Source organism: Pseudonocardia sp. ICBG601 (assembly GCF_020496245.1).
Window position 1 is genome coordinate 687108 of sequence record NZ_JAHLJA010000002.1, and the last position, 55840, is coordinate 742947.

General features: G+C 73.9%; 59 protein-coding genes (2 of these 59 only partly in view). 40 read left to right on the plus strand and 19 right to left on the minus strand.

Annotation, left to right across the window (positions count from 1 at the left end; translation table 11 throughout):
* The 8 genes in view from KPL57_RS03150 to KPL57_RS03185 are tightly spaced (at most 43 nt apart) and all read left to right on the plus strand, a layout consistent with a single transcriptional unit that may run on beyond the window.
* Positions 1–519, plus strand: the end of a protein-coding gene (locus tag KPL57_RS03150) for a Rieske 2Fe-2S domain-containing protein (RefSeq protein ID WP_226350375.1). It extends 762 nt beyond the left edge of the window; only the last 519 of its 1281 coding nucleotides appear in the window; its start codon lies off the left edge, out of view; it ends in the stop codon at positions 517–519.
* The gene (locus KPL57_RS03155; RefSeq protein WP_226350376.1) at positions 516–1004 is read left to right on the plus strand and encodes an aromatic-ring-hydroxylating dioxygenase subunit beta; all 489 of its coding nucleotides are present in this window, start codon (positions 516–518) and stop codon (positions 1002–1004) included. The genes KPL57_RS03150 and KPL57_RS03155 overlap by 4 nt, the downstream gene beginning before the upstream one ends.
* Complete coding sequence (locus tag KPL57_RS03160; RefSeq protein WP_178373065.1) at positions 1004–1222, plus strand: hypothetical protein; 219 nt, start codon at positions 1004–1006, stop codon at positions 1220–1222. Before KPL57_RS03155 ends, KPL57_RS03160 begins: the two co-directional genes overlap by 1 nt.
* Positions 1219–1992 carry an enoyl-CoA hydratase/isomerase family protein gene (locus KPL57_RS03165; protein ID WP_226350377.1) on the plus strand — a complete coding sequence of 258 codons (774 nt, stop codon included), beginning with the start codon at positions 1219–1221 and terminating at the stop codon, positions 1990–1992. Before KPL57_RS03160 ends, KPL57_RS03165 begins: the two co-directional genes overlap by 4 nt.
* Positions 1989–2807 carry an enoyl-CoA hydratase/isomerase family protein gene (locus KPL57_RS03170; protein ID WP_226350378.1) on the plus strand — a complete coding sequence of 273 codons (819 nt, stop codon included), beginning with the start codon at positions 1989–1991 and terminating at the stop codon, positions 2805–2807. The genes KPL57_RS03165 and KPL57_RS03170 overlap by 4 nt, the downstream gene beginning before the upstream one ends.
* Before the next feature lie 43 nt (positions 2808–2850).
* The gene (locus tag KPL57_RS03175; protein ID WP_226350379.1) at positions 2851–3714 is read left to right on the plus strand and encodes an SDR family oxidoreductase; all 864 of its coding nucleotides are present in this window, start codon (positions 2851–2853) and stop codon (positions 3712–3714) included.
* 7 nt (positions 3715–3721) lie between these two features.
* Positions 3722–5110, plus strand: coding sequence for an aldehyde dehydrogenase family protein (locus tag KPL57_RS03180; protein ID WP_226350380.1), 1389 nt, complete (start codon positions 3722–3724; stop codon positions 5108–5110).
* A 13-nt stretch (positions 5111–5123) separates the two neighbouring features.
* Entirely contained in the window at positions 5124–5969 is an 846-nt protein-coding gene (locus KPL57_RS03185; RefSeq protein WP_226350381.1) for an alpha/beta fold hydrolase, read from the plus strand.
* On the opposite strand, the gene KPL57_RS03190 is transcribed toward KPL57_RS03185, so the two are convergent.
* Both KPL57_RS03190 and KPL57_RS03195 read right to left on the minus strand, forming a co-directional pair.
* Positions 5944–7122 (minus strand): LLM class flavin-dependent oxidoreductase, encoded by a 1179-nt coding sequence (locus KPL57_RS03190; protein ID WP_178373061.1) that lies wholly within the window; start codon positions 7120–7122, stop codon positions 5944–5946. The genes KPL57_RS03185 and KPL57_RS03190 overlap by 26 nt on opposite strands.
* Positions 7123–7172: 50 nt before the next feature.
* Positions 7173–8651 (minus strand): aldehyde dehydrogenase, encoded by a 1479-nt coding sequence (locus KPL57_RS03195; RefSeq protein ID WP_226350382.1) that lies wholly within the window; start codon positions 8649–8651, stop codon positions 7173–7175.
* A gap of 222 nt (positions 8652–8873) precedes the next feature.
* Here KPL57_RS03195 and KPL57_RS03200 point away from each other — a divergent pair, with 222 nt between their 5' ends.
* Positions 8874–9869: a helix-turn-helix domain-containing protein gene (locus tag KPL57_RS03200; RefSeq protein ID WP_226350383.1), complete on the plus strand. Its 996-nt coding sequence runs from the start codon at positions 8874–8876 to the stop codon at positions 9867–9869.
* On the opposite strand, the gene KPL57_RS03205 is transcribed toward KPL57_RS03200, so the two are convergent.
* Entirely contained in the window at positions 9858–10361 is a 504-nt protein-coding gene (locus KPL57_RS03205; RefSeq protein ID WP_062396876.1) for a flavin reductase family protein, read from the minus strand. The two genes, KPL57_RS03200 and KPL57_RS03205, sit on opposite strands and share 12 nt — an antisense overlap.
* 177 nt (positions 10362–10538) lie before the next feature.
* Between KPL57_RS03205 and KPL57_RS03210 the strand changes: the two genes are divergently transcribed.
* A complete protein-coding gene (locus tag KPL57_RS03210; RefSeq protein ID WP_374203653.1) occupies positions 10539–11789 on the plus strand; it encodes a bifunctional 3,4-dihydroxy-2-butanone-4-phosphate synthase/GTP cyclohydrolase II in 1251 nt (416 codons plus the stop codon).
* Here the strand turns inward: KPL57_RS03210 and KPL57_RS03215 are convergent.
* Positions 11786–12577, minus strand: a complete 792-nt coding sequence (locus KPL57_RS03215; protein WP_226350384.1) for a coniferyl-alcohol dehydrogenase — start codon at positions 12575–12577, stop codon at positions 11786–11788. The two genes, KPL57_RS03210 and KPL57_RS03215, sit on opposite strands and share 4 nt — an antisense overlap.
* A 103-nt stretch (positions 12578–12680) precedes the next feature.
* Here KPL57_RS03215 and KPL57_RS03220 point away from each other — a divergent pair, with 103 nt between their 5' ends.
* Positions 12681–13655 (plus strand): nitronate monooxygenase family protein, encoded by a 975-nt coding sequence (locus tag KPL57_RS03220; protein WP_226350385.1) that lies wholly within the window; start codon positions 12681–12683, stop codon positions 13653–13655.
* A 16-nt stretch (positions 13656–13671) separates the two neighbouring features.
* Here the strand turns inward: KPL57_RS03220 and KPL57_RS03225 are convergent, their stop codons facing one another.
* Complete coding sequence (locus tag KPL57_RS03225; RefSeq protein WP_062396870.1) at positions 13672–14862, minus strand: aminoglycoside phosphotransferase family protein; 1191 nt, start codon at positions 14860–14862, stop codon at positions 13672–13674.
* Positions 14859–15689: an IclR family transcriptional regulator gene (locus KPL57_RS03230; RefSeq protein ID WP_226350386.1), complete on the minus strand. Its 831-nt coding sequence runs from the start codon at positions 15687–15689 to the stop codon at positions 14859–14861. The genes KPL57_RS03225 and KPL57_RS03230 overlap by 4 nt, the downstream gene beginning before the upstream one ends.
* Positions 15690–15827: 138 nt before the next feature.
* Here KPL57_RS03230 and KPL57_RS03235 point away from each other — a divergent pair, with 138 nt between their 5' ends.
* Positions 15828–17075, plus strand: coding sequence for an acyl-CoA dehydrogenase family protein (locus KPL57_RS03235; RefSeq protein ID WP_226350387.1), 1248 nt, complete (start codon positions 15828–15830; stop codon positions 17073–17075).
* Positions 17072–18154, plus strand: a complete 1083-nt coding sequence (locus KPL57_RS03240; protein WP_226350388.1) for a phosphotransferase family protein — start codon at positions 17072–17074, stop codon at positions 18152–18154. The genes KPL57_RS03235 and KPL57_RS03240 overlap by 4 nt, the downstream gene beginning before the upstream one ends.
* Here the strand turns inward: KPL57_RS03240 and KPL57_RS03245 are convergent.
* The 7 genes from KPL57_RS03245 to KPL57_RS03275 all read right to left on the minus strand — a co-directional run bounded on the left by KPL57_RS03245 (position 18060) and on the right by KPL57_RS03275 (position 23902).
* Positions 18060–18524 carry a nuclear transport factor 2 family protein gene (locus KPL57_RS03245; RefSeq protein WP_178373053.1) on the minus strand — a complete coding sequence of 155 codons (465 nt, stop codon included), beginning with the start codon at positions 18522–18524 and terminating at the stop codon, positions 18060–18062. The two genes, KPL57_RS03240 and KPL57_RS03245, sit on opposite strands and share 95 nt — an antisense overlap.
* Positions 18521–19315 (minus strand): enoyl-CoA hydratase/isomerase family protein, encoded by a 795-nt coding sequence (locus KPL57_RS03250; protein ID WP_178373052.1) that lies wholly within the window; start codon positions 19313–19315, stop codon positions 18521–18523. Before KPL57_RS03250 ends, KPL57_RS03245 begins: the two co-directional genes overlap by 4 nt.
* 29 nt (positions 19316–19344) lie before the next feature.
* Positions 19345–20274 carry an SDR family NAD(P)-dependent oxidoreductase gene (locus KPL57_RS03255; protein WP_226350389.1) on the minus strand — a complete coding sequence of 310 codons (930 nt, stop codon included), beginning with the start codon at positions 20272–20274 and terminating at the stop codon, positions 19345–19347.
* Complete coding sequence (locus KPL57_RS03260) at positions 20271–21911, minus strand: class I adenylate-forming enzyme family protein (protein ID WP_226350390.1); 1641 nt, start codon at positions 21909–21911, stop codon at positions 20271–20273. The genes KPL57_RS03255 and KPL57_RS03260 overlap by 4 nt, the downstream gene beginning before the upstream one ends.
* Before the next feature lie 82 nt (positions 21912–21993).
* The gene (locus tag KPL57_RS03265) at positions 21994–22755 is read right to left on the minus strand and encodes an enoyl-CoA hydratase/isomerase family protein (protein ID WP_226350391.1); all 762 of its coding nucleotides are present in this window, start codon (positions 22753–22755) and stop codon (positions 21994–21996) included.
* A 44-nt stretch (positions 22756–22799) separates the two neighbouring features.
* Positions 22800–23294, minus strand: coding sequence for a nuclear transport factor 2 family protein (locus KPL57_RS03270; RefSeq protein WP_226350392.1), 495 nt, complete (start codon positions 23292–23294; stop codon positions 22800–22802).
* Between the two features lie 65 nt (positions 23295–23359).
* Entirely contained in the window at positions 23360–23902 is a 543-nt protein-coding gene (locus tag KPL57_RS03275) for a TetR/AcrR family transcriptional regulator (protein WP_226350393.1), read from the minus strand.
* A 125-nt stretch (positions 23903–24027) separates the two neighbouring features.
* Here KPL57_RS03275 and KPL57_RS03280 point away from each other — a divergent pair, with 125 nt between their 5' ends.
* Both KPL57_RS03280 and KPL57_RS03285 read left to right on the plus strand, forming a co-directional pair.
* Positions 24028–24438: an SCP2 sterol-binding domain-containing protein gene (locus KPL57_RS03280; protein ID WP_226350394.1), complete on the plus strand. Its 411-nt coding sequence runs from the start codon at positions 24028–24030 to the stop codon at positions 24436–24438.
* 1 nt (position 24439) lies between these two features.
* The gene (locus tag KPL57_RS03285; protein ID WP_226350395.1) at positions 24440–25720 is read left to right on the plus strand and encodes a cytochrome P450; all 1281 of its coding nucleotides are present in this window, start codon (positions 24440–24442) and stop codon (positions 25718–25720) included.
* An 11-nt stretch (positions 25721–25731) separates the two neighbouring features.
* On the opposite strand, the gene KPL57_RS03290 is transcribed toward KPL57_RS03285, so the two are convergent.
* Complete coding sequence (locus KPL57_RS03290; protein ID WP_226350396.1) at positions 25732–26916, minus strand: TetR/AcrR family transcriptional regulator; 1185 nt, start codon at positions 26914–26916, stop codon at positions 25732–25734.
* Positions 26917–27053: 137 nt separating this feature from the next.
* On the opposite strand from KPL57_RS03290, the gene KPL57_RS03295 reads away from it, so the two are divergent.
* Positions 27054–28592: an acyl-CoA synthetase gene (locus KPL57_RS03295; RefSeq protein ID WP_226350397.1), complete on the plus strand. Its 1539-nt coding sequence runs from the start codon at positions 27054–27056 to the stop codon at positions 28590–28592.
* Between the two features lie 28 nt (positions 28593–28620).
* Here KPL57_RS03295 and KPL57_RS03300 read toward each other — a convergent pair whose 3' ends face one another.
* Together KPL57_RS03300 and KPL57_RS03305 are read right to left on the minus strand one after the other, a co-directional pair.
* Positions 28621–29280 (minus strand): TetR/AcrR family transcriptional regulator, encoded by a 660-nt coding sequence (locus KPL57_RS03300; protein WP_226350398.1) that lies wholly within the window; start codon positions 29278–29280, stop codon positions 28621–28623.
* A gap of 94 nt (positions 29281–29374) precedes the next feature.
* Positions 29375–30541: an acyl-CoA dehydrogenase family protein gene (locus KPL57_RS03305; RefSeq protein WP_226350399.1), complete on the minus strand. Its 1167-nt coding sequence runs from the start codon at positions 30539–30541 to the stop codon at positions 29375–29377.
* A 167-nt stretch (positions 30542–30708) separates the two neighbouring features.
* Here KPL57_RS03305 and KPL57_RS03310 point away from each other — a divergent pair, with 167 nt between their 5' ends.
* The 24 genes from KPL57_RS03310 (at position 30709) to KPL57_RS03425 (ending at position 53606) form a co-directional block, all read left to right on the plus strand.
* Complete coding sequence (locus tag KPL57_RS03310) at positions 30709–31437, plus strand: hypothetical protein (RefSeq protein WP_226350400.1); 729 nt, start codon at positions 30709–30711, stop codon at positions 31435–31437.
* Complete coding sequence (locus KPL57_RS03315) at positions 31434–32084, plus strand: cytochrome c oxidase subunit 3 (protein WP_226350401.1); 651 nt, start codon at positions 31434–31436, stop codon at positions 32082–32084. Before KPL57_RS03310 ends, KPL57_RS03315 begins: the two co-directional genes overlap by 4 nt.
* Positions 32081–32344, plus strand: coding sequence for a cytochrome C oxidase subunit IV family protein (locus tag KPL57_RS03320; protein WP_226350402.1), 264 nt, complete (start codon positions 32081–32083; stop codon positions 32342–32344). The genes KPL57_RS03315 and KPL57_RS03320 overlap by 4 nt, the downstream gene beginning before the upstream one ends.
* Positions 32345–32760: 416 nt before the next feature.
* The gene (locus tag KPL57_RS03325; protein ID WP_202968228.1) at positions 32761–33543 is read left to right on the plus strand and encodes an ABC transporter permease; all 783 of its coding nucleotides are present in this window, start codon (positions 32761–32763) and stop codon (positions 33541–33543) included.
* A gap of 10 nt (positions 33544–33553) precedes the next feature.
* Entirely contained in the window at positions 33554–34396 is an 843-nt protein-coding gene (locus tag KPL57_RS03330; protein ID WP_178373043.1) for an ABC transporter permease, read from the plus strand.
* Positions 34393–35640: an MCE family protein gene (locus tag KPL57_RS03335; protein WP_178373042.1), complete on the plus strand. Its 1248-nt coding sequence runs from the start codon at positions 34393–34395 to the stop codon at positions 35638–35640. Before KPL57_RS03330 ends, KPL57_RS03335 begins: the two co-directional genes overlap by 4 nt.
* Positions 35637–36659: an MCE family protein gene (locus tag KPL57_RS03340; protein WP_062396827.1), complete on the plus strand. Its 1023-nt coding sequence runs from the start codon at positions 35637–35639 to the stop codon at positions 36657–36659. Before KPL57_RS03335 ends, KPL57_RS03340 begins: the two co-directional genes overlap by 4 nt.
* A complete protein-coding gene (locus tag KPL57_RS03345) occupies positions 36647–37711 on the plus strand; it encodes an MCE family protein (RefSeq protein WP_226350403.1) in 1065 nt (354 codons plus the stop codon). Before KPL57_RS03340 ends, KPL57_RS03345 begins: the two co-directional genes overlap by 13 nt.
* A complete protein-coding gene (locus tag KPL57_RS03350) occupies positions 37711–38874 on the plus strand; it encodes an MCE family protein (RefSeq protein ID WP_226350404.1) in 1164 nt (387 codons plus the stop codon). The genes KPL57_RS03345 and KPL57_RS03350 overlap by 1 nt, the downstream gene beginning before the upstream one ends.
* Positions 38874–40103 (plus strand): MCE family protein, encoded by a 1230-nt coding sequence (locus KPL57_RS03355; RefSeq protein ID WP_226350405.1) that lies wholly within the window; start codon positions 38874–38876, stop codon positions 40101–40103. The genes KPL57_RS03350 and KPL57_RS03355 overlap by 1 nt, the downstream gene beginning before the upstream one ends.
* Positions 40100–41605: an MCE family protein gene (locus KPL57_RS03360; RefSeq protein WP_226350406.1), complete on the plus strand. Its 1506-nt coding sequence runs from the start codon at positions 40100–40102 to the stop codon at positions 41603–41605. Before KPL57_RS03355 ends, KPL57_RS03360 begins: the two co-directional genes overlap by 4 nt.
* The gene (locus KPL57_RS03365; protein ID WP_226350407.1) at positions 41602–42099 is read left to right on the plus strand and encodes a hypothetical protein; all 498 of its coding nucleotides are present in this window, start codon (positions 41602–41604) and stop codon (positions 42097–42099) included. Before KPL57_RS03360 ends, KPL57_RS03365 begins: the two co-directional genes overlap by 4 nt.
* Entirely contained in the window at positions 42066–42656 is a 591-nt protein-coding gene (locus KPL57_RS03370; RefSeq protein WP_226350408.1) for a hypothetical protein, read from the plus strand. Before KPL57_RS03365 ends, KPL57_RS03370 begins: the two co-directional genes overlap by 34 nt.
* Entirely contained in the window at positions 42653–43297 is a 645-nt protein-coding gene (locus KPL57_RS03375; protein WP_226350409.1) for a hypothetical protein, read from the plus strand. The genes KPL57_RS03370 and KPL57_RS03375 overlap by 4 nt, the downstream gene beginning before the upstream one ends.
* The gene (locus KPL57_RS03380; protein ID WP_226350410.1) at positions 43294–43947 is read left to right on the plus strand and encodes a hypothetical protein; all 654 of its coding nucleotides are present in this window, start codon (positions 43294–43296) and stop codon (positions 43945–43947) included. Before KPL57_RS03375 ends, KPL57_RS03380 begins: the two co-directional genes overlap by 4 nt.
* Positions 43948–43968: 21 nt before the next feature.
* Positions 43969–45042 carry an ABC transporter ATP-binding protein gene (locus KPL57_RS03385; RefSeq protein WP_226350411.1) on the plus strand — a complete coding sequence of 358 codons (1074 nt, stop codon included), beginning with the start codon at positions 43969–43971 and terminating at the stop codon, positions 45040–45042.
* Between the two features lie 116 nt (positions 45043–45158).
* Positions 45159–46187 (plus strand): ABC transporter substrate-binding protein, encoded by a 1029-nt coding sequence (locus KPL57_RS03390; RefSeq protein ID WP_226350412.1) that lies wholly within the window; start codon positions 45159–45161, stop codon positions 46185–46187.
* On the plus strand, positions 46184–47200 hold the full coding sequence (locus KPL57_RS03395) for an iron ABC transporter permease (protein ID WP_226350413.1): 1017 nt from the start codon (positions 46184–46186) through the stop codon (positions 47198–47200). The genes KPL57_RS03390 and KPL57_RS03395 overlap by 4 nt, the downstream gene beginning before the upstream one ends.
* The gene (locus KPL57_RS03400; RefSeq protein WP_226350414.1) at positions 47197–48234 is read left to right on the plus strand and encodes an iron chelate uptake ABC transporter family permease subunit; all 1038 of its coding nucleotides are present in this window, start codon (positions 47197–47199) and stop codon (positions 48232–48234) included. Before KPL57_RS03395 ends, KPL57_RS03400 begins: the two co-directional genes overlap by 4 nt.
* Complete coding sequence (locus KPL57_RS03405; RefSeq protein WP_226350415.1) at positions 48231–49022, plus strand: ABC transporter ATP-binding protein; 792 nt, start codon at positions 48231–48233, stop codon at positions 49020–49022. Before KPL57_RS03400 ends, KPL57_RS03405 begins: the two co-directional genes overlap by 4 nt.
* A 137-nt stretch (positions 49023–49159) precedes the next feature.
* Entirely contained in the window at positions 49160–50671 is a 1512-nt protein-coding gene (locus KPL57_RS03410; RefSeq protein ID WP_226350416.1) for an MmgE/PrpD family protein, read from the plus strand.
* On the plus strand, positions 50671–51576 hold the full coding sequence (gene prpB, locus KPL57_RS03415) for a methylisocitrate lyase (RefSeq protein WP_226350417.1): 906 nt from the start codon (positions 50671–50673) through the stop codon (positions 51574–51576). The genes KPL57_RS03410 and prpB overlap by 1 nt, the downstream gene beginning before the upstream one ends.
* On the plus strand, positions 51573–52700 hold the full coding sequence (locus KPL57_RS03420; protein ID WP_226350418.1) for a bifunctional 2-methylcitrate synthase/citrate synthase: 1128 nt from the start codon (positions 51573–51575) through the stop codon (positions 52698–52700). The genes prpB and KPL57_RS03420 overlap by 4 nt, the downstream gene beginning before the upstream one ends.
* 99 nt (positions 52701–52799) lie before the next feature.
* Positions 52800–53606: an enoyl-CoA hydratase/isomerase family protein gene (locus KPL57_RS03425; protein WP_226350419.1), complete on the plus strand. Its 807-nt coding sequence runs from the start codon at positions 52800–52802 to the stop codon at positions 53604–53606.
* A gap of 18 nt (positions 53607–53624) precedes the next feature.
* Here KPL57_RS03425 and KPL57_RS03430 read toward each other — a convergent pair whose 3' ends face one another.
* The 3 genes in view from KPL57_RS03430 to KPL57_RS03440 are tightly spaced (each overlapping or abutting the next) and all read right to left on the minus strand, a layout consistent with a single transcriptional unit that may run on beyond the window.
* A complete protein-coding gene (locus tag KPL57_RS03430; protein ID WP_226350420.1) occupies positions 53625–54389 on the minus strand; it encodes an ABC transporter ATP-binding protein in 765 nt (254 codons plus the stop codon).
* Positions 54386–55516 carry an iron ABC transporter permease gene (locus KPL57_RS03435; RefSeq protein WP_226350421.1) on the minus strand — a complete coding sequence of 377 codons (1131 nt, stop codon included), beginning with the start codon at positions 55514–55516 and terminating at the stop codon, positions 54386–54388. The genes KPL57_RS03430 and KPL57_RS03435 overlap by 4 nt, the downstream gene beginning before the upstream one ends.
* A protein-coding gene (locus KPL57_RS03440) for an ABC transporter substrate-binding protein (RefSeq protein WP_226350422.1) crosses the window boundary here: on the minus strand, positions 55513–55840 show its 3' portion. It continues 653 nt past the right edge of the window; 328 of the gene's 981 nt are visible here — the last part of the coding sequence; its start codon lies beyond the right edge, outside the window; it ends in the stop codon at positions 55513–55515. Before KPL57_RS03440 ends, KPL57_RS03435 begins: the two co-directional genes overlap by 4 nt.

The window sequence follows — 55840 nt, forward strand, 5'->3', positions numbered from 1 at the left end:
AACGACCTGCGCCCGGAGTTCCGGCGCCTCGGCACGCCGCTGGGCTGGTTCGGCACCACCGAGGAGAAGGTGCCCGGCTACTCCGCCCGGATGCGCGAGACCTACGGCCCGGACGCCCACGACATCCTGGTCGAGGGCGGACCGCACGTGATGATCTTCCCGAACCTGTTCATCGCCGAGATCCAGCTGTTCACGATCCAGCCGCTGGCCGCGGACCTCACCGTCCAGCACGTCACCGCCGTGCAGCTCAAGGGCGCCCCCGAGATGAACCGGCGGATGCTGCAGCAGTGCATCGGCTCGGTCGGGCCCGCCGGGATGCTGCTCGCCGACGACACCGAGATGTACGAGCGCAACCAGGCCGGCGTCGCCGAGCTGCGCCCGGAGTGGCTCGACATCCGCCGCGGCGCCGACCGCGAGCACGTCGACGAGCGCGGCCTCACCGTCGGCGGTGCCACCGACGAGACCGGCATGCGCGGGTTCTGGCAGCACTACACCCGGCTGATGACGGAGGGCCGATGACCACCACCGAGCTGGACCTGCGCACCGTCGAGCAGTTCCTCTACCGCGAGGCGCGCTACGCCGACGAGCACCGCTACTCCGACTGGGAGGCGCTCTGGACCCCGGACGCCCTCTACTGGGTGCCCGCCAACGATGACGACGCCGACCGCATGACGCAGATGTCGATCATCCACGACAACCGCAACCGGATCGCCACCCGCATCAAGCAGTACCGCACCGGTCGCCGGCACTCCCAGGTGCCCGCGTCCCGGCTGCGGCGCGTGGTGTCCAACGTGGAGATCCTCGGGACCGTCCCGGAGACCGGGGACACCGAGGTCGGCGCCAACTTCGTCCTCGTCGAGTCCCGCGAGCGGGGCAACCGGCTGTGGGCCGGGCGGACCACCTACCGGCTCCGCGTCGTCGACGGCGAGCTCGCCCTGTCCTACAAGAAGGTCGCCCTGGTCGACAACGCCAGGGCGATCGCGACGCTGTCGTTCCTGATCTGATGGAGATCGCCCCCGACATCGTCGGCAACGAGTTCGCCGAGGTCAGCATCCGGGTCGACGACGACGCCAACAGCCGTCGCCTGCGGATCGAGGACCTGCGCACCGGCCGCGTCCGGTTCCTCGACGCCCTGGAGCTCGAGACGCTGGTGTGGCTGCCCGAGGGGCACCTGCACAAGCTGCTCGACCCGTCCGCGGACCGCTGGCGGGAGGACACGTGAGCACCGTCCTGACCTGGTTCGACGACCGCGCCGACGGTCGCGTCGCGACCCTGACCCTCAACCGGCCGCAGGCCCGCAACGCGATCACCGTCGAGCTGGCCCGCGCCCTGCACGACGGGCTCGCCGCGGCCGCGGAGACCGCCGACGTCGTCGTGGTCCGCGGCGCGGGCGGCCACTTCTGCGCGGGCGGGGACTTCCACGAGGTCTCCCGGCTCCGCGAGCAGGGGCCCGAGGCGCTGCGCCCGCTGTTCGAGACCTTCGTCGGCGCCTGCGAGCTGATCGCGACGCTGCCGGTGCCGGTCGTCGCCGTCGTCGAGGGGTACGCGATGGCGGGCGGGTTCGAGCTGCTCCAGTCCGTCGACATCGCCCTCGTCCGCGACGACGCGGTGCTCGCCGACAACCACGCGAACTTCGGGATGATCCCCGGCGGCGGCGGGTCGCAGCGGCTGCCCCGCATCGTCGGGACGCCCCGCGCGCTCGGCCACATCCTGCTCGGCGACCGGCTCTCCGGCCGCGACGCCGTCGACTGGGGGCTGGCGTGGGCCTGCGCCCCGGCCGCCGAGCTCGACGCGCTCGTCGAGCGCACCGTCGCCAACCTGCTCGGCAAGGACCGCGACGCGCTCGCCCGGATCAAGCAGCTCGTCCGCGGCGGGCTGCACGGGACCCTGACCGACGGCCTCGCCGCCGAGCTCTCCTCGACCCTCGCCCACCTGGGCGGGGAACGGGCCGGCGCGGGCATCGACCGGTTCACCGGAAGGACACGGACGTGACGACCACCGACACGACCCACACCGGCACCGCACAGGTGCTCTTCGACCTCGACGACGACGGCGTCGGCCGGCTGCGGCTCAACCGGCCCGAGGCCTCCAACGGCATGGACGTGCCGTTCCTGCGGGCGCTGCACGAGGCCGTCATGACCGCCACCGGCCGCCCCGAGCTGCGGGTGCTCCTGCTGACCGGGGAGGGGAAGAACTTCTGCGCGGGCGGCGACGTCAAGACCTTCGCCGCCAAGGGCGAGGCGCTGCCCGACTACCTGCGCGAGGCCACCGCCTGGCTGCAGAACGTCGCGGCGGCCCTGCTCGCGCTGCCCGTCCCGGTCGTCGCGGCCGTGCACGGCTTCGCCGCGGGCGGCGGGGGACTGGGCCTGGTGTGCGCCTCGGACATCGTGCTCGCCGGGGAGTCGGCGAAGTTCATGTCCGGCGCCGCCCGGGTCGGGATGGCCCCCGACGGCGGGTCGTCGGTGACGCTCCCGCAGCTGGTCGGGCTGCGCAAGGCGATGGAGATCCTGCTGCTCAACCCGACCCTGACCGCGGCCGAGGCCGCCGAGATCGGCCTGATCACCCGCGTCGTCGCCGACGACGCACTGCACGACGAGGCACTCGCCGTCGCCCGGACCCTGGCGGCCGGGGCGCCGCGCGCGCTCGGCGCGGTCAAGCGCCTGGTCTGGTCCGGGCTCGGCAACCGGGTCGAGGCCCAGCTGCCGGAGGAGGCCCGCACGGTCTCCGAGCTGTCCGGCACCGCCGACGCCCGCGAGGGCCTGGCCGCCGTCCTGGAACGGCGCAGCCCGCGCTTCACCGGCCGCTGACGCGGCCGCATCCATCCATCCACGACGAAGGAGCACGGCAGGCATGGCAGGAGTCGAGGGGCGCGTCGTCGCGATCACCGGGGCGGGCAACGGCCTCGGTCGCGAGTACGCGCTGGTCCTGGCCCGGGCGGGCGCGAAGGTCGTCGTCAACGACCTGGGCGGGTCCCGCGACGGCACGGGCAGCGGGTCGACCGCGGCGGACGCCGTCGTCGCCGAGATCCGGGCCGAGGGCGGCGAGGCCACGGCGAACCACGACAGCGTCGCGACCCCCGAGGGCGGCGCGGCGGTCGTGGCCACCGCGCTGGACGCCTACGGCCGGATCGACGGGGTGGTGGCCAACGCCGGCATCCTGCGGGACCGGTCGTTCCACACCATGACCGACGACGACTGGGACGCCGTCCAGCGCGTGCACCTCTACGGCGGGTTCCACGTGATCCACGCGGCCTGGCCGCACTTCCGCGAGCAGGGCCACGGCCGCGTCGTCGTCGCCACCTCCACCTCGGGGATCTACGGCAACTTCGGCCAGGCCAACTACGGCGCCGCCAAGGGCGGGCTGATCGGCCTGATCAACACCCTGGCCATCGAGGGCCGCAAGCGCGGCATCACCGCCAACGCGATCGCGCCGATGGCGGCGACCCGGATGACCGAGGACATCGCGCCGCCGGAGATGCTGGCGAAGCTCTCCCCGGCGCACGTCGCACCGGTCGTCGGGCACCTGGTCAGCGACGAGTGCACCGAGACCGGCAGCGTCCTGGTCGCCGGCGGCGGCGAGGTGCACCGGGTCGCCCAGTTCCGCACCAAGGGCGTCACCTTCGCCGAGGTGCCCACGATCGACCAGGTCGGCGACCGGTTCGCCGAGATCGTCGACCTCGACGGCGCCGTCCCCGGCACCAACCCGGTCGGCTGATCCCGCCGTGACCAGCACCGTGACCCACGTCGAGGGCGACGCCGCGGCCACCGTGGCCCGGCTGCGCCGCACCTTCTCCTCCGGGCGGACCCGGCCCCTGGCCTGGCGGCTGCGCCAGCTGCGCGGCATCGAGCGTCTGGTGACCGAGCGGGAGCCGGACATCGCCGCGGCCCTCGCGCAGGACCTCGGCAGACCCGCCCCGTACGCCTGGCTCGGCGACATCGCCTCGACCGCGGCCGAGGCCGCCTTCGCGCGCAAGCACCTGAAGCGGTGGATGCGCAGGCGGCGGACCTCGCTCCCGCTGTCGATGCTGCCCGGTCGCGGCTTCTACCAGTACGAACCCCTCGGCACGGTGCTGGTCATCGGCCCCTGGAACTACCCCGTCTACCTGACCCTCGGCCCCCTGGTCGCCGCCGTCGCGGCCGGGAACACCGTCGTGGTCAAGCCGTCGGAGCACGCGCCCGCGACCTCGGCGCTGCTCGCCCGGCTGATCCCGGAGTACCTCGACCCGGAGGCCGTCGCCGTGCTGGAGGGCGACGCCGTGGTCACCCAGGACCTGCTGGCGCAGGGCCTGGACCTGGCGTTCTTCACCGGCGGGCCGGGGATCGGGAAGAAGGTGATGGAGGCGGCGTCGGCGCACCTCACCCCGGTGGTGCTGGAGCTGGGCGGCAAGAGCCCGGTGATCGTGACCGCGGACGCCGACATCGACGTCGCGGCCCGGCGGATCGCCTGGGTCAAGCTGCTCAACTCCGGGCAGACCTGCATCGCCCCCGACTACGTCCTGGTCGAGGCCGGTGTGCGCGACCGTCTGGTCGCCGGCATCGTCGCCACGCTGAGGGAGTTCCGGGCCGGGGAACCGGCCGCGCAGCCGATCGTCGACGACCGGCAGTTCGGCCGCCTGGCCGCCCTGCTCGACGGTCACGGCGGCGAGGTGGCGGCCGGCGGCGGCACCGACGCGGCCACGCACTCCATCGAGCCGACCGTGGTCGTCGACCCCGACCCGGACTCCGCGGTGATGGCCGACGAGATCTTCGGCCCGATCCTGCCGGTGCTCACCGTCGGCTCGCTCGACGAGGCGATGCGCTTCGTCAACGCCCGGCCCAAGCCGCTGGGCCTGTACCTGTTCACCGGGTCGAGGGCCGCCCAGGAGAAGGTGCTCGCCGGCACCAGCTCGGGCGGCGTGGTGATCAACCACCTGGCCATGCACTGCCTGGTGCCGCAGCTGCCCTTCGGCGGCGTCGGCACCAGCGGGATGGGCGCCTACCACGGCGAGTGGGGCTTCCACGCGTTCAGCCACCGCAAGGCGGTGCTGGCCAAGCCCGCGAAGCCGGACCCCGCGCTGATGTACCCGCCCTACACCGACCGGAAGATGGCGTTGCTGCGCCGCTTCTTCTGACCGGGGGGACACCGTGATCGAGGCCGTCCACGTCGGCGGGGCGGGGACCCCGCTGGTTCTGCTCCACGGGGCGACGTCGTCCTGGCGGGCGTGGCGGCCGGTGCTGCCCGCGCTGGAGCGCCGGCACCGGGTGCTGGCCCCGAACCTGGCCGGTCACCACGGCGGGCCCGCCGTCACCGGGCCCCCGGACCAGGTGGTCCCCGCCATCGTCGACGCCGTCGCCACCGCGATGGACGACGCCGGCGTCGGCACCGCGCACCTGGTCGGCAACTCGCTCGGCGGCTGGGTCGCGCTCGAGCTCGCCCGGCGCGGCCGGGCACGCTCGGTCGTCGCGCTCTCGCCCGCCGGGGCGTGGGCCGAACCGGCTGACCTGGACCGGCTGCTGCGGCTGTTCCGCGCGGGCGGGCGGCTCGGCCGCGTGCCGGGGGCCCGGGTCGTGCTCGGGGTGCGGCCGCTGCGGCGGCTCCTGCTGCGGCAGGTCGCCGAGCACCCCGAGCTGCTCACCCGGTTCGACGTCGACGACCTGGTCGACGACCTCGCCGGCTGCGAGGTGCTGGCCGACCTGCTCGCCGGGGCGTCGCGGGCGGGGGCGCTGCGCCCGTTCACCCCGGACTGTCCGGTGCTGATCGCCTGGGGCGAGCGGGACCGGATGCTGCCCTTCGCCCGCTACGGGCGGCCGATGCTCGACGCCGTGCACGGCGCGCAGCTCGTCCGCGTCCCGGGCGTCGGGCACGTGCCGATGGGCGACGCGCCCCGGCTGGTGTCGTCGCTGGTCCTGCGGTTCACCGCCCGGGCCGACCGTGCGGCCCGGGCGGCGGAGGTGCCGGGACCGGTCAGTGGCGCAGGCCGGCCTGCTTGAGCAGCGGCATGACGTTGTCGCCGAAGTACTTCAGCTCCTCGTTGTAGTCGACGAGGCCGAAGATCATGCCCTCCATGCCCGCCTCGTTGAGCCTGCCGAGCTCCTCGGTGACCTGCTCCGGGGTCCCGACGATCGGGTAGCCGCCCCACCCGGCGATGAAGCGCTCCTGCATCTTCTTCACCGCGTGGTCGAAGGACTGCGACGCACCGGAGCCGGCGATCTTGATGACGTTGCCCGCCGCGCCCCAGTCGCCCTCGTCGACGACCTGCTGGAAGTCGCGCTTCGCCTCCGCCTCGGTGTCCCGGCAGACGACGAGGCCGTAGGTCATGGCGTGGATCGTGCGCTGGTACTCGGTGCGGGCCTTCTCCTTCAGCGCCGTCGTGTAGGCCTTGATGTTCTCAAGGGTGTCGAGCGAGGCGAAGTTGAAGTCGACGTTGCGGGCGGAGAACTCGATGCCCGACGGGCTGTTGCCCGCGTTGATCAGCGCGGGCCGCGGCCCCTGGTGCGGCTTGGGGTAGGCCTCGAGCAGCTCGGCGTCGAAGTACTTGGAGTGGATCGCGAAGGTGCCCTCCTCGGTCCAGAGCTTGCTCACGAAGTCCAGCCACTCCTGGCCGTAGGCGTAACGCTCGTCGTGCTCGCGCTGCTCGGAGCCGAACATCTCCATCTCCGGCGGCACCCAGCCCATCACCATGTTCAGCGCGAACCGGCCGCCGGAGATGCGGTCGACGGTCGTCGCCTGCTTGGCCGCGACGATCGGGTGCATGGTCGGCAGGTGCGAGGTCGCGGCGACGGCGATCCGCTCGGTCGCCTCGGCGATCCCGGCGGCCCAGGTGTAGGTCTCGAAGCAGTTGCCGTTGAAGTTGGTGGACCCGCCGAAGCCCTTCCAGCGGGCGACGGGGACGAGCACGTCGAACCCGAGCCGGTCGGCGCGCTGGGCGATCTCCTTGGTGTGCTCCCAGGTGATCTCGTAGCTGGACGGGGCGTGGCTCATGATCAGCCCGTACGAGCAGTTGCTGCCGAACAGGCCCAGCTTCATCTTCTGGTCGCCGAACAGCGGGTTCGTCGTCGTGCGGTCGGCCGCGGGCCGGGTCTCCGAGGCGGGGCGGGGATCGGTGGGGGCGAGCCCGAGGCGCTCGTTGGCGGTCACGGTCATGGTCGTCTCCTTCGACGTCGTGCGGGGGGAGTCGTGCGCGGGGAGGGGTGTCAGCCGAGCTGGAACGGGTCGCGCGTCCCGCCGGTCAGCTCGACGAACACGGACTTGTTCTCGGTGTACTCGTTGACCGCGTCGACGCCGTTCTCCCGGCCGATGCCGGAGGCACCGAAGCCGCCGAACGGCATGTTGGGGGCGATCACGCGGTAGGCGTTGACCCAGACGGTGCCCGCGCGCAGCTTCTTCGCGACGCGGTGGGCGCGGTGGACGTCCTTGGTCCACACGGCGCCGGCGAGCCCGTACGGGGTGTCGTTGGCGAGCTTCAGCGCCTCGTCCTCGTCGGTGAAGGTGTAGGCGGCGAGCACCGGCCCGAACACCTCCTCGCGGACGATCGTGTTCTCCGGGGACACGTTCGTGACGACCGTGGGCCGGACGAACAGCCCGCCGCGCTCGGCGTCGGGCTCGCCGCCGCAGGCGAACGTCGCGCCCTCGGCGGCCGCGCCCTGCAGGTAGCCGAGCACCTTCTCGTACTGCGGCCGGTTCGCGACCGGGCCCATCTCGGTGCCGGCCTCGGTGGGGTCGCCGAGCACGATGGCCTCGGCCCGCGCGACGACCTTCTCCACCAGGGCGTCGTGCACGTCGGCGTGCACGATCAGCCGGGAGCCGGCCATGCAGGTCTGCCCGGTGGCCGCGAACACGCCCGCCACCAGGCCGTTCGCGGCGGCGTCGAGGTCGGCGTCGGGGAAGACGATCTGCGGGGACTTGCCGCCCAGCTCCAGGGTGACCCGGTTGTAGTTGGCCACCGCCGCCTGCGCGACCTTCGCCCCGGTCGCCGACGAGCCGGTGAACGCGACCTTGTCCACCCCGGGGTGCGACGCCAGCGCCTCGCCGCAGGCGCGGTCCCAGCCGGTGACGACGTTGAGCACCCCGGCGGGCAGCCCGGCCTCGTGCAGGATCTCGGCGAACGCGACGGTGGAGGCCGGGGCGTGCTCGGACGGCTTGACGACCATCGTGCAGCCCGCGGCGAGCGCGGGGGCGAGCTTGAAGGTCAGCAGCAGCAGCGGGCTGTTCCACGGCGTGATCGCGGCGACGACGCCCACGGGCTCGCGGGTGGTGAAGCCGAAGTAGTTCGGGTTCACCGGCGGGACGGTGCGGCCCTCGATCTTGTCCGCCAGCCCGGAGAAGTAGTAGTACCACTGGGGCAGGGCGTTGAGCTGGCCGAGCATCTCGCGCAGCAGCTTGCCGGAGTCGTTGACCTCCAGGCGGGCCAGGCGCTCGGCGTTCGCGGCGATCGCGTCCCCGCACCGGCGCAGGATCGCGGCGCGCTGGAAGCCGGTCATGGCGCCCCACTCGCCCTCGAACGCGGCGCGCGCCGAGGCGACGGCCTCGTCGACGTCGTCCGCGCCGCCGTCGGCCAGCCGCGCCCACGGTTCCCCGGTGTACGGGTTCAGCGACTCGAACGTCGCACCGGACCGGGCGTCCACCGCCTTCCCGTGGACGAACTGCCGGAACTCCTGCAGCGGCGATGTCATCGTCGACCTCCTGGCGCGTGCCGTCTGATGGGTGGCGACGCTACGAGCGGGTCTCGGTGGCCGACTAGCCGTAGGTGGCACGCGTGCAGCCGTTCCGCGCGAGCTGCACGGAACGGATCGGGGCCTGCGTTCAGCGGCTGGGCGGCCCGCCGGTCGGGCACTATCGTCAAGGAACTCTTCGACCGCTCGCCACCGGTGACGGGACGGCATCAGGAGGAGCCGATGGACGCCCTCGACGCACGCGCGGCCGCTCACCACCTCGGCCGCTACCCGGTCCTCGACACGCGCAACCTCGAGCAGGCGCGCGAGGCGGTGTCCCGGGTCTATCTCGACCACGACCTGACGGCACCGACCGACCAGCTCGAGATGACGCTGAACGCCACCTCGGACCGGATGTTCACCCTCGGCTTCCTGACCTACAAGTCCGCGGCCAAGCTCGTGATGCCGCCGACCGAGGACGCGTACCACATCAACCTCACGGTCGCCGGGAACACGATCGCCCAGCGCAGCGACGGGTCGCGGGCCGCCACGGCCGCCGGGGCGTCCGGGGTCACGCTGCTGCCGGACCGGACGACGACGGTGCGCTGGTCACCCGACGCCGAGCAGTACATCCTCAAGATCCCGCGGCGCAGCCTGGAGACCCACCTGAGCGAGCAGCTGAACCAGCCGGTGCACGACGTGGTGGAGTTCGACTTCGGTCTCGACTTCTCCTCGCCCGCGGGGCGCACCCTGCTGTCCTCGGTGCAGTTCCTGGCCCAGGAGCTGAACCGGCCGGGGGGTCTGGCCGAGATGCCGATCGCCCGTGAGCAGCTCGAGGCGTTCGTTATGAGCCAGCTCCTGTACGCCGGCCGCCACCAGTACTCCGACGCCCTCGCCGCGCCGGACGACCCGGTCCGCCGGGGGCGGCTCGGCCCGGTGCTCGACTACATGGAGCAGCACGCGGACGAGCCGCTCACCCCGCAGGAGCTCGCGCGGGTCGGCTGCATGAGCGTCCGCACGCTGCACGCGTCCTTCGCCCAGGAGCTCGGGGAGTCCCCGATGGCCTACCTGCGCCGGGTGCGGCTCGACCACGTCCGCGGGGAGCTGCTGCGCAGCGACCCCACCGTCACCGGGGTGAAGGAGATCGCGCTGCGCTGGGGCTTCTTCCACCCGAGCCGGTTCGCCCAGCAGTACCGGGAACGGTTCGGGGAGCTCCCGCGCGACACGCTACGGGGCTAGGGCGCCGTAGCCGCCGCGGTGGAACAGCAGCGGCGCGCGGACGGGGTCGGCGCCCAGGTCGTGCACCCGGGCGACGACGATCGTGTGGTCCCCGCCCGGGTACTGCTCCTCCAGGGTGCAGTCGATCCACGCGGCCACACCGGCGAGCACCGGTGCACCCGACGGCGCCGGGTCCCAGGTGACGCCGGCGAACTTGTCGGTGCCCGAGCGGGCGAAGGCGGAGCTCAGCTCGCGGTGGCCGTCGGCCAGCACGTTCACGCAGAACGCACCCACCTCACGGATCCGCGGCCAGGTGGTCGAGGTCAGGGCCGGACAGAAGCTGACCAGCGGTGGCTCCAGCGACAGCGAGCTGAAGGACTGGCAGGTGAACCCGACCGGCCCGTCCGCGGTGAGCGCGGTGACCACCACGATCCCCGACGCGAAGTGACCCAGCACCGAGCGCATGCGGCCGGGGTCGATCGGGGGCACCTCGGTGTGCGGGGTCTCGTCCATGGAACGAACGGTAGGGCCGCGGCGCGGCCGCCCGATATCCGTGCGTGGCCGCGGTATAGCCGCCGACCGCAGGCCGCGCGCAGCGGCTGTGCGCCGTCCGCCTGCGGATATCGGTCCGTCGCCGTCGCGTCCTACGGTCGCCCGGCCCGATGACGTGCCCGATGTGAGGAGCCGGACGTGAACCCGAACCCGATGTCCCTGCCAGGTGCCGCCGCCGTCCGGCGCGCCGTGGCGGCGCTCGCGGCAGGCGGCATGGTGATCGTCACCGACGACGCCGACCGGGAGGACGAGGGCGACCTCGTGCTGTCCGCGGCGACCGCGACGGCCGAGCAGCTCGCGTTCGTCGTCCGGCACACGACCGGCATCGTGTGCGCCCCGATGCCCGCGAAGCGCGCGGACGCGCTGGCGCTGCCCCCGATGGTCGAGGACAACGCCGACGCCCACGGCACCGCGTTCACGGTGTCGGTCGACCACACCGGTGCCGGGACCGGGGTCTCGGCCGCCGACCGTGCGGCGACGCTGCGGGCGCTGGCGGACCCGGCGACCCGGCCCGCGGACCTGCGCAGGCCGGGGCACGTGTTCCCGCTGCGCGCCCGCGCGGGCGGGGTGCTGGTCCGGGCCGGGCACACCGAGGCGACGGTCGACCTGCTGCGGCTCGCGGGGCGGGAGCCGGTCGGGGTGATCGGTGAGATCGTCGCCCCGGACGGGTCGATGGCCCGGGGCGGGGTGCTGCGGGCGTTCGCGGCCGAGCACGACCTGCCGGTGCTCGCGATCGCCGATCTCGTGCGGCACCGGCGGGCGACCGAGCGGCTGGTCGAGCAGGTCGCGTCGGCCGCCATGCCGACCGTGTTCGGCGAGTTCCGCGCGGTCGCCCACCGCTCCCTGGTCGACGGCACCGAGCACCTCGCGCTGGTCCACGGTGACGTCGCCGAGGCGTCCCGCCGCCCCGGCGGCGCGCTCGTGCGGGTGCACAGCGAGTGCCTCACCGGCGACATCATCGGGTCGCTGCGCTGCGACTGCGGTCAGCAGCTGGAACGGGCGCTGCGCGCGATCGCCGACGAGGGCGCGGGAGCCGTGGTCTACCTGCGTGGACACGAGGGGCGGGGGATCGGCCTGGCCCACAAGATCCGGGCCTACGCCCTGCAGGAGACGGGCCTGGACACCCTCGACGCCAACACCGTCCAGGGCCTGCCCGTCGACTCGCGCTCCTACGGCGTCGGCGCGCAGATCCTCGCCGACCTGGGGATCACCCGGCTCCGGCTGATCACCAACAACCCGGCCAAGTACGGCGGGCTCGACGGGCACGGCCTCGAGATCGTCGGACGTGTGGAGCTGCCGTCCGAGCCCACCGCACAGAACCTGCGCTACCTGCGCACCAAGCAGCAGCGGATGGGCCACGCCCTGGGGCTGGGCGAGCACACGGGCTAGATCTCCGGCGCGGGCACCAGCCCGGCCGCGACCGCACCGGTGATGCCGCCGTCGGCGGTGACGGTCGACCCGTTCAGCCAGCGCGAGTCGCGCGAGGCGAGGAAGACCACGGCGGGCGCGATGTCGTCGACCGTCGCGTGCCGGCCCAGGAACTCGCGCACCCCGTCGAGGGTGTCCTTGCCCATGCTCTCCTCGAAGTCGGCGAGGATCGGCGTCTCCACCGGGCCGGGCAGCAGCGCGTTGATGCGCAGCTCGTTCATCTCGCGCACCGCCCCGCCCATGGCCAGGGTGTAGACGGTCGCCGCCTCCTTGGAGAAGTTGTAGGCGTTGCCCTGCTGCGGGTGCGCCGCGAACCAGGCCGCGCCCTCGTCGAAGGTGTCGGTGGCCATCACCTCGCGGATCGTCTCCAGCCGGGCCGGCCAGCCGAAACCGGCGGTCGAGGACACCACGACGATCGACCCGCCGGTGTTCATCCGGTCGAACATCGACTCGGTCAGGTGCCGCATCCCGAGGAAGTTCACCTTGAACACCACGTCGCCCGGGGCCGTGCCGGGGATGCCCGCGATGTTGGCGAGGACGTCGAAGGTGCCCTCGATCCGCTCCAGCGCCGAGTCGATGCTCGCGGGGTCGGCCAGGTCGACCTCGACGTGCTGGTCCACCTCGGCGGAGGGCCTGTTGCGGTCGAGGCTGACGACGGTCGCGCCGCCCTCGACGAGCCGTCGGGTGACGGCGTCGCCGATCCCCGACGCGGTGCCCGTCACCAGGCAGCGCAGTCCCTGTACGTCCATGTGATCCCTCCGATGTCGCCGGTGACGCCCGTTGTTTTTAAACTAGATTAACCGGCGAGGAGGGTCAACGACCCTCGACCACGACCCACCGAGGGAGACGTCGATGCGGACGCGATTCACCGAGCTCGTCGGGGTGGAACACCCCGTGGTCCAGGGCGGCATGCAGTGGGTCGGCCGGGCGCCGCTGGTCGCGGCGGTCGCCGAGGCGGGCGGGCTGGGCTTCCTGACCGCCCTCACCCAGCCCACCCCGGAGGACCTGCGGGCCGAGATCCGCCGCTGCCGGGAGCTGACCGCGAAGCCGTTCGGGGTGAACCTGACCATCCTGCCGACCATCGACGCCCCGCCCTACGACGAGTACCGCCAGGTGATCATCGACGAGGGTGTCCCGGTGGTGGAGACGGCGGGCGCCAACCCGGTCGCGCACCTGGGGCCGCTGCACGACGCGGGGATCGTCGTCGTGCACAAGTGCACCTCGGTCCGGCACGCGCAGAAGGCCCAGGACCTCGGCGTCGACGCGCTGTCGATCGACGGCTTCGAGTGCGCCGGGCACCCCGGCGAGGACGACGTCCCCGGGCTGGTGCTGCTGCCCGCCGCGGCCGACGTCCTCGACGTCCCGTTCCTCGCCTCCGGCGGCATCGCCGACGCCCGCGGCCTGGTCGCGGCGCTCGCGCTCGGCGCGGACGGGGTCAACATGGGCACCCGCTTCCTGTGCACGCGGGAGTCCGGTGTGCACGACGCGGTCAAGGCCCGCATCGTCGAGGCGGGCGAGCGCGACACGGCGCTGATCTTCCGGCAGCTGCGCAACACCGCCCGGGTGGCGGCCAACGCGGTGTCCGCCGAGGTCGTGGAGAAGCTGGCGGCGGGTGCCCGGTTCGACGACATCCGGCACCTGGTCGCGGGCAGCCGCGGCGCCACCGTCTACGAGACCGGCGACCTCGACGCGGGCATCTGGTCGGTCGGGATGGTGCAGGGGATCATCCGCGACGTGCCGACCTGCGCCGAGCTGATCGGCCGGATGGTCGCCGAGGCGGAGGAGATCATCGCCGGTCGGCTGGCCGGGATGGCCGGGGCCCGCTGAGCGGGCCCCGCCCGGCTCAGCGCAGCACGTCGAAGGTCTCCATGTCGGCGACGAAGCGGGCGATCCGCTCGATCGCCCACATCATGTAGCCCTGCGGCTGGAGCTTGTTCTCGAACCGGGTCCCGCCGATCGAGAACAGCGCCAGGGTCAGTGCGTGCAGGGGCTGCCGCCGGTAGGCGAGCATCGCCTCGTCGAACGACGGCGGCTCGGCCACCCCGTGCGCGCGCAGCCGGTCGAGGTAGTGCCGCAGCAGGTCGGCCTCCCAGGCGCGGCGGTCCTCGATCGGCAGTGCGACGCTCAGCGCGTAGGACACGTCGAGGGCCCAGTTCCCGCGCGCGACGCACTGCCAGTCGTAGAGACCCATCGCGCCGTCCGGGTCCCGCAGCCAGTTGCCCAGGTGCACGTCCTGGTGCAGCAGCGTCTGCGGGGCCAGGTCGTGCAGGTGCAGCGCCCGCATGAACGCGTCGTGCATCCCGCCGCGCCGGGCGTACACCTCGTCGGGCACCACGTGCCGGGCGCGTTCGAGGCCGACCAGGGTGCGCTTGCGGTAGGAGATCGGGTTCAGCTTCTCCTGCCACGCCGTCGCCCCGCGCAGCCCGGCGAGGTCCCCGCCGGCGCGCAGCCGGGGGCTGTCCCACAGCCCGCCGTGGTAGGTCGCGAGCTGCTCCACCATCGTCTCGGCGTCGCGGCGGGTGACGGTGTTGGTCATCGGCGCCGGGAACGTCCAGCCCTGCGGGCCGAGGTCCTCCAGCAGCAGCAGCGAGCGGTAGGTGTGCGGGTCGTAGCCGGCGTAGAAGGCGCGCGGGCTGCGCAGGTCCAGGGTCGGCCGGGCGCGGTTGTAGAAGATCGCCTCGCCCTCGACGATCTCGGTGACGCCCATCAGCAGCCGCGAGGTGAACGTCGACGTGGCCTTGGTGAACAGGCTGGTCGGCAGGCCCGCGGCCTGGCCGACGGAGTTGTACACGACCCGCAGCGGCAGCCGGGCGCTGGTCCCGTTGTGGCCCTCGCCCGCCTCGACGTCGATCACCATCGCGCCCGGGACGTCCCGGCAGAGCACGCCGGTCAGCCACTGCGGGGTGACCGCCCGCGCCGACGGCGGCACGACGGCGGGGTCCGAGGTCCGGCGGTCCGCGCCGAGCCGTTCGCGGGTGATGTGGACGACGACGCGGCCGATCGAGCCGGCGATGTCGGTCAGGGGGCTGGTCATCGGGGGTCCTCCGGAGGCGGTTCGGGGTCGTCGGGGCGGGGGAGCGTGGGCACCACCTCGCGGATGACCGGCCCGAGCTCGGGGCCGGTGTCCCACGGGACGGAGCCGAGGCGCCGGGCGGCGCCGAGCACGGCGGTGGCGAGGGCGGGCCTGCGGGCGGCGAGCCGGTCGTCGGCGACGCAGACGCTGACGGCCGCGACGACCCGCCCGGAGCCGTCGCGCACCGGGGCGGCCACGCAGCCGACGCCCAGGAAGGTCTCCTGCGCGTCGACGCCGACGCCGTCGCGGACGATCCGGTCCAGCTCGGCGTGCAGGGCGTCCAGCCGGTGGATCGTGTGCGGGGTGAACACCGAGAAACCCTGGTGGGCGCGTTCGACCGCCTCGCCGCGCGGGCGGTGGGCGAGGATCGTCTTGCCCAGCGCGGTGGAGTGCGCGGGCAGCCGGCCGCCGTTGCCGACGCCCGGCAGCCGGACCCCGCCCTCGGGGTGCACCGCAGACACCGGGACGACGTAGCGGCCGTCCCAGACGCCGAGGCGGCTCGTCGCACCCGTCGCCGCGGCCAGCTCGCGCAGCACCGCACCGGCGCCGCCGTCGAAGCCCGCGCCGTGCACGAGGGTGCGCGACAGCGCCAGCAGCCGCCAGCCCAGCCGGTAGCGGCCGGTGGCGGTGCGCTCCAGCAGCCCGATCCCGGCGAGGCTCGCGAGCAGCTCCTGCGCGGTGGAGCGCGGCAGCTCCAGCCGCGCGGCGACCTCGCGGGGACCCCACTCCGGACGGTCGTGGGTGAACAGCCCCAGCACCGATCCGGCTCTGGCGATCGTGCTCAGCACGGGTCCTCCCTGGCGGTACGGCTCCGCGTCGAGCCGGCGCTGCGGAGCGTGGCGGAACCGGACCGGCGACGACGAGCGCCGTCCGGGATAACCGGACGATGGTGCGTCGCCGGTGCTCCGGGCCGCTAGACCTCGACCATGACCCCGACGCCCGACCCGGCCACGCAGGACCTGCTCGACCGCATCGACCGCTTCGCCGCCGACGAGCTGGCCCCGCTCGAACGCGAGCACCCGCAGTTCTTCGACCACCGCCGCGAGTTCGCCCGCACCGACCTCGACCACGGCGGTGTCCCGGCGCGGGAGTGGGAGGAGCTGCTGACCGAGATGACCCGCCGCGCGGACCGGGCCGGGCTGTACCGGTTCGCGCTGCCCGCCGCACTCGGCGGCGCCGACGGGGCCAACCTCGCGATGGCGCAGGTCCGTGAGCACCTCGCGGCAAGGCCCGTCGGGCTGCACAGCGACCTGCAGTCCGAGACCAGCTGCGTCGGGAACTTCCCGCTGGTGGAGCTGCTGTGGCGGGCGGGCACCGCCGAGCAGCGCGACTGGATCGAGCCGCTGGTCCGGCGCGAGGTGAGCGGCGGGTTCGGGCTGACAGAGCCCGGCCACGGCAGCGCCGCGACCTGGATGGGCACCCGCGCGGTGCGCAGCGACGGCGACTGGGTGATCGACGGGGCGAAGCGGTTCAACACCGGCATGCACCGCCCGGGGATCGACGTCGTCTTCGCCCGCACCGGCGGCGAGCCCGGCGACGCCCGCGGCATCACCGCGTTCGTCGTCCCGACCGACACACCCGGGTTCCGGGTCGAGCGGCACGCCTGGACGATGGCCATGCCGACCGACCACTCCGACGTGACCCTCGACGGCGTCCGCGTCCCGGACTCCGCGGTGCTCGGCGAGCCGGGCGCCGGGCTCGACCTCGCGCTGCTGTTCGTGCACGAGAACCGCATCCGGCAGGCCGCGTCCAGCCTCGGCGCGGCCCGGTTCTGCATCGACGCGGCGGTGACCTACGCCCGCGAGCGGGAGGTCTTCGGGCGCGCGCTGGCGTCGAACCAGGCGGTCCAGTGGCCCCTGGTCGAGCTGCACACCGAGGCCACCCTGGTGCGCGCGCTGGTCCGGGCGACCGCGGCGGCGATGGACACCGACGGCAAGGTCGCGCTGTCGGAGCAGGTGTCGATGTGCAACCTGCGGGCCAACCGGCTCGCCTGCGAGGCCGCGGACCGGGCGATGCAGGTGCACGGCGGGCTCGGCTACACCCGCGACGTGCCGTTCGAGCACATCTACCGCCACCACCGCCGGTACCGCATCACCGAGGGCACCGAGGAGATCCAGGTCCGCACCATCGCCCGCGAGCTGTTCGGCTTCGGCCGGCGGGCGGGCACGTCGTGAGCGGACCGGACCCCGCCGCGCTCGCGCGGTGGCTGGGGGACCGGGTCGAGGTCACCGGGCCGCTGCGGGTCGACCGGATCGGCGACGGCCAGTCCAACGTCACCAGCCTGGTCACCGACGCGGCCGGTCGCGCGTGGGTCCTGCGCCACCGCCCGGCCGGGGCGGCCGCCGACGACGCGCTGCGGGAGGCCGGGGTCCTGCGCGGGCTGGCCGGCGGGCCGGTCCCGGTCCCGGCCGTCGTCGCGTCGGGATCCGGTGTCGACGGCGTGCCGGGGGAGTTCTTCGTGATGGAACGGTCGCCGGGCACGGTCCTGGCCCGGGAGGCCGACGCCGACGCGCTGCCCGTGCCGCGGCGGCGCGCGCTGGCCGGTGACGTGGTCGCGGTGCTGGCCCGGCTGCACGGCGTCGACCCGGAGCGGATCGGGCCGGTCCGCGGCGACGCCGACGACCTGTTCGCGCGCCGCGTCCGGCGCGCCGCCCGCAACTGGGAGGCCTGGGCGGGGTCGGCGCCCGGGAGCGTCGACGCCGCCTGGCGGGAGGCGCACCGGCGGATCGCCGCCGCGCCGCCGCGGGCCCAGCGGCTCACCGTCGTCCACGGGGACTACCGGCTCGCGAACCTGCTCGTCGACGGCGGCCGGGTCACCGCCGTCCTGGACTGGGAGCTGTGCACCCACGGCGACCCGCTGGTCGACCTCGCCTGGCTCCTCGACGACTGGCGCGGCCCCGGCGAGGCCGCCGTCGCGATCCCGAGCCCGACCCGGGCCGGCGGCTTCGGCGACCGCGCGGAGCTCGCGGCCGACTACGCCGCCCGCACCGGCCTGGACCTGTCCGGGCTGGACCGCTACCGGGCGCTGACCCACTGGACGGCGGCGACGCTGCTGCAGGGGGTCCTCGTCCGGCGGCGGTCCGGGGCGCTCGGGGGGCACGGGGTGCTCGACCCGGTCGCGGTGGAGCGGTCCGTCCGCGACCTGGTCGAGGGCTCCCTCAGCCTGCTGCCGGCGACCGCGTCGGTGACCCGATCCGCGCCCCGACCTGGTGCAGCACGCTCGCCAGGTCCCAGTAGTCGTCGTGCGAGGTGAGCAGGCCGTCGTCGTCGTAGGTGCCGACGGCGACGCCCGGCACGGAGAACCGGGCGCCCGCCACGTCGACGAGCTCCCCGGACCGCAGCTTCAGCGGCCCGCGGACCGTGCCCGACCACACCCAACGCGAGGTGAGCCGTCCGTCGCCCGCCCAGGTCTCGCCGAACTCGATGTGCGAGTCCGGGGCGAAGACGAGCATGAACCGGTGGAACCGGGCGATCTCGTCGCGGCCGCGGTAGGTGCCGTCGAGCGCGATGTCGCGGTACACGCCGTCCGGGGCGAAGAAGGACAGCAGCGCGTCCGGGTCGGCGGTCCACGCGGCGCCGTAGGCCGAGGCGAAGGCCGGGTCGGCCGGGTGCGGGGAGCTCACGGCCGGGCCAGCCGCTCGGTGGCCTTGCTGGTGCCCGAGCGCAGCCGGTCCAGGCCCTCGGCGATCCGCCGGGTGAACAGCCCGCGCTGGAGCAGGTCGTGGGTGACCCGCAGCTCGTAGGCGGTCGCGGCGACGTGGTCCATGTGCGACGCGCGCAGCGCGACCTCCTTGAGCACCGTGGTCAGCTCGCTGCCGTGCTCGGCGATCTGCGTCGCCAGCGTCAGGGCCGACTCGCGCAGCGTCCCCACCGGCACGACCTCGTCGACGAGCCCGCAGCGCAGCGCCTCCTGGGCGTCGATCGGGTCGCCGGTGAAGAACATCCGGCGGGCCCGCTGCGTGTTCGTCTTGCGCAGGATCGCGTGGTAGAAGCCGTTCATCGCGTACTTGACCTGCGTGGACCCGAACGCGGCGTTCTCCGAGGCGATCGTGATGTCGCACATGTTGGCCAGGTCCATCCCGTAGCCGGGGGCGACGCCAGCGACCGCCGCCACGGTGGGCTTGCGGTAGTCGTAGATCGCGACCATCAGCTTGTAGGCCAGGTCGGTGAACCGGGTCCGGTCGTCGCCGGTGGTGTCCTGCAGGACGTCGAGCGCCCAGCCGGCGCAGAAGAAGTCCTCGTTGCCGATGAACAGGACGCAGGCGACGTCGTCGTCCTCGGCCCAGGCCGCGAGCGCGGCGACGATCTCCTCGTGCAGCTCCCAGCCCAGCGCGTTGCGCTTCTCCGGGTGGTCGAGCTGCAGGATGCCGACCCCGTTCTCGACGGAGGTCCTCAGGTAGCGGTACTCGGTCACGCATGTCCTTCCAGTGTCGCCCGCCGCGCTCAGCAGCAGGCCTCGGTTCCGGGTCGGGTGGCGCCGGTCCCGCGGGCCGCGTCGCAGGCGGCGGCGAGGGAGTCGGCGGTGCCGGTGGGGTGGTCGGGCGGGCGACCGGCGAAGTCGGTCACCCCGGCCCAGTGCGCGGCGACGTCGGCCGGTCCGGGCGGCCGGCCGTCGGGGCCGGTGAGGCGGACGCCGTGCGAGCGCTCCCAGCGCAGCACCGAGGCCCAGCCGCCGCCGGTCTCGACGACCTCGCCGGTCAGCGGGCACGACGGCAGCGCCAGGGCGACGACGACCGGGGCGACGTCGGCGGCCCGCAGTGCCTGCGCGGGGCGGTCGCGGAAGACCTCCTCGGTCATCGAGGTCAGCGCCATCGGGGCGACGGCGTTGACCCGGATCCCGAACCGGTCGCCCTCGGCGGCCAGCGTCCGGGCCAGCCCGAGGATCCCGGCCTTCGCCGCGGCGTAGGCGGCCTGGCCGGGGTTGCCGTGCAGCCCGGCGCCCGAGGTGGTCAGCACGATCGACCCGCCCCGGAGCCGCAGGTGCGGCCAGGCCGCCGAGCAGGCCGTCCAGCTGCCGCGCAGGTGCACGTCGACGACGGCGTCCCAGTCGTCGTCGGTGAGCCGGGAGACCACGCGGTCGCGGGTCGCCCCGGCGTTGACGACGAGCACGTCGAGCCGGCCGAGCGCGTCGACGGTGTCGGCGACCAGGGCGCGTCCGTCACGGGCGTCGCCGGTCACCGGGTGCGCGCGGCCGCCGCCGGAGCGGATCCGCGCGACGACGGCGCCCGCCGCGTCGGCGGCGCGGGCGTGCACGGCGACCGTGGCGCCGGCCGCGGCCAGCGCGGTCGCGTACTCCGCGCCCAGCCCCCGGCCGGCGCCGGTGACCAGCGCGACCGTGCCCTCGGCGAACCGGGCGGTGTCCGTCGTGCTCACGCGGGCGCCGTGCGGTGGGCGAGCCAGAGGTCGAGGTCGGGCAGCCCCGCCAGGGTGTGCTTGCGGATCTTGCCGGTCGCGGTGACCGGGATGTCGGCGACGACGTGCCACTCGACGGGGGTCTTCGCCCGCGCGAGCCGCTGCCCGGCGACGTGGTCGAGCAGCGGGTCGACGCCGGCGGCGCGGGCGTCGTCGTCGAGGACCACCCAGGCGCCGACGGCCTCCCCGAGACGCTCGTCGGGCACGGCGGTGACCGCGACCCGCCGGACCCCGGGGGCCGAGGCGATCGCCAGCTCGATGTCCATCGTGGAGAACTTCTCGCCGCCCCGGTTCACGATGTCCTTGGTGCGCCCGACGATCTGGACCCAGCCCTCGTCGTCGACCCGGCCGACGTCGCCGGGGGAGAACCAGCCGTCGTCGTCGACCTGCTCGGCGGTGACGACCGGGTCGGTGTAGCACTCCAGCAGCTGGGGGCCGCGGATCCGCAGCCTGCCGACGGTGCCTGGCGGGACGAGCGCCCCGTCCTCGTCGACGACGGTCATCTCCATCCCGCGCAGCAGCCGACCGTCCCAGGCCCGCCTGCGCTCCAGCGGGTCGTCCGCGGCGGCGATCGCGAGGACGCCCGCGGTCTCGGTCATCCCGTAGGCCCGCACCACCCGCACACCCGCCTCCGACGCCCGGTCGACGATCTCCGGGGCGATCGCGGCGCCCGCGCAGGCGTAGGTGTCGAGACGGTGGCCCTCGGGACGGGTCCGGTAGCGCTCGACGAGGTCGGCGACGAACACGGTCGCGCCCATCATCAGCGTGACCCGCTCGGCCTCGATCAGCTCGACGGCGTCGTCGGGCCGCCAGCCGGACATCACCACCGAGCGGCCGCCCAGGAAGACCGGGAACACCACGGCCGCGACGAAGCCGCCCAGGTGCGACAGCGGCGTCGCGGCGAGGGTGACGGTGTGCTCCCCGGCGCCCAGCGCGTCGCGGAAGTTCACCAGGTGCGCGACGACGGCGCGGTGCGACAGCAGCGCCCCCTTCGGCGCCGCGGTGGTCCCGGAGGTGTAGAGCAGCAGCGCCGGGTCGGCGGGCCCACGGGTGACGGTGAGCGGCTCGTCGACGGCCGTCGCCGCGTCGGGGACCGCGACCCAGCCGGGGCGCCCGCCGCCGACGAGGTAGCGCACCACCGGGTCCAGGCCCGCCTCGTCGAGCAGCCCGTCGAGCTCGGCGGCCGGGTCGCGCGGGCCGAGGGCGTCGACCGTGCACACCACCGCGGGGCGGCAGTCGGCGACGATCTGGCGCATCTCGTGCTCGCGGTAGATCGGGATGACGGGCACGTCCACCGCGCCCGCCCGGAACGCCGCGACCTGCACCGCGAGCGCCTCGAGCCGGTTGGGCAGCTGGACCAGGACCCGGTCGCCCGGGGCCACGCCGCGCCGGACGAGGTCCTGGGCGATCGCGCGGGTCCAGCGCTCGAACTCGCCGTAGCTCACACGGCGGCCCTCGAAGCAGAACAGCTCCCGCTCGGGGTGGCGGGCGGCCGCCGCGGGGACGAGGTCGGCCAGTGTGGTCGCGGTCCACAGACCCGACGCGCGATAGCCGGCGTACCGGTAGGCGGTGCTGGCGGAGGGGGTGGCAGTCGTCATCGACGTGCTCCTACGGCTCGAACCGACGTGATCCGTCACCGTATCTAGTGACGGATCACTCGGTCAGGGTCCGAACGGCCGATCAGCGGCGGCGGAGGCGACCGAACGCCTCGCCGATCCGCTCCAGCACCTCGGGGTGGCGGATGACCTCCCGGTAGGCGGAGGTCTCGAACGACAGCGCACTGATCGGGTCCATCGTGGGCGAGCGCAGCGCCAGCTCCTTGTTGATCATCGCCGAGCGCGTGGTGGTGGCCGCGATCGACCGGGCCAGCTCCGTCGCGGCGCCGACCACGCCACCGGTGGGCACCAGGCGGTCGACCAGTCCGATCCGCAGCGCCTCCGCGGCGTCGATCCGGTCCCCGGAGAAGGTGAGCAGCTTGGCCTGGCTCAGCCCGACGATCTTCCACAGCGGGGAGAAGTACGGGGTCAGCCCGAACTTGATCTGCGGGAACCCGAACACGGCGTTCTCCGCGCCGATCCGGATGTCGCAGAACACGGCGATGTCGCAGCCGCCGCCCAGGGTCGGGCCCGCGCAGGCGGCGATGGTGGGCTTGGCGTAGTCGAGCAGCGCGCCGTAGACCCGCAGGCACATGGCGGAGTACTCGTCGCGGGAGTCCTCGGTGAACGCCGACTGCAGGTCGAGGTCGAGGCCCGCGGAGAACGCCTCCTCGCCGCCGGTGATCACGACGGCGGCGACGTCGTCGTCGGCCCGCCACGCGTCGAGCTGGTCGCCCAGCGCGGCGAACAGCTCCAGGCTGAGCGCGTTGCGCCGGTGCATGCGGTTGAAGGTGATCGTGCCGACGCCGTCGGCGACGGTGGTGCGGACGGCCTCGTCGTCGGCCATGGGGGTACTCCTCGGGTGCGGGGAACGGTGGGGGAGGGGTCGGGTCAGCGGGTGGCCGCGGGGCTGCGGCCCAGCAGCGACATCAGGTAGGCGCCGCCGACGCGGTCCTCGCGGGGCGGGAGCGCGCCGAGCTGGCGCATCATCTCGGTGATCTCGTACTGGGCGAGGTAGGACGACAGCAGCCCGTCGGTGAACTCCAGGAAGATGTCGCAGCCGTAGGTGCTGAAGGTGGCGTCGGGGGCGAGCTTCGCCGGGCCGTGGCCGTACTGGCGGAACAGGCACAGGGCCCGGCCGTCCTCCGGTGCGGTGAAGGTCTGGACCTCGTCGAAGGCGACGTCGGGCATGACCTCCCAGATCCGGTCGACGTAGGCGCGCATGCCGTCACGCCCGTCGATCACCTCCGGCCAGAAGACGGTGTCCTCCCAGCGGATGCCGGGGTGCAGGATCTCGAGCACGCGCTCGGTGTCGTGGGAGTTCCACGCCGCCAGCCAGCGGCGGGAGAAGTCGCGCAGGAAGGCCTCGGTCTGGGGTGCCGGCACGATGGCTCCTCGTCGGCTCGGAGGCCCGCGCCGATGCGGGCCGCGTGACACCACCCTAGCGGTGATTAACTTCCGGCGGAAGTGCGGACCAGCTCGACGAACCGGGCGAGCAGCCGGTCCAGCGCGTCGACGTCGACCGGGCGGTGCAGCAGCTGGGCGCCGACGATCATCGACAGGCACAGTTCGGCCAGCTCGTCGGCGTCCGCGCCCGCCCCGGCCTCGACGACGGCGGCCCGGACGACCTCCCGGCGGCGGCGGTCGACCTCCCGCTGTGCCGCCGCGACGGCCGGGTCACCGGTGCTCCATACCCGGATCGCGGCCTCCGCGTCGTGCGGGACCGTCCGGGCGAGCCGGCGCAGGAGCTCCAGGCGCTCCAGCGGCGCGAGCGGTGCCGCGGCCTCGCGGGCGATCTCCTCGGTCCGCGCGGCCCAGTGCTCCAGGAACTGCGCGACGAAGTCCGGCCAGTTGCGGAACCAGTTGTAGAACGACCCGCTCGACACCCCGAGGCGGCGGTGCAGGGCGGTCATCGACAGGTCGCGGGAGCCGGATCCGGACAGGATCTCGACGGCTGCCGCGTAGTAGTCCTCGCGGCCGACGTACTGCGGCACGGGCGGCTCCTCGGGTGCGGGTCGGGCCGGGTCAGCATCGCAGCCGTGCGCGGACCCTTCCGACATAGAGGCCTCTATGTTAACTTCCGCTAGGTCACAGCCGCAGAGATGTCGAAGGAGACGTCATGGGTGGGTTCCGGTCGCCGGACGAGGTGCACGAGTTCCTGGGTGGGATCTTCGAGGAGGCGATGGCCGACGAGACCATCGGACCGAAGCTGGCCGCGACCGGCATGAGCCTGCGGATGGACTACACCGACCCGGAGACGACGGTCCGTGTCGACTTCGCGACGAAGGAGATCACCACCGGCCCGGCGGCCGCGGTCGACTCCGACGCGACGCTGTCGATGAGCGCCGACACCGCCAACCAGTACTGGCAGGGCAAGGTCAGCCTGCCGCTGGCGATGGCCCGCGGGAAGATCACCGTCGGCGGCTCGGCGGCGCAGCTGCTGAAGCTCTCGCCGATCGCGAAGAGCCTCTACCCCCGCTACACGGCGATGCTCACCGACCGCGGGCGCGCCGACCTGGTCGTGGGCTGAGGTGGGCGGCACCGCCGCGCCCGCGACCGGGCGCGCCCACCACCCGCTCGACGTCTCGTCCGAGGAGTTCTGGCGGCTGGCCCCCGAGGAGCGGGAGCACACCTTCGCCCGGCTGCGCGCCGAGGCGCCGGTCTCCTGGCAGCGACCGGTGCACAGCCCGATGATGGACGGCGACGACGGCTCGCCCGGCTACTGGGCGGTCGTGCGGGCGGCGGACATCGCGACGGTGAGCCGCCGGGCCGACGTCTTCTCCTCGGCCACCGGCGGGGTGCTCGTCGAGGAGTTCCCCGAGGAGGTCCTGGAGATGGCCACCTCGATCCTCACCATGGACGACCCCCGGCACCGCAAGATCCGCAGGCTGGTCGCGTCGGTGTTCACCCCGCGACGGGTGCAGCGGATCGAGGAGCAGATCGCCCGGCAGGCCCGCGAGATCGTCGCGGACCTCGGGGACCGGGGCGAGGTCGAGCTGGTCTCCGCGGTGTCGGCGCGGCTGCCGATGTGGACGATCTCGGAGATGATCGGCATCCCGCCCGACCGCCGCGACGAGGTGGCCGCGGCCGCCGAGTCGATGGTCGCCTGGGGCGACGACGAGGGCACCGAGGGCTCCGACGCGGCGACGGTGATGCTCAACGGCATCGTCACGCTGCACGGCGCCTGCCAGGACGTCATCGACGCCCGGCGGGTGAGCCCCCGCGACGACCTCGTCTCGGCGCTGGTGGCCGCCGAGGTCGACGGCGAGCACCTCACCGACGACGACATCCGGTCGTTCTTCGTGCTGCTGTGCGTAGCCGGCAACGACACCACCAAGCAGACCACCACGCACACGGTCCGCGCCCTGACCGAGCACCCGGAGCAGCGGGAGTGGCTGTTCGCCGACTACGACGCCCGGATCGGGACGGCGGTCGAGGAGTTCGTGCGCTGGGCGAGCCCGGTGATGACGTTCCGGCGGACCGCGCTGGAGCGCTTCGAGCTGGGCGGACAGGTGATCGAGCCCGGGGACAGGGTCACGCTGTTCTACGGCTCGGGCAACCGCGACGAGCAGGTGTTCGAGCGCCCGCTGGAGTTCGACCTGTCCCGCACGCCGAACCCGCACGTGGCCTTCGGCGGCGGCGGGCCGCACTTCTGCCTCGGCTCGCACCTGGCGAAGGCCCAGCTGCGCTGGATCGTCCGCGAGCTCTACGACCGGCTGCCCGACCTGCGCGCCGACGGCGAGCCGGACCGGCTGGTCAGCACGTTCATCAACGGGATCCGACGGCAGCGGTGCGTGTTCACGCCCCGCTGAGCGACGACCGGTCAGCCGGTGCGGAGCACGGCCAGCGCGACCGCCGTGACCTCCGCCCGGGTGGCCGGCCGGTCGTGCGACGACGACGCGAGCCGGGTCAGGTCGTGGGCCACCGACAGCGCGGCCCGCACCCGCAGCCGGGCGGTCGGCTCGTCGAGGTCGAGCGCGTAGGCCAGCAGCGACCGGGTCCAGTCCTGCAGCTCGGTGCGGATCGTCGTCGCGGTCCGGCGCCGGGCGTCGTCGGTGAGGTGGTGGAACTCGGTCACGTACACCCCGAGCAGCGACCGGTTGGCCTGGCAGAACCCCACGTAGCGGTCGAGCATCCCGGCCAGGTCGACCGAGCCGGGGTGCCGGCGCCGGGAGCGCTGCTCGGCGTGCAGCCGTTCCGAGGCCAGGTCGAAGGCGGCGGTGAGGATGTCGGCCTTGGTCGCGAAGTGGTGCAGCAGGCTCGGGCCCGCCATCCCGACGGCGGCGCCGATGTCGTCGAGGCTGACCCCGGCGTAGCCGTGCACGTGGAACAGCTCCACCGCGCGGGCGACGATCTCCTCCCGGCGCGACCCGGGCCCGGGGTCGGCGACCACGTCGCCGGGCGGCTCGGCGGCGGCCGTCGCCGGGTCCGGGGGGGCGGAGAGCAGGCAGGCCAGTGCCGCGGCGGCGAGCACGGTGCGGACCTGGTCGTCGTCGAGGCTGGTCCCGGTCGACGACGGCGTCGCCATCGCCCCGAGCGCGCCGGTCACCATCACCCCGGCGGCCCGGTCGGTCAGCTCGGGCCGGGCCCGGCGCAACCGCCGCGACAGCCGTTCGAGCCCGCTGCGGAGCCGGCCGAGGACCGCGTCGCGGGCGTCGTCGCCGAGGAAGCGGCTCTCGCGCTGGAGCAGCGTCCACAGGTCCGCCCGCTCGGTCGCCACCCGGGCCAGGGCCGCGACCAGCACGTCGAGCGGGCCGTCGAGGTGCTCGTCCAGCGCGGCGGTGACCTCGTCCAGACCGCTCTCCAGGGCGGCGACGAGCAGCGCCTCCTTGTTGCGGAAGTGGCGGTAGACGGCCGGGCCGGTCAGCCCGACGTCGGCGGCGACGTCGCCGAGGGACACCTGGTGGTACCCGAGCAGGTGGAAGCGTGCGGCCGCGGTGCGCGCGAGCTGGGCACGACGTGCGTCGGCCTGCATCCGGCGCCGCGGTGCTGCATGCGGTGCGGCCACGTCCCACCCCCCTCCGGCCGGGACGACTCTAGAAGACCCGGCACCGCCGGACCGTTGCCGGTGCGGCCCGTCCACACTATTTTATCCGAATTAGAAACTGTCGTCGTCGACGGCGACCACACCGACGTGGAGGATCCGTGACCCATCCCGGCGCCCATGCCGCACAGAACCCGGACAAGATCGCCGCGATCCTCGCCGAGACGGGCGAGCGGGTGACCTACGCGGAGCTGGAGGAGCGCTCGGTCCGGCTCGCGAACGTCCTGCGGGAGGCCGGCCTGCGTCCCGGCGACGTCGTCGCCCTGCTGAGCGAGAACAACCTGCGGGTCTTCGAGGTCTACTGGGCCGCGATGCGCTCGGGGCTCTACGTCACCGCGATCAACCACAACCTCGTCGCCGAGGAGGCGGGCTACATCGTCGCCGACTCCGGGGCGGCCGCGCTCGTCGTCTCGGCGGGCAAGGCCGACGTCGCGAAGGCGGTGCTGGCGACCGGCGTCCGGCCCGGGCTGCTCCTGTCCTACGACGGCCAGGTCGACGGGTTCGGCTCCTACGAGGACGCGCTGGCCGCGGCGTCGGACGTCGCACCGGCCGAGCAGCCGCACGGCGCCCCGATGCTCTACTCGTCGGGGACGACCGGGCGCCCGAAGGGCGTGCGCCCGCCGCTGCCGCCGGTGCCCTTCACCGAGATCGGGGACCCGCTGGTCGGCCTGATCGGCCAGGCGTTCGGCGTCGGCCCGGACACCGTCTACCTCACCCCGGCGCCGATCTACCACGCCGCGCCGCTGCGCTGGTGCGGCGCCGTGCACGCGCACGGCGGGACCGTGGTGATGCTGCGCCGCTTCGACGCGGCCGCCGCGCTCGACGCGATCGCCCGGCACCGCGTCACCCACGCCCAGTTCGTGCCGACGATGTTCGTGCGCATGCTGCACCTGCCGCAGGAGCAGCGGGACGCGGCCGACGTCTCCTCGCTGCGGGTGGCCGTGCACGCGGCGGCGCCGTGCCCGGTCGACGTCAAGCAGGCGATGATCGACTGGTGGGGCCCGATCCTGGTCGAGTACTACGCCGGGACCGAGGGCAACGGCCTCACCATGACCGACAGCGCGACCTGGCTGACCAAGCCGGGCACCGTCGGCAGGCCGCTGCTGGGTGTCCTGCACATCTGCGACGACGACGGCCGTGAGCTGCCCACCGGCGAGATCGGCTCGGTCTACGTCGAGCGCGAGACCGTGCCCTTCGAGTACCACAACGACCCGGAGAAGACGAAGGCCTCGCAGCACCCCGAGCACGAGACCTGGACGACGCTCGGCGACATCGGCTACGTCGACGGGGACGGCTTCCTGTTCCTCACCGACCGCAAGTCGTTCATGATCATCTCGGGCGGGGTGAACATCTACCCGCAGGAGACCGAGAACGCCCTCGCCCTGCACCCGGCCGTGCACGACGTCGCCGTGATCGGGCTGCCGGATCCGGAGATGGGGGAGCGGGTCACCGCGTTCGTCCAGCCGCGCGCCGGCGTCGCGACCGGCCCGGAGCTGGAGCAGGAGATCATCGCGTTCGTGAAGTCGCGGATCGCCGGGTACAAGGCCCCGCGCAGCGTCCGGTTCGTCGACGACCTGCCGCGCACCGAGACCGGAAAGCTCGTCAAGGGCGAGCTGCGCGCCCGCTACGCGACCACCTGAGCGGCCCCGCCGCACCGGGGAGGTGGGATCAGGGGCGCAGCGAGTAGAGGATCATCGACTGGGCGACGGCGATGGTCCGGTCGATCTCGCCGCGCTCCGGGTCCCACCACTCCACGGTCCAGTTCAGCGACCCCATGATCAGCATCCGGCCGATCGACGAGTCGACGTCCGGGCGGAGCTGTCCGGCCGCGCGCAGGTCCTCGATCAGCCCGCGCCAGATCTCGTGGTACTCGGCGATCTGCTCCCGGGCCCGCGCGGACAGGTGCTCGGGCAGCTGGTTGGCGTTGCGGACGACGGCCCGCGCGTAGTCCGAGAGCTGCAGCTCGTGGCGGAGCTGGGCCTCGACCGCGGCGGCGAGCCGGTCGGCGGGCGGGGTGCCGTCGGGCAGCGCCCCGAGCACCGCGGTCAGGTGCTCGCGCATCGACGCCGCCCCGGTCGCCACGACGTCCTCGATGAGGTCCTCACGCGAGGGGTAGTAGTAGTAGATCGCCGGCGCCTGGATCTTCGCGACCTGCGCGATGTCCGACAGCCGGGTCCCCGCGAAGCCCCTCTGGCTCAGCACCTGCGCCGCGGCGTCCAGCAGGCGGGCCCGGGTGCGGGCCGACTTGCTGTCGCTGCTGTCGCTGCTGTCGCTGCTGTCGGTGCCGTCCGGCTCGGCCGGTACGACCGCGTTCGTCTTCCGTGCCACCGGGGAAGGATAGTCCGAGCCGCTTCCGCTGGCCGGGATCGGCGCACCCGGCCGGTGTCGCCGACGGCCGGGGGACCGGCCGCCGGCGACCCGCTCAGCCGCGGTAGCGGGCGGCGATGTCCCGCCCGACGATCTCCTTCATGATCTCGGTCGTGCCGCCGTAGATGGTCTGGATGCGGCCGTCGGCGAAGGCGCGGGCCACCGGGTACTCGAGCATGAAGCCGTAGCCGCCGTGCAGCTGCACGCACCGGTCGGTGATCCGCTTCTGCAGCTCGGTCAGGTACCACTTGCCCTTCGCGGCCTCGACCGGCGTCAGCTCGCCCCGGTTGAACGCCAGCACCGCGCGGTCGGTCCACGACTCGGCGACCTCGAGCTCGGTCTCCATCTCGGCCAGCACGAACCGCGAGTTCTGGAAGTCGCCGATGGCCTGCCCGAACGCCTGGCGCTCGAAGCAGTAGCGGGCGGTGTGCTCGTAGACCGCCCGCGCCGCGGTCACCGCGGAGGAGATCAGGCCGAGCCGCTCCTGCGGCAGGTGGCTCATGAGGTGCATCAGGCCGTGGCCCTCGGTGCCGATCAGGTTCTCGGCGGGCAGCCGGACGGAGTCGAAGAACAGCTCGCCGGTGTCCTGGGCGTGCAGGCCGACCTTCTCCAGACGGCGCCCGCGCCGGAAGCCGTACATGTCCCGCTCGACGACGAACAGGCTGAACCCGCGCGAGCCCGCCTCCGGGTCGGTGCGCGCGGCGACGATCACGAAGTCGGCCGACAGGGCGCTGGAGATGAAGGTCTTGGAGCCGTCGAGCACCCAGCCGTCGCCGTCGCCGTCGCGGCGGGCCGAGGTGCGGATGCCCTGCAGGTCGCTGCCGGTGCCGGGCTCGGTCATCGCCAGCGCGCCGAGCATCTCGCCGCGGGCGAACGGGGCCAGCCAGCGCTTCTTCTGCTCGTCGGTGGTGAGGTCGAGCAGGTAGGCGAGCACCAGGTCGTCCTGCAGGCCCAGGGTCATCCCGAAGGAGGTCGCGCCGACCCGCGCGACCTCCTCGTTCACCACCATCCGGTACCGGTAGTCGGTCTCGCCCGCGCCGCCGAACTCCTCCGGCACGGAGAGCGCGTAGACGCCCTGCTCGGCGGCGGTGCGGAACACCGCCGGGTCGATGGCGTGCGCGCGCTCCCAGTCCAGGTAGTGCGGCTCGACCTCGCGGGCCAGGAACTCGCGCACGGTGGCGCGGTACTGCTCGTGGTCGTCGGTGTAGAGCTCTCGGCGCATGGGGTCTCCTCGGTCGGCGGGCGGGGCCCGGTGGTGACGCGGCCGGGCCGGGGCGCCGGCACCCGATCCGGCGAACCGGAGCGTCACTATTCTAATGTAGGTTAACAAAGGGTCGATCGTCGGCGACGGTGCCGGGGGCCCGTCCGGAGCGGGGAGGCGTGACCGCCATGACCGACGTGCGACGCGTGCAGCTGCTGTGCGCCTGGGCCGGCCCGGCGACGCTGGTCGTCGCGCTGGGCGGCTGGGCGCTGGCCGGGGTCCTCCCGCTGCCACCCGGGCCCACCGACGGGCTCGCCGAAGTCGTGGCCTTCTACGGCTCGCCGACGACCCGGGCCGGGCTGGTCGTGACCTCGGTCGGGATGTGCCTGCCCGCGCCGCTGCTGGCGGCGATCTCGGTGCAGATGTTGCGGATGGAGGGGCGGGTGCCGATCCTGTCGTTCCTGCAGCTCCTCCTGGGCGCGGTCACGGTCGTGCTGCTGCTCGTGCCGATGCTGCTGCTGGGTGTCGCCGGGCTGCGCGCCGACCGCGCGCCGGAGCTGGTGCAGCTGCTGCACGACACGGCCTGGCTGCTCTTCCTCACCCCGGTCGCGCCGTTCGCCCTGCAGAACATCACGATCGGTCTCGCCGTCCTCGGTGACCGCTCGGGGGTGCAGGTCTTCCCGCGGTGGAGCGCGTACGCGAACTTCTGGGCGGCGTTCCTGTTCTGCCCCGCCGTGCTCGCCTTCTTCTTCCTCCGCGGCCCGTTCGCCTGGAACGGCGTCTTCGTCTTCTGGCTCGGCACCGTCGTCTACGGGGCCTGGCTGGCCGGGATGTTCCTGCTCGTCCGCCGGGCCGTGCTCACCGACCCGACCGGCGTCGTGGCGCCCGCCCCGGTCGCGACGGCGCCCGCGTCGTGACCGCGGACCTCCCCGACTTCCTCCTCCCGGCCGGAGCCCCACCGGCCCGGGCCGCCGCCCCGGCGACGGCGCCCGCCGAGGCGCCCCGGGCGGACGGCCACGTGCCCGGCGAGGCGGGGCTCTGGGTGTTCCTGCTCGGTGACATGACGCTGTTCGGCGCGTTCTTCGTGGCCTTCGTCGTGCAGGGCCGCGCCGACCCGGCCGGGTTCGCCGACGGCGCGGCCGCGCTGGGCACGACGACCGGCGGCGTCAACACGCTGGTCCTGCTGACGAGCTCGCTGCTCGTCGCCTACGCGGTGCGCGCGGTCCGGGAGGGGCGGGCCGGCGTCGCCCGTGTCCTGCTGGCGGGCACCGTCGCCTGTGGTGCCGGCTTCGCCGTCCTCAAGACCGGTGAGTACGCCGCCGAGGTCGCCGCGGGGAACACCCCGACCACGTCGCTGCTGTTCACCTACTGGTTCGTGCTGACCGGGATCCACCTGTTCCACGTGGCGGTCGGGCTGGTGCTGCTCGGCGTCGTGTGGTGGCGGCTGCGCGCGGGGACCGCGGGCCGGGTGCGCACGGCCGAGGGCGCCGCGGCCTACTGGCACATGGTCGACCTGCTGTGGCTCGTGCTGTTCGCCCTCCTCTACCTGGGCTTCCCGCGATGAGCGCCGTGCGACCGGCACTCGTGTGGGCCGGGCTGGTCGTGGTGACCCTGCTGTCCTGGTGGGCGGGGGCGCACCACCCGGCGGACGGCGACGGCGCCCGTGCGGTGTTCGCCCTCGTCCTGGCGGTGGCGTTCGGCAAGGCCTGGGTCGTCGGACGGGAGTTCATGGAGCTGCGGCACGCACCGGTGGCGCTGCGCCGCGCCTTCGACGCCTGGGTGCTGGTGTTCGGCGTCGCGCTCGGTCTGCTCGTCCTGCTCTGACCGCTCGTAGGTGAATCGCCACTAGGTAGGTGGCGGGAGGGTGTCGCGTCCGCGCGGGCCCGGCGCCGGTGCCGGCGCGGCCCCCGGTCGGGTGCCCCGCCGTGCCGTCCGTCGCCGTGGGCCGCCGTCCCGGCCGCCGATCCGGGCAGTGGCTCCGAGCTGCGGGAACGTGCCCTCGTGCGGCGCGGGGTCCGGGATGTCCGGGTCCGCCCCGCCGGACCGGCGACCCGTCGCGCGACACCGTCGGGTGAACAAGCGGCCGCACGGAAAAACCTCCGCGGCCGCCGTAACTCCCGAATCTAATCCTCGTTTAAGAAGTCAGGACTAGGCCGGGCCGATGACGGAGGTCACTCGATGACGAGGACGCGTACCGCCCCCACGGGGACTCCCCACGGGGCGACGACGGGGGGTCGCCGGTGAGCGGCACCCGGGCGCCGTCGCTGCGGGGGATCGTGCAGACGACCGGCAGCTTCACCGCGTTCGTCCTGGACACCGCCCGCACGGTGACCAAGCGGCCGTTCCCGCTGGGCGAGTTCCTGTCCCAGACGCGGTTCATCGCCTCGGTCTCCCTCGCGCCGGCGATCATGGTGACGATCCCGTTCGTCGGCGTCGTCATCCTGCTGATCAACCAGCTGCTCGCCGAGATCGGCGCGCTGGACGTGGCGGGCGCGGTGACCGGCCTCGCGGTGCTCCGCCAGATCGGACCCGTCGCCGCGGTGCTCGTCACCGCGGGCGCCGGCGCCACCGCGATCGCGGCGGACCTGGGCGCCCGCAAGATCCGCGACGAGATCGACGCCATGAACGTCATGGGCATCGACCCGCTGCACCGGCTCGTGATGCCCCGCGTGCTGGCCTCGGCGGTGGTCGCCCTCTGCCTCAACGCGGTGATCACCGTGGTCGGCGAGATCGTGGCCTACGTGGTGTCGGTCGGGCTGCAGGGCGCCTCGGCCGGGCAGTTCGTCGCGACGCTGACGCTGCTCACCGACGAGGGTGACTTCCTGGTCAGCTCGTTCAAGGCGCTGCTGTTCGGCACCCTGGCCGGTCTCGTCGCCTCCTACCGCGGGCTCAAGACCGAGGGCGGCCCGAAGGGCGTCGGCCAGGCCGTCACCGAGACCGTCGTCATCTCCTTCGTCCTGCTCTTCATCATCAACGCCCTGCTGACCGCGGTCGACATCCAGCTGAAGCTGGAAAGGATCTGAGGACCCGCTCGTGAACACATCCGAAGGCTCCGCCCTGCGGCGCGCCGTGGACCGCCCCCGGGCCGGCCTGCGCGTCGTCGGCGAGCAGGTCGAGTTCTACCTGAAGGCCTACGCCGGCATCCCGGTCGTGGTCCGCCGCTACCTCGGCGAGGTGCTGCGCCAGCTCACCGCCATCAGCTTCGGCACCGGCGCGCTGGTCCTGATCGGCGGCAGCGTCGTCGTCGTGTCGATCCTGACCGCGAGCGCCGGCGCGATCGTCGGCCTCCAGGGCTACGAGGCCCTGAACGCCGTCGGCACCGACGCCCTGACCGGCTTCCTCGCCAGCTACATCAACATCCGGCTGGCCGCCCCGCTGATCGGCGGGGTCGCGCTGGTCTCCACCATCGGTGCCGCGTTCACCGCCGAGATCGGCGCCCAGCGGATCAGCGAGGAGATCGACGCGATCGAGGTCATGGCGGTCCCCGCCGTGCCCTACCTGGTCACGACCCGGATCCTGGCCGGCACGATCGCGATCGTCCCGCTCTACGCACTGGCGCTGATCGCCTGCTTCGCCACCACCCAGCTGATCGTGGTGCTCGGCTACGGCCAGTCGGTCGGCACCTACAACCACTACTTCTCCACCTTCCTGGTCCCGACCGACGTGCTCACCTCGGTCCTGCAGGTCACCCTGATCGCCTTCGTGGTGATGTCGATCCACGCCTTCTACGGCTTCACCGCCTCCGGCGGTCCCGCCGGGGTGGGCGCCGCGGTCGGGCGCGCGGTCCGGCTGTCGCTGATCGCGGTCATGGTGACGGCGCTGGTGACCGCGGTCCTGCTCTACGCGGACCCCGAGACCCTCCACCTGTCCCGATGAGCGGGGCGGAGACACGGCACGAGGTCCGCGGCCTCGCCGCGATCGGGGTGCTGCTGCTGTGCGCCGCGCTCGTGGTGGCGTCCTACCTGGACGTCTTCACCCCGGGTGTGCCCGCCACCGTCCGCACCGACCGGGCCGGTCTGCTGATGCAGCCCGACGCCGACGTCGCCCTGCGCGACGTGCGGGTCGGGCGCGTCTCGGCCGTCGAGCCGGACGGGAACGGCGGCGCGGTGGTCAGCCTCGCGATCGACCCGTCCAAGCTGGACCTCATCCCGGGCGACGTGACCGCGCAGATCATCTCGCCGACGGTGTTCGGCCCCAAGTACGTCGACCTCGTCCCGCCGGCCTCGCCGTCGACGACGACCCTGGCCGCCGGCGCCGTCGTCCCGGCCGCCGCGGTGCAGACCGAGGCCAACCTGGTCTTCGACAACCTGAACCGGTTGCTCACCACGATCGACCCGGCGAAGGTCAACACGGCGCTGGGCGCCCTGTCGACCTCGCTCAACGGCCGCGGCGACAAGCTCGGCGCCACGCTGGTGTCGTTCAACCGGTACCTGGAGCGGATCAACCCGTCGCTGCCCGCGCTGCAGCGCGACCTGCAGGCCGCGGCCCCGGTGTTCGACACCTACGCCGACGTCAGCCCGCAGCTGCTCGACGTGGTCCGCAACGTCACGACCACCGGCGGCACCATCGTCGAGAAGCAGGCGGGGATCGACGCCACGCTCGCGTCGCTGTCGATGTTCGCGACCGACGTCTCCGGGGTGCTGGAGGCCAACACCGACGGCCTCGACCGGACCCTGAAGACGCTCCGCCCGACCACCGAGGTGCTCGGCCGCTACGCGCCGACCTTCCCCTGCACCTTCGACAGCCTCAACTACCTGCAGAAGCTGCTGCTGCCGACCTTCGGCGGCGCCCAGCCGGGCCTGCGCTCGCTCACCACGTTCCAGCCGGGCGAGCAGGGCTACACCCCCGAGAACGCGCCGTCCCTCGGCATCGACCAGCCCAACTGCGGCACCGGGATCCCCGCACCGGGCACGTTCCCGCGGCACGCCTTCTACCCCGACGGCTCCCCGCGTCTGGACACCCGCGACGCACCGGTGCAGGTCCGGGACACCCCGATCGCGGTCCTGATCGGCGGCGACGAGCTCGGCCCGACCATCCAGGAACGCCTCGGGGGGGCCCCGGCCGCACTCGGTGCGCTCACCGCCCCCGCCGGCCCGACCGCGGAAGGAGGAGGCCGATGAGCGGCATCCGGGGCAACCTCGTCCGGGTCGTGGTCTTCGCCGTGGTCGCGGCCCTGTGCGCGGCCTTCGTCGTCGTCGCCTATGGCTCGGTCCGGTTCGGCGAGACGGCCCGCTACACCGCCGAGTTCGTCGACGCCTCCGGCCTGAAGGCCAAGGACGATGTCCGGGTGGCCGGCGTGACCGTCGGTCGTGTCGAGTCCGTCGACGTCGGCGCCGACAACCTCGCTCGGGTCGAGTTCTCGCTGCGCTCCGACGTCCCCGTCGAGCAGGCGTCGGAGGGCGCGGTCCGCTACAAGAACCTGCTCGGGCAGCGCTACCTGGAGCTGCTGCGGGGCGCACAGCCGACCCCGCAGCTGGCCGACGGCGGCGTGATCCCGGCGTCCCGGACCCGGCCCGCGATCGACCTCGACGAGCTCTACAACGGCTTCACCCCGCTGTTCGAGGGCCTCCAGCCGGCGCAGGTCAACCAGCTCGCCGAGTCGCTGATCTCGGTGCTGCAGGGGCAGGGCGGCTCCGTCCGCACGCTGCTCGGCCAGATCGGCACGCTGACCGGCACCCTGGCCGACCGCGACCGCGTCATCGGCGAGGTCGTCACCAACCTCAACGGTGTGCTCGGCACGCTCGACGCGCGCAAGGACAACGTGCACGAGCTGGTCACCCAGCTGCAGACGCTGGTCAGCGGGCTCGCCGCCGACCGCGGCTCGATCGGGCGGTCGCTGGAGCGCGCCGACCACCTGGCCGGCACCGTCGAGAGCCTGGTCCGCGAGGCCCGGCCCGACGTCGCCGGCACCGTGCACGAGCTCGACCGCCTGACCCGGCTGGTCAACGACGACTCCGACCGGCTCAACGTCTACTTCCAGCAGCTGCCCGGCTACTACCAGCTGCTCGGCCGCGCCGGGATCTACCAGCAGGGCTTCCAGTTCTACCTCTGCGGCGTGCAGGTCCGCCTCGACCCCGGGGTCGGCCCGCCGATCATGACCGACACCATCGCGAGCCAGGAGGCGAGATGCCAGTTCTGACCCGCCGCCGTTTCGAGGAGATGAACCTCCTCCGGATCGGGGCCGTCGCGCTGGTGATCGCGGTGGTCGCGACCGTCATCGCGCTGAACTCCGGCTACCTCTACCGCCAGCTCACCTCCGGCACCTACTCCGCGCTGTTCTCCGAGGCCGCGGGCCTCAAGACCGGCGACGAGGTCCGGCTGGCCGGCGTCGTCGTCGGCAAGGTCGACTCCGTCGAGCTCGCCGGCAAGACCGTCGACGTGGGGTTCACCGTCTTCGACGGCAGCACCCTCGGCGAGTCCACCGGCGCGTCGATCAAGACGGCGACGGTGCTCGGCGCGAAGTTCCTCGAGGTCCGCCCGTCCGGGCCAGGACGGCTGGACGACGGGGCGCAGATCCCGCTCGACCGGACGTCCGCGCCCTACGACGTCCAGGAGCTGCTGGACACCCTCACCCGCAAGACCGAGGACCTCGACGTGCCCCGCGTCGCGGAGTCCCTGAACACCGTGGCCGACACCTTCGCCGACACCCCGCCGGAGCTGCGCTCGGCGCTGGAGGGGCTGGGCAGGCTGTCCCAGACGATCTCCTCGCGGGACGCGGAGCTGCAGGAGCTGCTCTCGCACACCGCGAGCGTCTCCGGCGTCCTCGCCGAGCGGAGCGGCTCCATCACCACGCTCGTCTCGGACGGGAACCTGCTGCTCGAGGAGCTGCGGGCCCGTCGCGAGGTGATCCGGTCGCTGCTGCTGAACGTCACCGGCGCCGTCCAGGAGGTCGAGGGGCTCGCCCGCGACAACCAGCAGCAGCTGCGCCCGATGCTCGACGAGCTGGAGAGGACCCTCGACCTGCTGCGGGCCAACGACCGCAACCTCGCCGCCGCGATCACCGGCCTGGACACCTACGCCGGCAGCCTCGGCGAGGCGATCTCCAGCGGACCGTGGTTCTTCGCCCTCGTGCCGAACCTGGTGCCCACGAACCTGGCCCAGCAGAACCTGCCCTCGGTGCTCGACCAGCTGACCCCGGTCTCCCCGGCCGTCGGCCCGGCACCGGGTACCCCGCAGGGAGGCGGGAACTGATGGCTCTCGTGACCCGCAACCGCGTGCTGCTGCTCGTGGTGGTCCTCGTCGTCGCGGCCGGTGCGGCCGTCTGGGCCCTGGTGAGCCCCGGTACCCGCACCGTCACCGCGTACTTCGACCAGACCGTGAACCTCTACCCGCACGACGAGGTCCGCGTCCTCGGCGTGCAGGTCGGCACCATCGACTCGGTGGAGCCGCGGCCGGACGCGGTGAAGGTCGTCATGAGCTACGACGCCGACGTCCCGCTCCCGGCCGACGCGACCGCGGCGATCATCTCCCCGACCCTGGTGGGCGTCCGGTACGTGCAGCTCGGACCGCCCTACGACGGCGGCCCGCAGCTCGCCGACGACGCCGAGATCCCCCGCGAGCGCACGGTCGCCCCGGTCGAGTTCGACCGGATCAAGACCGAGGTCGCCGGGCTGGCGAAGGCGCTCGCGCCGCAGTCCGCCGAGACCGAGGGTGCGCTGAACCGGCTCCTCGACACGACCTCGGCGAACCTGCAGGGCCAGGGCCCGCTGATCCGCGACACCATCCGGAAGCTCTCCGACGCGGCGTCGACGCTGGCGAACGGACGCGAGGACATCTTCGCCACCGTCCGGAACCTGCAGACCTTCGTCACCGCGCTCAAGGACGCCGACGCCCAGGTCCAGCGCTTCCAGGGCCAGCTCGCGGACGTGTCGGGGATCCTCGCCGACAACCGCGACGCCCTGGCCAGGGTGCTGGAGAGCCTCGACCGGGCCGCACCCGTCGTGCAGCGCTTCGTCGCCGACAACCGCGACCAGCTCACCGAGGACCTGCGCAAGGCCGACGACGTCGTCCGCACAGTGTCGCAGAACCGGCAGGCGCTGGGCGACCTCCTGCAGAAGGCGCCGTTCCTGGTGTCGAACTTCGCCAACTTCATCGACGAGAAGACCGGCGCGGTCACCGCGAACGTCGCCGTGACCAACCTGCGCAGCCCGGCCGCGTTCGTCTGCGACGCGGCGGCCGCCGTCGCGCCGTCCCGCGAGGCCGACCCGGCCGCGGCCTACGCCTGCCGGGCGGGCCTGGGCCCGCTGCTCGACCTCGCCCGGGTCGACTCGCCGCCGGTGGCGGTCAACCCGCTGCAATACGGCGACCCGTCGGCCCCGGCGCTCCCGTCCATCCCGTCGCTGGGAGGCAACTGATGACGCGCCGAGCCGCGCGCACCGCCCGGGTGGTGGCGGCCCTGGCCACCGTCGCCGTCGCGACGAGTGCCTGCGGGTTCTCCAGCCTGGGCGAGCTGCCCCTCCCGCTGCGGGCCGGGACGGGCCCGGACGCCTACCAGGTCACCGTGGAGATGGAGCAGGTCGCGAACCTCGTCCCGAACGCGGAGGTCATGGTCGCCGACGTGCCCGTCGGGTCGGTCGTGCGCACCGAGGTGAAGGACTGGAAGGCGGTCCTCACCGTCAGCCTGGACAAGGCCGCCGTGCTGCCGGCCAACGCCGTCGCCCGGGTCGCGCAGAAGAGCCTGCTCGGCGCCGAGTACCTGGAGCTGGCCCCGCCGGACGGGGCCGCCCCCGAGGGCCGCCTCACCGACGGCGCCGTGATCGGGCTCGACCGGTCCGGGCGCTACCCCGAGACCGAGGAGCTCCTCGGCGCGCTGTCGGTCGTGCTCAACGGCAGCGGGCTGCAGCAGGTCCGCACGATCACCACCGAGCTCAACCGGGTGTTCGACGGTCGCCAGGACGACCTGCGCTCCCTCGTGGGGAACCTGGAGCGGTTCGTCGGCGGGCTCGACGCCCAGCGCGACGACATCGTCCGCGCCCTCGACGCGGTGAACCGGCTCGGCGGCACGCTGAACGCCGACAACGCCACCCTCGCCCGCGGCATCGACACGATCCCCGGGGCGCTGAAGGTGCTCAACGAGGACCGGGAGAACCTGGTCCGCACCCTGGAGCAGGTGCAGCGGCTCGACTCCGCGGTCGGGACGCTGTCCGACCGGTCCAAGGAGGACCTGCTGGCGAACCTGCGGCAGATCCGGCCCGCCGTCGCCCGGCTGGCCGACGCGGGCACCGACCTCACCCAGGGAATCGAGCTGCTGCTCACCTTCCCGTTCCCGGCGTCGACCGCGTTCCCGGGGATGTTCAAGGGCGACTACGGCAACCTGTTCCTGACCCTGGACCTCACCCCGGAGGTCCTGCGGCGCAACCTGCTCGACGGCTTCCAGCTGCCCGGCCCGGACGGGCCCGGCGTGCTGGCCGTCCCGCCGCTGGGCGCGCCGCCGGCCCTGACGGCGCCACTGGCCCCGTTCCAGGACCTGACGAAGCCGCTCGACGGCGTGCTGCCGCTGCCGGGCGCCGACCGGCCCGCGGACCCGCCGGACGGGTCCGGGTCCGACGGCATCCTCGGCGGACTCCTGGGAGGTGGCCGATGAGGGCCTCGTCGGTGCGGATCTCCCGCACGACCGCACGCAAGCTGGTCGCCTTCCTGGTGATCGCCGCGATCGCCGTCGGCTGGGGCGCGGTCACCTACCTCAACGTCCCGCGGATGCTGGGCATCGGGCGGAACGCGGTCACCGTCCAGCTCCCCGCCGGCGCGGGCCTCTACGTCAACGGCGTGGTGAGCCTGCGCGGGGTGACCGTCGGCCAGGTCGACGCGGTGCGGCTGACCCGCGACGGTGTCGAGGCCGACATCCAGGTGCTCGACGACCACCCGATCCCGGTGGACTCCGCGGTCGAGGTCCGCAGCATCTCCGCGGTCGGCGAGCAGTACATCAACTTCGAGCCGCGCACGACGGGCGGCCCGTTCCTGACCGACGGCGCGGTCGTCCCGGTGCAGCAGGTCTCCCTCCCGACGACGACGGGGGAGCTGCTCTCGCAGGCCAACGCGCTCGCCGCGTCGGTGCCGGGGCAGAAGCTGAACACCACGGTCGGTGAGCTCGGCGAGGCGTTCGCCGGTGGCGGCGAGGACCTCGGCCGCCTGATCGACTCCTTCGACCTGCTGACCCGGGAGGCGACCGCCAACCTCGACCCGACGGTGCGGCTGATCGACGACCTCGACCCGGTCCTCGCCACCCAGAACGCGACCTCCGGCGACATCCGCACCTACGTCGCGAACCTGGCGTCGTTCACCGGGCGGCTGACCGAGGCCGACCCCGCGCTGCGCGGCACCCTCGACCGCTTCCCGCCGGCGCTCGACGAGGTGGCCGGGTTCGTGAAGCAGATCGGGGACCCGCTCCCGGACCTGCTGAACAACCTGACCTCGGTCGGCGAGGTCGCCCGCGTCTACGTCCCGCACCTGGAGCAGACGCTGACCCTGCTGCCGTCGACCTTCGACGCCTCGATCGGCGCGGTCAGCGGCTCGCCCGTCCCGGGCACGATCATGATCAACCTGCAGACGCAGGTGAACGACCCGGCGCCCTGCCTGGACGGGTTCATCGTCGACCGGCGGCCGCCGACCGACGTCTCCCCGGCCCGCCCGGGCGTGGGCGTGCGCTGCACCGACCCGGACCCGCTCAAGGCGGCCCGTGGCGGGAAGGCCTACCTCTGCCCGCCGGGCTCCCCGATCCCCGACGGCCGCGGCCCCGACGCCGCGTCCTGCGGCTTCCGCTTCCAGAGCCCGGAGGAGGCGGCCGCGGCGCGCGAGGCGGCGGTCGCGACCCAGCTCGAGGTGGCGGGCCGCCAGAGCGACCGGGTCGAGGACAACCCGTTGCGACCCGGGAACCTGCCGACCACCGGTGACGGGAACACGAACCCGGAGGAGAACCAGCCGTTCTCGCCGGGGGAGGAGGGCTACACCCCCTCCGACGCCGCGTCGCTGGACGGCGTCTTCCTCGCCCCCGGCAGCAACACCCCGATCGTCGACGGGAACAGGGTCCGGTCGTCGAACCGCGGGTGGCAGGCCATCGTGCTCGACCCGCTGGGGGTGGAGGGATGAGCCGCCCCCGGTTCCGGCTGCCGCCGCGGTCGCTCGCCCTGCCGATCGGGCTGGGCGTGGTCGCGCTCCTGCTCGCCGCGCTGGTCACGGTGCTGGCCGTCCGTCTCGTCGGCGGGACCGGCGACGACGAGCCGGCACTGGTCGCGGCCCGGCAGACCGCGACCGACCTGCTCACCATCGCCCCGGACACCGCGGACGCGACGCTGCGCCGGCTGGAGGACGCGACGACGGGGGAGTTCCACGAGCAGCTGGGCAGCCGGTCCGGGACCTTCGCCGGGACCATCCGCGACGCGAAGGTGAGCTCGACCGGTGAGGTGTCCGCGGCCGGCGTCGCCGAACGCGGACCCGGCCGCGCGGTCGTGCTGGTGTCCGCCGACTCCACGGTGCACAACGCGCAGGTCCCCGACGGCGAACCCCGCCAGTACCGGATGCGGATGACGGTCGAGCAGGAGGACGGACGATGGCTGGTGTCGAGGCTGGAGTTCGTGCCGTGACCGGCGCGGACACGACGGGCACGGACACCGCGGGCGCGCCGGACACCGACGCCGCGGACACCCCGGGCCCGGGGGCGCGGCCGCGCTCGCGACGGGGCCTCGTGGTGGCACTGCTCGTGGTGATCGCGCTGCTCGCCGTCGCCGCCGGGGTGTGCGCGTGGCTGCTCGTCGCGCGGTCGGACGACCAGCGCACCCGCGACGACGTCCTGGCCGCGGCCACGGCCGGCGCCCAGACCCTGCTGTCCTACGACGGACGCAAGCTCGACGCGGCGTCCACCGTCGTCGACGACACCACGACCGGGAACTTCCACGACGACTACCGGCGTCTGTTCGACGAGAAGGTCCGGCCCAACGCGGAACGGCTCGGCGCGCGGACGATCGCCCGGGTCGTCGGGGCCGGCTGGGTCGGCTGGTCCGGCTCGGACGCCCAGGTGCTGGTGTTCCTGAACCAGAGCACGACGACGAACGCCGGCGAGCGCGTGGACACCGTCCAGGCGACGCTCACGATGCGGGAGGTGGACGGCCGATGGCTGATCGCCGGACTGGACCAGGTGTGACCGACACGGCGACCGACCCCGACACGGCGGACGCCGCCCCGACGGACGCCGACACGGCGGACGCCGCCCCGACGGACGCCGACCCGACGGACACCGCGCCCGCCGGCGCCGGCCCGGTCGGTGCGGAGCCGGACGGGGCCGCTCCCGCGGACGCCCCGCGACGGCGCGGGCGGCTCGCCGTGGCGGCCGTCGCGCTGCTGCTGGTCGTCGCCCTCGCCGCGGCGGTCCTGTCGGTGTTGGCGTGGCGGGGCACCGCCGGCACCGTCGCCGACCGGGACGAGGCGACCGCCGTCGCGTCGCAGGTCGTGCGGGACTTCATCGGCATCGACGCCGACAACGCGAAGGGCAACGTCGACAACATGCTCGCCGTCGCGACCGACCCGTTCCGGACCGAGCTGGGTCGCTTCTCGGAGGTGTTCGGGGCCATCCTGGCGCAGGGGAAGGTCAAGGCCGAGGGAGGGATCGACGCGGTGGGCATCGAGCACATCGACGCCGACACGGCGACCGTGCTGGTCAGCGCCAGCACCACGGTCCGCAACACCGAGGTCCCCAACGGCGCCCCGCGCGACTTCCGGCTGCTGCTCGGGCTGCGGCACGAGGACGGGGCGTGGAAGGTGTCGACCGTGGAGGTGGCCCCGTGACGCACGACGACGAGACCGGCACGGACCGCGCCGGTGCGGTCGCGGTGACCGACCCCGGGCCCGCCACGACCCCCGCCGCGGACGCCGGCGGGGGCGGGGACACCACCGGGACCCGTCCCGGCCGCGGTGCCCGCCTGCGCGCCGCGCTCGGCGCCGCCCGGCGCGGCCTGTCCCGGCGTCGCCGGACGCTGCTGTGGACGACGACGGTGGTCTCCGTGCTGCTGCTCGTGGCCGCGGCGGTGCTGTACGCCGCCGTCGTCCGGCCTGCGCAGCAGACCGAACAGGCCCGGGTGGACGGACTGGCGGCGGCCCGCACCGGTGTCGAGCAGGTCCTCAGCTACCAGCCGGCGTCGAAGGACGCCGACGTCGCACGCGCCCGCGGCCTGGTCACCGGCGACTTCGGACGCCAGTTCGACTCGGTGCTCGACTCCGTCGTCCGACCGGCCCTGGACCGCGGGGTGGGGACACGGACCGTCGTCACCCGGGCCGGCGTGGTGTCCGCCGACGCCGACCGGGTCACCGCCCTGCTCTACTTCACGCAGGAGGCCGCCCGCACCGGCGAGCCGCCGCGCACCACCGCGGGCCGCGCCGAGGTCACGGTCCAGCGGGTCGACGGCCGGTGGCTCGTGTCCGACCTGCGCAACTTCTAGGCGAGAAGGAGACGTGACCCCATGACGGGTGTCGAGGTGAAGGTCGAGGGACTGACGAAGTCCTTCGGTCGGGCCAACATCTGGTCGGACGTGACCCTGACGCTGCCCGCGGGCGAGGTGTCGGTGCTGCTCGGACCGTCGGGTACCGGTAAGTCGGTGTTCCTGAAGTCCCTGATCGGGCTGCTCAAGCCGGAGCGGGGGTCGATCGTGATCGAGGGCGTCGACCTGTGCAAGTGCTCGGAGTCCGAGCTGTACGAGATCCGGAAGCTGTTCGGGGTGCTGTTCCAGGACGGTGCGTTGTTCGGGTCGATGAACCTGTTCGACAACATCGCGTTCCCGTTGCGGGAGCACACGCGCAAGTCGGAGTCGGCGATCCGCGACATCGTCATGGAGAAGATCGACATGGTCGGTCTGGTCGGTGCCGAGGGCAAGCTGCCGGGTGAGATCTCGGGTGGTATGCGTAAGCGTGCGGGGTTGGCGCGGGCGTTGGTGCTGGATCCGAAGATCATTCTGTTCGACGAGCCGGACTCGGGTCTGGACCCGGTGCGGACGGCGTACCTGAACCAGCTGATCATCGATCTGAACGCGATGACGGACTCGACGTTCCTGATCGTCACCCACGACATCAACTCGGCGCAGACGGTCCCGGACAACATCGGGCTGCTCTACCGCAAGCACCTGTCGATGTTCGGTCCGCGGGAGGTGCTGCTGACCTCCGACGAGCCGGTCGTGGCGCAGTTCCTCAACGGGCGTCGCGAGGGGCCGATCGGGATGTCGGAGGAGAAGGACGCCGCCCAGGCCGCCCGGGAGATGGAGGAGGCCGGCGGTGAGCTGGAGGGGCGTCCCGAGATGAAGCCGCAGCTCGTGGCCTCGACCGGGATGCCGGACCGGCAGGCGGTGCACCGCCGCCGTGAGCGGGTCCAGGCGATGCTGCACGAGCTGCCGGAGTCGGCGCAGGAGGCGATCCGGGAGCAGTACGCCGACGCCGACGCCGCGTCCACCGACCCGTCGCGGGACGGGACGACCCGGCAGGAGGCGCGCGGGGCGGCGGACGACAACTGGCCCACCGACGTCCACCCGCGGGTCAGCGGCTGACCGCAGCCGGACAGGAGTGATGTTCCGGACATCCGGGAACGGTGGCGCCCGCACCACACCGTGACATATGAACAGTTCGTCAACCTTCGGCTGTCGCCGATCGACGAGGAGCTGCGATGTCCGTCCCCCGCCGGGTCCTGCCGGTCGCCGTCCTGTCCGCCGCGGTGCTCGCCCTGTCCGCCTGCGGCGGGCCGCCCGCCCCGGCGGCCGCGCCGGACGCGGCCGGTGCCGTCACCGAGGTCAACTGCGGGATCGAGGTGACGGTCCCGGCGCCGCCCGAGCGCATCTACGCGCTCTACCAGCCCGCGATCGAGACCGTCCACGCCCTGGGACTGTCCGACCGGCTGGTGGGCACCGCGTTCCTCGACGCGCAGGTCGTCGAGCCGTACGCCGCGGCACAGCAGGGAAAGCCCTACACCCAGGACCTGCCCCAGCGCGAGGCACTGCTCGCGGCGGAGCCGGACTTCGTGCTCGCCGGCTACAACAACGTGTTCGCCACCACCGGGGACGAGTCGATCAGCACCCGGGCCGACCTGGCGGCGCTGGGCGTCCGGACCTGGGTCAACGCACCGCTGTGCCCGTCGGCCGACGGGCTGTCCGACGAGGCCATCGACCCGGGACAGGTGTCGATGGAGACGGTCTACGCCGACCTGCGCTCGCTCGGCCGGGTCCTCGGCGCCGCGGAACGGTCCGAGGAGTTGGTCGGTGAGCTGCAGGCCAAGGTCACCGCGGTGCAGGAGCGGGTGGCGGGGGCGCCGCGGCCCCGCGTCGCGATTCTGCTCAACGACGACGACGGCAGCTACCGGGTCGCCTCGGGCATCGACTTCGGCACCCGGGTCCTCGAGATGGCCGGTGCCGAGAACGCCTTCGGCGACCTCACCGAGCGCCGGCACGTCGCGGTGTCCAAGGAGGAGCTGATCGCCCGGGACCCGGACGTCATCCTGACCTCGACCTGCTGCGACGCCGCCACCACCGTCGCCGACGGCGAGGCCGACGTGGCGCAGATCCGGGCCGACCCGGCGCTCGCCGGGAGCACGGCGGTCCGCGAGGGACGCGTGTACCCGTTCCTGTTCGCCGACCGTGCCGCCGGCATCCGGGGGCCCTACGCGGCGGAGCGGGTCGCCGACCTCGTCCATCCGGAGTGAGCCCGGCGTCCGCGGTCCGGGTCCGGTCCGCCGCGCCCTGGGCCCTGCCCGGCGCGGTGGCCGTCGTCCTCGTGGCCACGGTGCTGTCGATGAAGGTCGGGGCCCGGCCACTGACCTGGTCCGAGCTGTCGACCGGCCTGCTGCACTTCACCGGGAGCCGGACCGACTTCGTCGTCCGGCACGTCCGGCTGCCCCGCACCCTGTGCGGTCTGCTCGCGGGAGCCTGCCTCGGGCTCGCCGGCGCGGTGGCCCAGGGCATCACACGCAACCCGCTCGCCGGCCCGGACACGCTCGGGATCAACGCCGGCGCGGCGGCGGCGATGATCGCGACGATGACCGCCGGGGTCGGGTCGCTCACCGGGTACGTGTGGTTCGGCTTCCTCGGCGGGGCGTGCGCGGCGGTGGCCGTGTACGCGATCGGCGGGTCGGGCCGCGACGGCGTGACACCGGTCAAGCTCGCGCTGGCCGGTGCCGCGGTCTCCGCGCTGCTCACGGCCGTCACCTCGGCGTTCGTGCTGCTGGACCGGGACCTGTTCGCCCGCTACCGGTACTGGGTGATCGGGTCGCTGGCCCGGGCGGACCTCGCCACCGTCGGCCAGGCGCTGCCGTTCGCCCTGGTGGGGGTCGTGCTGGCGGTCGCACTGGTCCGGCGCCTCGACGCCGTCGCGCTGGGGGAGGACGCCGCGCGCGGCCTCGGCGCCCGTCCCGGCCCGACGCGGGTGGCCGGTCTCGTCGCCGTCGTCGTCCTGGCGGGGACGGCGACCGCGCTGGCCGGGCCGGTCGTGTTCCTCGGGCTCGTCGCCCCGCACGCGGCGCGGGCGCTGGTCGGTGCCGCCCACCGGTGGGTGCTGCCGCTCTCGGCGCTGCTCGCGGCCGGCGTCGCGCTGCTCGCCGACGTCGTCGGCCGGGTCGTCATCGCCCCCGAGGAGGTCCATCTCGGGGTGACCGCGGCCCTGCTCGGCGGGCCCGCGTTCCTGTACCTGGTCCGGACCCGGAGGGTGGCGGCCCTGTGAGCGCGACCCTGGTCCTGCGCCGCGGGCCGGTGTCGGCCCGGATCGGCGTCCGTGGCCTGGTCCTGGGCCTCGCGACGTGGACGGCGGCGGTGGCCGTCGGGCTGGTCGCGGTCACGGTCGGGGAGTACCCGCTCCCGCTCGGGACCGTGCTCGACACCCTCGCCGGGAACGGCACCCTGATCTCCTACGACCTCGTCGTCACCCACCGGCTCCCGCGGGCGCTGACCGGGGTCCTGGTCGGCGCGGCCTTCGGCGTCGCCGGGGCCGTGCTGCAGCGGCTCGCCCACAACCCGCTGGTCAGCCCGGACGTCATCGGGATCAACGCGGGGGCGTCCGCGGGCGCCGTCGTGATGATCGTCGTGTGGGGGGCCTCGGCGGCGTGGGTGACCGGCGGTGCGCTCACCGGCGCGCTGCTCGCCGCGCTCACCGTGTACGCGGTCGCCTGGCGGGGCGGGTTCTCCGGCTACCGGCTCGTGCTGGTCGGGATCGGCGTCGCGGCGATGCTGGGCTCCGCCGCGACGTTCCTGCTGAGCCGCGCCGACGTCAACGTGGCCTACTCGGCGGCGGTCTGGCTGGTCGGCAGCCTGTCCGGCCGCTCGTGGCCGGACGTGGCGCCGGTCGCCGCGGGGCTGTGCCTGCTGCTGCCCGTCGTGCTCGCCGCGGCCCGCCGGCTCCAGGTCCTGGAGCTGGGGGACGACCTGGCGAGGTCGCTGTCCCCCCGCGCGGGGCGGGCCCGCACCGTGATGCTGGCCGCGGCGGTGGGGCTGTCCGCGCTGGCGACGGCGTCGGCCGGGCCGGTCGGGTTCGTCGCGCTGGTCGCGCCGCAGATCGTGCGCAGGGTGCTCCGGGAACGCAGCCCCGGCCTGCTCGCCTCGGCCGGGACGGGCGCGCTCGTGGTCGTCGTCGCCGATCTCGCGGCCCGGACCGTGTTCGCGCCGCGGGAGCTGCCGGTCGGGGTCGTCACCGCCGTCGTCGGGGCGCCCGTACTCATCGCGCTGCTGGTGCGCGCCAACCGGATCGGAGCGAGCGGATGACCCTGTCCGGTGAACGGCTGACCCTCGGCCACCACCCGGGGCAGGTCGTGATCGACGACCAGTCCGTGACCGTCCCGGCGTCGCGGATCACCGTGATCGTCGGGCCCAACGCCTCGGGCAAGTCCACCCTGCTGCGGGGGCTCGCCGGTCTGCTGCGGCCCGCCGCGGGACGTGTCCTGCTCGACGGCGCCGAGATCGCGCGGCTCCCGGCGACCGACCTGGCCCGCCGGCTCGGGGTGCTCCCGCAGCAGCCGACGACCCCGGACGGCATCACCGTCGCCGACCTCGTCGGACGCGGGCGCCATCCCCACCAGCGCTGGTTCCGGCAGTGGTCGGCCGAGGACGAGGCCGCCGTCTCCGGCGCGCTCGCGGCGACCGGCCTGACCGGGCTGGCCGACCGGCCGGTCGCCGAGCTCTCCGGCGGGCAGCGGCAGCGGGCCTGGATCGCGCTGGTCCTGGCCCAGGGGCCCGGGACGATGCTGCTCGACGAGCCGACCACCTTCCTCGACCTCGCCCACCAGCTCGACGTGCTCGACCTGCTGCGCGTGGTCAACGCCGGGCAGGGCCGCACCGTCGTGATGGTGCTGCACGACCTGGAGCTCGCCGCCCGCTACGCCGACCACCTGATCGCCGTGCGCGACGGGCGGATCGTCGCGGAGGGGGTGCCGTCCGCCGTCGTGACCGAGGAGCTCGTCTCCTCGGTGTTCGGGGTGGACGCGCTGGTGATGCCGGACCCGCTCACCGGGACCCCGCTGGTCCTTCCCCGCCCGGGAGGCCGCCGCTCCTGAGCCGGGTCTTCGCACCCTTCGCAGATCGGCCCGGCTACCCGGTTCGGATTCACCACGTACACGTCCTGGCCCCCCACCTCCCCGCTGCGCGAGTGTCGGTCCCACGGCCGACCGGCCGTTCACGAGGAGGAGCCCGCATGACCGTCGACCACAAGGTCCGGGTGCACCGCAGCGAGGAGAACCTCGCCCGCACCGACCAGCTCGCCTGGAAGATCGCGGAGGTGGCCGCCGACCCGGTCGCCCCGCCCGCCGAGGTCGCCGACATGGTCGTGAACCGGCTCGTCGACAACGCCGGTGTGGCGACGGCGTCGCTGGACCGCGGCCCGGTCGTCGCCGCCCGGGCGCAGGCGCTGCGGCACGCGGCGGCCGGGGACCGTGCGGGCTCGGTCGTGTTCGGCACCCGGGAGCGGGTCTCGCCGGAGTGGGCGGCGTGGGCGAACGGCGTCGCGGTGCGGGAGCTGGACTTCCACGACACGTTCCTGGCGGCCGACTACTCCCACCCCGGGGACAACATCCCGCCGCTGCTGGCCGTCGCCCAGCACACCGGTGCCGACGGCGCCGCGCTCACCCGGGCGATCGCGGTCGCCTACGAGGTGCAGGTCGCGCTCGTCACCGGGATCTGCCTGCACCAGCACAAGATCGACCACGTCGCCCACCTCGGCCCGTCGGTCGCCGCGGGCATCGGCGCGCTGCTCGACCTGCCGACCGAGGTCACCTACCAGGCCGTGCAGCAGGCCCTGCACACGACGACCGCCACCCGGCAGTCGCGCAAGGGCGAGATCTCGTCGTGGAAGGCGTTCGCCCCCGCCTTCGCGGGCAAGGTCGCCATCGAGGCCGTCGACCGGGCGATGCTCGGGGAGGGCGCGCCGTCGCCGATCTACGAGGGCGAGGACGGCGTGATCGCCTGGCTGCTCGACGGCCCGGACGCCGGCTACACCGTGCCGCTCCCGGCGCCGGGCGAGGCGCCGCAGGCGATCCTGCAGACCTACACCAAGGAGCACTCCGCCGAGTACCAGAGCCAGGCGCTGATCGACCTGGCCCGCAGGCTCGGCCCGCGGCTGCGCGAGGCCGGTGGCCCGGACGCGGTGCGCAGCATCGTCATCCACACCAGCCACCACACCCACTACGTGATCGGCTCCGGCTCCGGGGACCCGCAGAAGTACGACCCGCAGGCGTCCCGGGAGACCCTGGACCACTCGATCCCCTACATCGTCGCGGTCGCGCTGCTCGACGGCGGCTTCCACCACGAGCGCTCCTACCCGCCGCACCGTGCCGCCGACGGCGAGCTGGTCCGCCTGTGGCACGCGATCTCGACCGTCGAGGATCCGGAGTGGACCCGCCGCTACCACTCCCACGACCCCGCGGAGAAGGCGTTCGGCGGCCGGGTGGAGATCACCCTCACCGACGGGTCGACCCTGGTCGACGAGATCGCCGTCGCCGACGCGCACCCGCTCGGCGCCCGACCGTTCGGCCGCGAGCAGTACGTCGGTAAGTTCCGCGACCTGGCCCGCGACACCGTCGACCGCGTCGAGCAGGACCGCTTCCTCGACCACGCCCTGCGGCTGCCCGAGCTGGACGCGGGCGAGCTGGGGGAGCTGACCGTCGTCCCGGCGTCGCTCGCGGGCGCCCCGGGCCGCGGGGTGTTCTGATGCTCGGCACGACCACCACCGCGCACGGGCGCCGGGTGGCGTTCCGCGAGGCGTTGGCGAGCGGGCGGCTCCTGCAGTTCCCCGGGGCGTTCAACGCGCTGTCGGCGATGCTCGTCGCCGACCAGGGCTTCGACGGCGTCTACGTCTCCGGTGCGGTGCTGTCGGCGGAGCTGGGGCTGCCCGACGTCGGGCTGACGACGGCCACCGAGGTCGCCGCCCGGGCCGCGACGATCGCCCGGCAGACCGACCTGCCGACCCTCGTCGACGCCGACACCGGCTGGGGCGGCCCGGCGTGCGTCGCGCGCACCGTGCAGTCCTTCGAGGACGCCGGCGTCTCCGGCCTGCACCTGGAGGACCAGGTCGACCCGAAGCGTTGCGGCCACCTCGCGGGCAAGGAGCTCGTGTCCACCGAGGACATGTGCACCCGGATCCGGGCCGCCGTGCGGGGCCGCCGCGACGACGCCCTCGTGCTCTGCGCGCGCACCGACGCCCGCGGCGTCGAGGGGCTCGACGCCGCCGTCACCCGTGCCCGGTCCTACGTGGACGCCGGCGCGGACATGGTGTTCGTCGAGGCGCTCGCCTCGGAGAGCGAGTACGCGGCGTTCCGCGACGCGCTCGACGTCCCGCTGCTGGCGAACATGACCGAGTTCGGCAGGAGCCCGCTGCTCACGGCGGACACCCTGGCCCGGCTCGGGATGAACGTCGTGATCTACCCGGTGACCCTGCTGCGGCTGGCCATGGGCGCCGCCGAGGCCGGGCTCGCCGAGATCCGGCGCACCGGAACCCAGTCCGGCGTCGTCGACCGGATGCAGACCCGCGCACGCCTCTACGAGCTGCTCGGCTACGACGAGTACGCGGCCTTCGACGCCCGCCTCGCCGGATACCAGGAGGAGGACCCCGCATGACCGTCATCGACACCCCGCCCGAGGTCCGCAAGGGACTGGCCGGCGTCGTCGCCGACACCACGGCGATCTCGAAGGTCGACGCCGACACGAACTCGCTGCTCTACCGCGGCTACCCGGTGCAGGACCTCTGCGCGCACCGCGGCTTCCTCGACGTCGCCCACCTGCTGTGGCACGGCGAGCTGCCCGACCCGGCGGCGCTGGCCCGGCTGGAGGCGCAGGAGCGGGCACTGCGCCCGATCGACCGCAGCCTGCAGGCGCTGCTGCTGTCGACGCCCACCACCTGCCACCCGATGGACACCCTGCGCACCGCGGTGAGCTGGCTCGGCTCCGAGGACGCCCAGGAGGACGACCCGACCGCCGACGCGCAGAAGTCGCTGCGGCTGCTGGCCGCACTGCCGACCGTCGTCGCGATCGACCAGCGGCGCCGGCGCGGACTGGACCCGATCGCGCCCGACCCGGACCTGGGCTACGCGGCGAACTTCTTCCGGATGACCTTCGGGGAGGTCCCGGAACCGGAGGTCGTCCGGGCGTTCGAGGTCTCGATGATCCTCTACGCCGAGCACAGCTTCAACGCCTCCACGTTCACCGCGCGCGTGGTGACCTCGACGCTGTCGGACCTCTACAGCGCCGTCGTCGCCGGGATCGGTGCGCTCAAGGGGCCGTTGCACGGCGGCGCGAACGAGGCCGTGATGCACATGCTCGCCGGGATCGACGGCCCGGACGCCGCGCAGGCGTGGCTGGCCGACGCGCTCGCGCAGAAGAAGAAGATCATGGGCTTCGGGCACCGCGTCTACAAGCGCGGCGACTCGCGGGTGCCGACCCTGCAGGCGGCGCTGGAACAGGTCGTCGAGCTCCGCGGCGCCGGCACGCTGCTGGCCACCCACTCGGCGCTGGCCGCGGCGATGCTGCGGGAGAAGGGCCTGCACCCCAACCTCGACTATCCGGCGGGCCCGCTCTACCACCTGATGGGGTTCGACATCCCGATGTTCACGCCGCTGTTCGTGATGTCGCGGATCACCGGGTGGACCGCCCACATCTCCGAGCAGCTGGCCGCGAACTCGCTGATCCGCCCGCTCGCGGCGTACGAGGGCGCCGCCCGCCGCGAGGTGCCCGGCCCGGCCTGACCCGGTGCCGTCCCGCCACCGGCCGACCGCCGGTTCCCCGCACCCCGGCCCGCCCGTCGATCACGGGCGGGCCGGGGTGCCGTCGCCCGGAAGGTGCCCATGAGCCTCCACCCGACCGCCCCGACCGAGTACCCGGTGGACCCACCGGGGGTGCGACTGACCCGTGACGGCCCGTACGTCGCCGTCCTCACCCTGGACCATCCGCCCGCCAACGCGCTCTCCGCCCCGGTACGGGCGGCGGTCGGGCGCGCGCTCGACGCGGTGGAGGCCGACACCGCGGTCCGGGCGCTCGTCCTCACCGGGGTCGGCCACTTCAGCGCGGGCGGGCACCTCGGCGAGGAACGACGGGCCCGCGACGACGGCACCTCCGCGGACTTCCTGGACGGGGTCCTGCGGCTCACCGACCGGATCGAGGAGCTGCGGGTCCCGGTGGTCGCCGCCGTCACCGGGGGCGCGGTCGGCGGTGGGCTCGAGCTCGCGCTGGCCTGCGACATCCGCGTCGCGGCCGACGACGCGTTCTTCGTCGCGGCGGGCGTGAACGTCGGGCTGATCATGAGCGTCTGGCGGCTGCCGCGGCTCATCGGTCTCGGACCGGCCCGGGAGATGCTGCTGACCGGGGAGCGCTGCGACGCGGCGACCGCGCTGCGGACCGGGCTGGTCGGCACGGTCGTCCCGGCGCGCGACCTGCTGCGGACCGCGTGCGGGCGCGCGCACCGGATCGCCACCCGGGCACCGCTGGCGGTCGAGGCGACCAAGGCCGCGGTCGGCCGTGCGCACGACCTCGACGCCGACGGCGCCCGCGCGCTGCAGGCCTCGCACTTCACCCGGCTGGCCGGGACCCGTGACCACCGCGACGCGGTGCGCGGTGTGCTGGACCGCAGGCCCGCGGTGTTCACCCGGCGCTGACCGGCCGGCCGGGCGCACTCAGGGGGAGAGCACGACCAGCGGGCAGTCCGCCGACGGATGGTCCAGCACCGTCGCGGTGACGCCGTACACCGCGGAGATCCGCTCGGGTGTCAGCACCTCGGCGGGGGTCCCCGTCGCCACGGCCCGCCCGGCGTCGAGCAGGCACAGCCGGTCGCAGTAGCGCGCGGCCAGGTTCAGGTCGTGCAGCGCCACCAGGGTGGGCAGGCCCAGCTCGCGGACGAGCTCCAGCAGCGCCAGCTGGTGGCGGACGTCGAGGTGGTTGGTCGGCTCGTCCATGACCAGCAGCGCGGGCCGCCCGACCAGCGCCCGCGCGACCAGGGTGCGTTGCCGCTCGCCGCCGGACAGGGTGGCGAACCGGCGCCCGGCCAGGGTGGTGAGGTCGAGCAGCTCCAGGGCGGAGCCGACCAGGGCGTGGTCGACGGGGTCGTCCGCGGCGAGCGGGCGCTTGTGCGGCGAGCGCCCCATCGCGACGACCTCGCGCACGGTGAGCGGGAAGTCCGACGGCATGTCCTGCAGGACCACCCCGACCCGCTGCGCCACCCACCGGGCCGGGCGGCTCCGGACGTCGGAGCCGTCGACCAGCACCGAGCCGGACGCCGGGACCCCGACCCGGTAGACGGTGCGCAGCAGCGAGGACTTGCCGCTGCCGTTCGGGCCGAGCAGCCCGACGACCTCGCCGGCCCCGACCGACAGCGAGACCCCGTCGACGAGGGTCGCCCGCCCGGCGACGACGTGCACGTCGCGGATCTCCAGCGGGGTCACCGGGCGTCCTGCCTGCGGCCGTCGCGGCGCAGCAGCCACACGAAGAACGGTCCGCCGACCAGCGCGGTCACGATGCCGACCGGCAGCTCCTCGGGGATGACGACGGTCCGGGCGACGAGGTCGGCGAGCACGGTGAACAGCGCGCCGACCAGCACCGCGACCGGCAGGCCCCGCCGGTGCCCGGAACCGACCAGGAACCGCACGACGTGCGGCAGCATGAGGCCCACGAACCCGATCACCCCGCTGACCGCGACGGTCACCCCCACCAGGACCGCGACGACGACGAACATCGCCTGCCGGAACCGGTGCACGTCGAGCCCCAGCGCACCGGCGCTCTCGTCGCCGGCCAGCAGCAGGTCCAGGTCGCGGGAGCGCGACACCAGCACCGTCACCCCGGCGGCGAGCACGACGGCCGGGACGACCAGCACCTCCCAGCGGGCGGCGCCGAACCCGCCGAGGGTCCAGAACAGGACCTGGGAGGCCAGCGTCGGGCTCGGCGCGGTGAGCACCAGCAGGCTGGTCAGTGCGGACAGCACCGACCCGACCGCGACCCCGCCGAGGATCAGCCGCAGCACGGTGATCCGCCCGGCCGAGCGGGCGACCGCCAGCACGACGGCGAGCGTGAGCAGCGCCCCGGCGAAGGCGGCCACGTTGAGGGTGAGCGCCCCCGCACCGAGCAGCCCGAACCGCATGACGACGACGGCGCCGGTCGCCGCGCCCGACGACACCCCGATCACGCCCGGGCCGGCCAGCGGGTTGCGCACCACGGCCTGCAGGACCATCCCGGCCACGGTCAGCGCCGCGCCGACCAGCCCGGCGAGCAGCACCCGGGGCAGCCGGGTGTCGGCGATGATCAGGTCCTCGGCCCGGGACCAGTCCGGGTCGGGCACCAGGGCGGTGCCACCGAGCCGGTGGGCCAGGATCCGCCAGGTCTGCGACCACGGCACCGACACCGAGCCCGTCGTCAGGGCCAGGCCTGCGGCGAGGACCAGCAGCACGCCGAGGACGGCCACCGCCGCCGTCGTCGACACACGGCCGTGCCCGGCGGTGCCGCGTGGTGCCGGCCCGGTCGCGGGGAGCGGACCGTTCGGGCGCAGCGCCGCGACGAGCTGCTCCCGCCGGGTCACCGGAACCGGTCGGGGTGCAGCTCGCGGGCCAGCCGTTCGACGGCGTCGACCGACCGCGGGCCGGGCTGGGCCTCCGACAGCGGGACGGTGGGGAAGGGGCGCGTCAGCGCGGGCAGCCCGGCGACCGCGGGGGTCGCCCGCAGCGTGGCGATCTTCGACTCGACGCTCGGGTCCAGGTAGTCGTAGATCAGGACGACGTCGGGGGCGCGCCGCGCGACCTGCTCCCACGACACCTCGCCCCAGCGCTGGTCGAGGTCGGCGAACACGTTGCGGCCGCCGGCGCGCTCGATCATGTCGGTGAGCAGGGCCCGCCCGCCCGCGGTG

Bases quoted from the DNA above. Each gene is read 5' to 3' on its own strand.
- KPL57_RS03385 (WP_226350411.1), top strand. From the start codon at position 43,969: ATGACGGGTGTCGAGGTGAAGGTCGAGGGACTGACGAAGTCCTTCGGT.
- KPL57_RS03340 (WP_062396827.1), top strand. From the start codon at position 35,637: ATGAGCGGCATCCGGGGCAACCTCGTCCGGGTCGTGGTCTTCGCCGTG.
- KPL57_RS03365 (WP_226350407.1), top strand. From the start codon at position 41,602: ATGAGCCGCCCCCGGTTCCGGCTGCCGCCGCGGTCGCTCGCCCTGCCG.
- KPL57_RS03420 (WP_226350418.1), top strand. From the start codon at position 51,573: ATGACCGTCATCGACACCCCGCCCGAGGTCCGCAAGGGACTGGCCGGC.
- KPL57_RS03260 (WP_226350390.1), bottom strand. From the start codon at position 21,911: ATGACGACTGCCACCCCCTCCGCCAGCACCGCCTACCGGTACGCCGGC.
- KPL57_RS03235 (WP_226350387.1), top strand. From the start codon at position 15,828: ATGACCCCGACGCCCGACCCGGCCACGCAGGACCTGCTCGACCGCATC.
- KPL57_RS03265 (WP_226350391.1), bottom strand. From the start codon at position 22,755: ATGGCCGACGACGAGGCCGTCCGCACCACCGTCGCCGACGGCGTCGGC.
- KPL57_RS03160 (WP_178373065.1), top strand. From the start codon at position 1,004: ATGGAGATCGCCCCCGACATCGTCGGCAACGAGTTCGCCGAGGTCAGC.
- KPL57_RS03360 (WP_226350406.1), top strand. From the start codon at position 40,100: ATGAGGGCCTCGTCGGTGCGGATCTCCCGCACGACCGCACGCAAGCTG.
- KPL57_RS03370 (WP_226350408.1), top strand. From the start codon at position 42,066: ATGGCTGGTGTCGAGGCTGGAGTTCGTGCCGTGACCGGCGCGGACACG.
- KPL57_RS03220 (WP_226350385.1), top strand. From the start codon at position 12,681: ATGCGGACGCGATTCACCGAGCTCGTCGGGGTGGAACACCCCGTGGTC.
- KPL57_RS03305 (WP_226350399.1), bottom strand. From the start codon at position 30,541: ATGCGCCGAGAGCTCTACACCGACGACCACGAGCAGTACCGCGCCACC.
- KPL57_RS03320 (WP_226350402.1), top strand. From the start codon at position 32,081: ATGAGCGCCGTGCGACCGGCACTCGTGTGGGCCGGGCTGGTCGTGGTG.
- KPL57_RS03155 (WP_226350376.1), top strand. From the start codon at position 516: ATGACCACCACCGAGCTGGACCTGCGCACCGTCGAGCAGTTCCTCTAC.
- KPL57_RS03200 (WP_226350383.1), top strand. From the start codon at position 8,874: ATGGACGCCCTCGACGCACGCGCGGCCGCTCACCACCTCGGCCGCTAC.
- KPL57_RS03190 (WP_178373061.1), bottom strand. From the start codon at position 7,122: ATGACCGTGACCGCCAACGAGCGCCTCGGGCTCGCCCCCACCGATCCC.
- KPL57_RS03205 (WP_062396876.1), bottom strand. From the start codon at position 10,361: ATGGACGAGACCCCGCACACCGAGGTGCCCCCGATCGACCCCGGCCGC.
- KPL57_RS03345 (WP_226350403.1), top strand. From the start codon at position 36,647: ATGCCAGTTCTGACCCGCCGCCGTTTCGAGGAGATGAACCTCCTCCGG.
- KPL57_RS03215 (WP_226350384.1), bottom strand. From the start codon at position 12,577: ATGGACGTACAGGGACTGCGCTGCCTGGTGACGGGCACCGCGTCGGGG.
- KPL57_RS03280 (WP_226350394.1), top strand. From the start codon at position 24,028: ATGGGTGGGTTCCGGTCGCCGGACGAGGTGCACGAGTTCCTGGGTGGG.
- KPL57_RS03405 (WP_226350415.1), top strand. From the start codon at position 48,231: ATGACCCTGTCCGGTGAACGGCTGACCCTCGGCCACCACCCGGGGCAG.
- KPL57_RS03310 (WP_226350400.1), top strand. From the start codon at position 30,709: ATGACCGACGTGCGACGCGTGCAGCTGCTGTGCGCCTGGGCCGGCCCG.
- KPL57_RS03225 (WP_062396870.1), bottom strand. From the start codon at position 14,862: ATGACCAGCCCCCTGACCGACATCGCCGGCTCGATCGGCCGCGTCGTC.
- KPL57_RS03390 (WP_226350412.1), top strand. From the start codon at position 45,159: ATGTCCGTCCCCCGCCGGGTCCTGCCGGTCGCCGTCCTGTCCGCCGCG.
- KPL57_RS03195 (WP_226350382.1), bottom strand. From the start codon at position 8,651: ATGACATCGCCGCTGCAGGAGTTCCGGCAGTTCGTCCACGGGAAGGCG.
- KPL57_RS03425 (WP_226350419.1), top strand. From the start codon at position 52,800: ATGAGCCTCCACCCGACCGCCCCGACCGAGTACCCGGTGGACCCACCG.
- KPL57_RS03335 (WP_178373042.1), top strand. From the start codon at position 34,393: ATGAGCGGGGCGGAGACACGGCACGAGGTCCGCGGCCTCGCCGCGATC.
- KPL57_RS03355 (WP_226350405.1), top strand. From the start codon at position 38,874: ATGACGCGCCGAGCCGCGCGCACCGCCCGGGTGGTGGCGGCCCTGGCC.
- KPL57_RS03175 (WP_226350379.1), top strand. From the start codon at position 2,851: ATGGCAGGAGTCGAGGGGCGCGTCGTCGCGATCACCGGGGCGGGCAAC.
- KPL57_RS03410 (WP_226350416.1), top strand. From the start codon at position 49,160: ATGACCGTCGACCACAAGGTCCGGGTGCACCGCAGCGAGGAGAACCTC.
- KPL57_RS03350 (WP_226350404.1), top strand. From the start codon at position 37,711: ATGGCTCTCGTGACCCGCAACCGCGTGCTGCTGCTCGTGGTGGTCCTC.
- prpB (WP_226350417.1), top strand. From the start codon at position 50,671: ATGCTCGGCACGACCACCACCGCGCACGGGCGCCGGGTGGCGTTCCGC.